Source organism: Paenibacillus sp. J31P316, assembly GCF_056269105.1.
On sequence record NZ_JBWDNI010000002.1, the window covers coordinates 806,203 to 862,572 of the forward strand.

Sequence of the window (56,370 nt, forward strand, 5' to 3'; positions counted from 1 at the left end):
TTTTGATCGGCATGCCAATCACGAACACGTTGTATTGCGGGGCCGTACGCGCCAGCAAGCCCAGTCCGGCATCGGTCAAGAACATGGCCACGACTAGCGGCGCCGACATTTGCAGGGCTAACATGAACGTCTGAGCGAACATGCCCGTAAGGAAGTTCGATATGCTGCCGCTCTTAACGTGCAAGAACAGCGTATTCGACAGCGGAATCCAATCGTAGCTTTGCAGCAGCGCCGAGAGTAAATAATGATGTCCGTTGATCGATAAGAAGACGAGCGTTGCAATCATGCCTTTGAAATTGCCAGTCAGCGGAGCGGAAGCTCCCGTCATGGGGTCGATGATGTTCGCCATCCCGAAACCCATTTGCATATCGATCAAGCTGCCTGCGGTATTGATGATCGTGAAGAACAGATAAGCGGTGAAGCCGAGCAGCGCTCCCGCCAGAATCTCGCGGAAGATCGCTAGTATGTATTCTGCGTCCGGCACGATCGATTGCTTCAACCCATACGTCAGAAAGACCAGAAAGGAAACGAAAAAGCAGAAACCCAGCTTAAACGTAGTCGGCACGTTTCGAGTCGAAAAGATAGGCGCAACGACGAAAAATGCTGTAATTCGACAAAAAATAAGCAAAAAAATAGGGAACCCTTGAAGAAACAACTCCATCGATCCACAGCCCTATCCGATGTATTTATACAAGTTATTCAGCAGGTTGTAAGTGAAATCGACCAGCGTGTTCAATATCCATGGACCAAATAACAAGATGGACAGCAGTACTGCTGCCACTTTCGGAACGAATGCCAGCGTCTGCTCCTGGATTTGCGTGGTGGCTTGAAATATGCTGACGATCAAGCCGACGACCAGACCCACGATAAGCATCGGCGCGCTGGCTTTTAATACCGTATATACCGCCTGTCCAGCCAAGGCGATGATGAAGTCCGAACTCATTATTGCACTCCTCTCCGGCAGGGGCTATGTCGTGTTAAAACTGAGCAACAACGACTTGATGACGAGATACCAACCATCTACGAGGACGAAGAGCAATATCTTGAACGGCAGCGAAATCATGACTGGCGGCAGCATCATCATGCCCATCGCCATGAGCGTACTGGCCACGACCATGTCGATGATGAGGAAAGGAATAAAGATCATAAAGCCCATTTGGAACGATGTTCGAAGCTCGCTTAAGGCATACGCGGGAACCATGACGGTAATCGGGATGTCCTTGTACGTTTTGGGCTGTTCCGCTTTCGTATATTTCATGAACAAGTCCAAGTCTTTCTCGCGCGTTTGGTTAAACATGAATTTCTTCATCGGCTCTGCCGCTTTGCCAAGCGCCTGCGTCTGCGTCAGTTCGCCTTTCAAGTAAGGCTGAAGCGCCACGTCGTTGATCGAGCTGATCGTCGGTGCCATGATGAAGAAGGTCAGAAACATCGCAAGTCCGATCAATACTTGGTTCGGCGGCATCGACTGCGTGCCTAGCGAGGTGCGAACGAAACCGAGTACGATCACGATCCGCGTGAAGCTTGTCATTAACACCAGGATACCCGGCGCAACGCTTAGCACGGTGATTATTAATAGAAGCGATAGAGCGCTCGTGCCGGGCTGATCGCTTCCTTCGCCGCCGATGCTTACGCTGACATTCGGAAGCGGTTCTGCAAAAGCATGCCCATGGAGCAACAGCCCGAGTGCTTGCAGCGCCAAAACCGTTAGTATGATTTTTTTGTTCATTCGTCCAACAACCGATCATTGTGATTTTGATCTCTAAGCAGCTCTTCGACTTTCTGTTTCTGATCCGCTTGCCGCTTCATGCCGTTGCTAAGCAGCTCCTTGAAGGAAACGGTCGATGATGACCATGGTTCCTCGTTCGGCTCGGATGACGGTTGTTTATTGCGGAATTTCCCTAGAAAGTCCGATAGCGCCGGCGGGCTCCACGTTCGGCTCGCCTGCTGCTCGATGGCCTCCATGATGGCTGCGGCGGCTTCGGGATCCACGATCTTGTCGAGCAGCGTGATGTCCTCGCCGACTCCGACAACATAGATGCGGCCCGAGAGCTCCACAACTTGAAGCGATTTGTTCTGACCGAGCGGAATGCCACCGAGCGAGCGAAGCGATCTCGTGGTGCCCCAACCGCGGTTGCGGCTGGCCAGCCACTTAATCAGCAGAACAATCAGTCCGATGACAATCAGGAGCGCGACGATGACCCAGATCAGATAGCCGATGCCTGCACCGACCTCCGGTTTGCCTTCGTCATTGCCGCCCGCTGCCGATGCAAGACTTGCTGTCGTTAGCCAGCCGAAGACCGCTAGTCCAGCAAGTCGATATACGTTCAAAGCTTTCATCCTCTTAACCTAGCGTTTTCTTAATCGCTTCAATGACGCGGTCAGCTTGAAAAGGCTTCACGATGAAGTCTTTGGCACCGGCTTGAATCGCATCGATAACCATGGCCTGCTGCCCCATCGCGGAACACATGATGACTTTGGCATTGCCGTCGAGCTTCTTGATCTCTTTAAGTGCGACGATGCCGTCCATCTCCGGCATCGTGATATCCATCGTGATCAGGTCCGGCTTCAATTCTTTATATTTCTCGATTGCTTGCGCGCCGTCCTGAGCTTCCCCTACTACTTCATAGCCGTTCTTTGTCAAAATATCTCGAATCATCATTCTCATAAATGCTGCGTCATCCACGATCAAAATGCGGTTTGCCATTGCTTCTTCCCCCTAAGGTGTTATTGTAACTTTTGGATGCGATCCCATTGGCTCACGATGTCCGTGACACGAACCCCGAAATTCTCATCAATAACGACAACTTCTCCCTTGGCGATCAGCTTGTTATTGACTAAAATATCCACCGGTTCACCTGCCAGCTTGTCCAGCTCAATAATGGAACCTTGCGACAATTCAAGAATATCTTTGATTTGTTTCTGAGTTCTTCCTAATTCTACTGTGACCTTCAACGGTATGTCGAGCAATAAATTCAAATTCGATTCGTCGGGCTGAACGTAAGGCGTGCCTTGGAAATTCGCGAATTGCACAGGCTGCACGTTCACGTTTCGATTCGGCATTCCGCCGAAGGTTTGCGGTCCGCTTTGCGGTGCCGAAGCATATTGCGGCGCCGGTGGCTGCATGTAGGCTGCAGGCGGTGCGGCAGGCGCTGGCGGCGGTGTAGCAGGTGCCGGTGGCGGCGTATGTACAGGAGCTGAAACAACCGGTTCCGCGTATGCGGCTGCAGGCGCGGGCACCTGAACGGCTGCAGGAGCTGCAGCTGCGGCAGGTTCTGACGTTCCGCCCATCAGCGAGTCTACCATTTCTTTCGCGAACGAAATCGGCAGCAGCTGCATGATGGTCGAATCGATCAGATCATCGATCGTCAAACGGAATGAAACTTTGATAAACATATCGTCGGATGGCAGCTTCTCCACGCCTGATCCGTTCGCAACGTCAAGAATGTCGATGCCCGGTGGCGAAATATTGACGAAACGGTTGAAGAGCGTCGACATCGATGTTGCCGAAGACCCCATCATTTGATTCATCGCTTCTTGCACGGCGCTGATATGAATCTCGTTCAGCTCCGAACCTAGCAGCTTTCCTTCGCCGCCGAGCATAAGATCTGCAATTGTCTGCGCATCCTTCGTCTTGATGACGAGCGAGTTGATGCCTTGGAAGCCTTCCACGTAGCTGACGGAGACGGCAACATGCGGTTTCGGGAATTCTTCGTCCAGCTCGTTTCGCTTGATCAACGATACCGTAGGCGTCGTAATATCGACTTTACGGCCGAGCAGCGTCGACAAGGCCGTAGCCGCGCTTCCGAACGTGATGTTTCCGATTTCTCCCAGTGCATCCTGCTCGATCGAGCTGAGGTAGCCATTCAATTCCTGCCCACTGCTGGCCGGCTCCTGCATATCGGATTCATCGGAAGATTGACGCAGCAAGGCATCGATTTCTTCTTGCGATAAGTAATCTTTACTCGTCATACTCTTCGTCCACTCCTTCGGTGAGAACTTCATTGATTTGAACGGCCATGCGATCTTTGACCGACCCGGGACTGCCTGAGAACTTCAGCTTGTCCCCGACTTTAATATCAAGTCCTTGATCGATTGATTTATTCAATGAAATGACATCCCCAATCGCAAGACCCAAAAACTCGCGAATCGAGATGCTGGAGCTTCCCAGCTCGCATACGATCGGCAGCTTCGCCTTGCTAACGCGCTGCTTCAATACTTCTATTTCCTCCGGCGCTCTCGTCTTCTTCTGCGAGACGAACCAATGGTGCACGGACAACCGCGGCATGATCGGTTCAATGACGACATGCGGGATACATAAGTTGATCATACCGGTCGTGTCGCCGATTTTGGTGCTCAAGGAAATGAGTGCGATGGTTTCGTTCGGCGATACGATCTGCATGAACTGCGGATTCGTTTCCAGCGCTTCAAGACGCGGCTTGATATCGATGATCGTTTTCCACGCTTCCTGCAGGCTTTCGAACGTACGGCTGAAAATCCGTTCCATGATCGTCGTTTCGATTTCCGTCAACGTCGTGATTTTGGAAGGAGCCAGCCCTTGGCCGCCCAGCATGCGGTCCACCATGGCATAAGCAATGTTCGGGTGAACTTCGAGCACCATGCGGCCTTCCAGCGGCTCGGCCTCGAAAATGTTCAAAATCGTCATTTTCGGAATGGAGCGGATAAATTCGTCATACGGCAGCTGTTCGACCTGAACGACATTTATTTGAACAAATGTGCGAAGCTGCGCTGAGAAATAAGTGGTCAAGTATCGCGCGAAGTTTTCGTGAATCCGCGTCAAGCTTCGGATATGATCCTTCGAGAAACGAACCGCGCGTTTGAACTCGTACACGCGTATCTTCTTCTGCGTATCTTCCTTCTTCAATTCCTCCGCATCCATCTCACCGGAGGACAACGCAGCGAGCAGCGCGTCAATCTCGTTCTGCGACAAAACATCAACCATTTTTCTCACCCCCTTCAAAGGAATGCGGCATTGTCTAAGATGATTACAGCTTCGTAACGATATAATCCGTTATTTCGACTTTAATGAGTTTGCCGCCTTCCGGCAGCTCAGGATTTATCAAATTAAGCAGTTCTGCGCACAGCTTGTCTTTTCCCTGCGAGCCGTTGATTTCCTCCAGCTTCATGTCAGAAAGCGTACGAATAATGATCGGCTTGATTTGGATGTCCTTGATCTTGTCGAAATCCTTCTTCGTCGACTTCTTATCCAGCTGAAAAGCAAAGCCAAGAACTGCAACGTAATCAGGGTCCACTAAGTTCGTTTGAATCTTCTCGATCGTGCTGGTCAGATCGACGCGTTTATCCGCTGTGAGCTTGACCGCCGTGACGGCTGCCGCATCTTTCTCGGCATTGGCTGCTGTATTCTTCGCGTCGTCGTCCCCCATGACGGAGTTGTACAAAATAACGGCAACGATCGCAATCAGGGTAATAGCGAGCAAAATGGTAATCAACCATGGCAGCATTTTCTTCATTAGGATGTTCCCTCCGTTTGATCACTCTTTAAGGTCGCCGCATAGACGCCGATCGAGCGAAGATAGGACTGTATGGAGGAAATGACGTCGTTTGCTTTCTCCAACACCAGTATTTTCTTACCTGTCGTGAGCGTAATCAAGGTATCAGGCGTTTCTTCGACCAATTCGATAAGCAGCGCGTTGAGATGTACGGTCTTTCCGTTCAAACGCGTCACGGCGATCATAAGCTTCCTCCTTCACCTGGCGGAGAGGCGGCTGGCGCCCCTCCTCGGCTGTTTACCTATCTCTTGAGATTAACGACCTCTTGCAAAATTTCGTCCGAAGTCGTGATGATACGGGAGTTCGCCTGGAAACCGCGCTGCGCGACGATCATTTCCGTGAACTCGGAAGTCAGATCCACGTTGGACATTTCCAATTGACCGGCGATGATGGCGCCTGTTCCCGCTTCCGGATCGCCTGCTGTCGTCAGCGTTATTTCGCCGTCGATGTTTGCGTTAGGCGTCATGCGATACAGATTGCCACCGATCTTCTCGAGGCCGTTCGGATTCGTAACCTTCACGATGCCGAGTTGAATGCCCGTCGCTGTGCTCGTGCCGTCGGCGCCGATCGAGATGATGGAGCCGTCCTGCGAAATCGTAAAGGCTTTGACTTCTGCCGGATCAAGCGTAATCGGTCCGCCGTTGGAATCCAGGACGAACATGCCGTCGCCGTTCACTAGTTGCCCTGCCGCATCCAGCGTAAAGTTGCCGGCGCGAGTCAGGTATGGCGATTCGCCACCGTCGCCGTTCGGCGATACGGCGAAGAATCCGTCGCCGTCGATCCGAACGTCGGTCGGCACGTTCGTCGTCATTGCGCTGCCCGGGGTGTGGATCGTATCGATCGATGCGATTGCGACGCCCAGACCGACTTGCTTCGCGTTCACGCCGCCCGTCGTTCCTTCTTCCGGACGGGTAACGCCGGAAACGGTTTGACTCAGAATATCCTTGAACATGACGCGGCCAGCCTTAAAGCCGACCGTATTTACGTTAGCGATGTTGTTGCCGATTACGTCCAGCTTCGTTTGAAAGCCGCGCATACCGGAAACACCGGAGTACATAGATCTTAACATTCGATTGACAACCTCCTGCGGGTATAAGTCATGGTAACGAATTGCATGCAGCATCGTTCGGCGGAGCCGTTTCCGTCGATCCACGGCTCCCAGCTTCCTATAAGCAGGTCCGGCCGTCGTTACGAAACAATCACTGCACTGTCGATCTGAGTGAATACGTTGCCCTGCATGGCGTTTCCATCCATCGCCGTGACAACGGTCCGGCTTGGTACGTTCACGATCATTGCGATGTCTCGGTACACGACCAGCGAATCCTTCGCGCCTTTGGCGGCGGCTTGGTCGATAGCGTTGCCGATCTTTGCCAAGGCTTCAGGCTTGAGCGTAATGCCGCGCTGAGCGATACGCTGCTCGGCATGCTGGCTGAACTTGAGCACATTGCGATCGAGCACTTCTTTAAAGGAAGCGGAAGCTGCCGATTGTTCCGGTTGAACCGGTTTGCGAAGCTGCGTGGTCGCGGTCAGACTTAGATGTCCGATTTTCATGACGTCATCCATTGTCCGGTTCACCGCCTTCGACTTGCTCGCCGATCGAAACGATGTCTTTCAGGTCGATATCCACATTCCCGACGCGCGCGTATTGCACTTTGTCTTTAATGACGATGGAGTCTACCACGCCATTCTGAGGAATCATCTCTCCGGTCTCGGAGTAGTCGTACCATTGCACGTTTTTGCCGATCATCGTGGAAGCCATTCCCAGATTCTGGCGGAGGGCTGTAAGCTGATCCGACATATTCACGAGCTGCTCGACCGATGAGAACTGCGCCATTTGCGCAATAAAGTCTTTATCCTGCAATGGCTGCATCGGGTCCTGGTTCTGCAGCTGGGTTACGAGGATGCGCAGAAAATCATCCTTACCCATGGAAGTATCCTCGGGTTTATTGGCCGCTGCCTGTACGTTGCTGGCGCTGTAATAAGGCCATACATTGGTGGTCGAAACGCGATCTGCCATGTAATCTCGTCACCTCCGTTCAATGGAATCCTTGTACCTTGCTGGGCTTCAGCTAGGCAATGGTATGAATGCCCCGGCCAAGACCCAAGTCTCGGTCAGCGGCTTGCTGAGCGGAGAGTTCTTCCACGTCCGCAAAATCGATTTCGCCTATCGTATCGTCATCCGACTTATTCCGCTTCGCGGAGCCTTGCTGTTGTCCTTGGGCGCCTTGGCGGTCCTGGAACAGGTTCGGCTGCACCGCTGTTTGGGATACGACCAGCTTATCTACCTGCAGGCCTTGCGACTGAAGCGCGGAACGCAATTGCGCCATTTGGTTCTCCAGCATATCCTTAGCAGTCACGGTGTCCGTGACGAATGACGCGGTCAGCGTTCCGTTATGAACGGAAATGTTCACGTTGACCTGACCCAAATGCTCCGGATACAGCGTAAGCTGAGCTTGAGAAATGCCGCCCGCCGTAGATACGTTAAACTGCTTGACGACCATGCCTTGGATTGTCGATGCGAACTGCTGCACCGGCACCGGCTGTGCGATAACCGGCTTGGTAGCCGTCGCCAGCTGACGCTGGAAATCCAAGTTGACTGCCCCTGGCTGCAAAGTCAGGTCATTCGAATCGGCAGCAAGCTCAGTTAGCGATGTCTCGGCTGTTTCCTTCTCCGGTTTCTGAACGACGTTCAGCACGCCTACATGAAGGAGCTGATGAGCCATTCGCTTCAGATGAGAGTTCGCCTGAGGCGCAGTCAGAAGGGCAAGCATGGAATCGATGCTATCGACTGCGGCCGCTTGATTAGGCGCCGCGACTGCGGCAGTTGACGATTCCGGCTTCTTGCCGCTAAGCAATTGATCAATCGAAGTCAACTGTTTGCTAATCTGCGACAGCTGATCGCGGTTAACCGTCAGGCCCTTCTGATCTTTCAGCATGGCTTTCAGATCAACTAGCGCTTCCTGCAGTCCTGACTTCAGAGCATTCATTTCCTCGAGATTGACGACTGCCGCTTGCCCTTGTTCCTGTGCCGCGGTCTCAGTCACGATCGCACTCGGCTGCTGCTGCAGCGCCGGTATGCCTGCCATTGAACTAAGCAGCATATCGAGCTGCTGAAGCGCGGCAGCCAAATCGTTTTCCGTCGTCGTTTGGGCCAGATCCTCGGTATCGGCATTTCCCAGCTTCGCGATCAACGCTTCAATGGCACTCAATAAATCTGCCGTGGACACATGTTCGCCAAGCAGTGAAGTTGTTGCCGACTGGTTGGATACGCCGCTCGCAGGAGCCGTAGCATCGCTGTTTGCTTGAGCGGTCGTTTCTTTCCCTTGCGTGCCGGCAATCGTTTGATTGAAGGTTTGATTGAATTTGCCGTTATCCGTACCTTTCGTTGAAGCAGCGCTCGAGGCGGCAGGAGCCGGGCTAGGTGAAGCCGTCGTAATCGGCATTTGCATGTATTTCACCTCCTTTCCCCTGAAGGCAGCACATCATGTTTCATGCATCATTTCTTTATTTGCCAACCATCAGCTTGGAAACCAATTGAGCGGTGATGGCTTTATTCGCCGACGACATTTCGGCAAGGATCTTGGAGCGGGCCGCATCGTCCACGGCGTTCAAAATCCGAAGCACCTTGCTCGGACTTACATCCGACATCTTGAGCAGCAGGTCAGCGGCGGCTGCCGGGTCCATTTTGGAGAACGTCGAATTTAATTGCGCCGCGCTCAGTACCGCCTCCGATTGCGTAGTCGCCGTTTGCTGCTTATTGATTCGGGCTTGCAGCGCCGCGATTTGGCGATCTTTCGCCGTCTTTGTGTCTTTGAGCAGAACGGATGCGTCCGCCGCTTTCTTCGGATTCATCTTCTCGAGAATGACCGCCCGATCTTCCGGTCTCATCGCATCCAGCACGAGTACCGCTTCCGCCGTCTCCATGCTTTCCAGAATCGGTGCCGCCTTGCTTGGCGTCATGCTCATGTACATCGAAGCCAGCTCGCCAATTTTGCTTTGGTAGGCGGCATCGCTCAGTTGTTGCTCCGCGTTAGCCTGCTTGAGCTGCTCCATTTGCTGCTGAAGATCCTTAACGGTCTTCGTGAGCGCCGTCTTCTCTTCGACCGTTTTGCCGAGCTCCGATTCTTTCGCGGTCAACTGTGCTTGCAATTCTGCAATCTTGGCCGACGTATTAGCGGACTTAATTGAATCTTCATTTACGGTCTGTCCGTCCTTCACTGACGGTTCGGGCAGAATCCGGTTCAAGACGGGAATGTCATTCCCGATCTCCAGCGCTTTGTTGCGCAGATTAATATTGAATATGGTCACGAGCACGCCGAGCAATATTAAGGTAAATAAAATCGGCGTTACGAAAAACATGAATCTCTCGAACCCGCTGTAGCTTTGCTTTTCCATTTCCACATCCGCCAAAATAAGTCCCTCCCTCGGGCTATGGCTCCCGATTCGCAAAGCCGCTTGTCAGTTATGGAGCTGCATACATGAACCTGACGGTTGCCAGTTCATCCAGCTCGTTCTGTTCTTTTGTCATCCTATCGGCTTGGAACCGCCGCAAGGCATTCTCTTTTGTCTTGAGCCATACCTTCTCGTCCATCATGCGATCGGACAAGAAGCGTCTTCCTTCTTCAACGGCCGACTCCGCCTTCTTCACATCGCGCAGCTTGCGCAGGATGCCGTCATCCAAGAAATCGATATAACTTTGCATCGTCAATATGGCCGATAGCGAGACCGCTTGGCGCGAAGCATGCTGAAGCTTCTCGCACCACAAAGCGCGTTCCTCTTGAAGCTTCTGCAGACTCGACTCTTCCTGGGACAGCTTGCCTACAACCACGGAGAGCTGCCACTCAGCCTGCGATTTCTCGCTTGTCTTCAAATCTACGATCTTCTGATAGGCGTATTGAAATCGAGCCATGAATCAGTGTCAACTCCCGGGATTAGGATGGAAATCATGGATAAGCTGGTCGCGCGACGCTTCATAACCGACCTTCTCGGTCGTCTTTTGACGTGTAAACGCCTGAATCGATTCATTAGATTCGATGGCCTGATCAATTTTTTCGTTCGAACCCCTCTGGTACGCCCCTATATTGATCAGGTCTTCCGAATCTTTATAGATAGCGAGCAATCGCTTCAGCTCATTCGCCGCATCCTGCTGCTCTTCCGGCACGATTTCCTTCATGACGCGGCTAATGGAAGCCAACACGTCGATCGCAGGAAAATGTCCCTTGTGCGCCAATGCCCGGCTTAGCACGATATGTCCGTCCAAGATGCCGCGGACCGCATCCGCGATCGGCTCGTTCATATCGTCCCCGTCGACGAGCACCGTGTAGAAGGCGGTAATCGTGCCTTTCTGCCCTGTCCCTGCCCGCTCCAGAAGTTTAGGCAGCGCGGCAAACACGGATGGCGTGTAACCGCGGGTAGCCGGCGGTTCGCCGATGGCAAGTCCGACTTCGCGCAAAGCCATTGCGTACCGGGTTACGGAATCCATCATCAGCATGACGTTCATGCCGCGGTCTCGAAAATATTCGGCGATCGTTGTCGCGATCAAAGCGCCTTTGATTCGAATGAGCGCCGGTTGATCCGATGTCGCTACGATAACGACGGAACGCGCCAGTCCTTCCGGACCGAGATCCTTCTCGATGAATTCCAGCACCTCTCGTCCGCGTTCGCCGATCAGTGCGATGACGTTCACATCGGCAGATGTGTTGCGTGCAACCATGCCAAGCAAGGTACTCTTGCCGACGCCCGATCCCGCGAAAATGCCGACGCGTTGTCCACGGCCTACGGTTAGCAGACCGTCTATCGCACGTACGCCAATGCTGAGCGGCTCCTTGACCCTCGGTCTCGACAGCGGATTGCTGGGCTGATTGTGCGTCGAATGATGCGGCATGCGGCTGGAGATGTACGAACCGTCCAGCGGTTGTCCCAATCCGTCGAGCACTTTGCCGAGCAGCTCCGTGCCGACTTGAACGCTGAGCGGCTTCCCGGTACCGACTACGTCGCAGCCTGGTCCGATCGATTGAAGCTCTCCGAGCGGCATGAGAATGACTTTGTTATCCCGGAATCCGACGACCTCCGCCTTCAGCGGCTTAGTCGACTTCGCAGGATAGATGAGACAAACGTCGCCAATGCTGGCATCCGGACCTTCCGATTCAACCGTCAGTCCGATGACCTGCGTAACCTTGCCGTTCACGCGCACGGGATCAATGGGTCTTAAGTGCTCGATGTACCGTTCGGGATCCAGTCGATTAGCTTTCATCCTCGACGCCTCGTTCCTCGGCTTGCAGAGCAAGCTGGATCAGCTCCCGCTTGATTTCGGACAGCTGGGTATCGATGCGGGCATCGATGCTTCCGAACGAAGAGCGAATGACGCAGCCGAAAGATTTGACGGTTACATCCGGCACGATTTGAAGCTCGGCCTGCGAATCGATGGCAAGCGACAACTCTTCGCGCGCGGCCTGTACATAGGCGAGCTGCCCGGGCGATACGCATAAGGTAATCACGCCTTGCTCGCGGCGCCTTTCCAATGCTTTGCGAACGATATCGAGCGACCATTGCGGGTCGATGGTCAATTGCTTTTGAATGATTTTCTCGGCAATTGCCGTACTGAGCGCGACAACGAACGGTTCGGCTTCTTGGATAATTTGTTCCTTCGTTTCGAAGGAGGAATCAAGAATCGCTCTTGCTTCCGTCAGCATGGTCTCCCATTCCGCATGCACATGGGCCTCGGCCTTGTCCTTGCCTTCTTGGAAGCCTAGCTGATAACCATCCTGGCGAATCCGCTCCAACGTCTCGTCATCCTGCAGGCGGCGTTCCAGCCACCATTGGTCGATCTGAGCTTGGGCATCGGCATACATGGCTTCGATTTGCTCGCCGGTTTCTTGAATGCGCTGATTCGCAAAGTGCTCGGCGTCATCCAAGATTTGATCCCGCAGCGACATTGTCTCTTCGCTCGGACCAGACGGTTCTTCCTGCTCGGGAGCAGGCTTCACATAGCGGTTGTACCATTCTAGCCGTTTTAAATCTTCGACCGAGATGACATCGGAAGATTTATACAACTTAGACAATGATATCATCCCCTCCGCCGCGGGCGATGATGATCTCGCCGGACTCTTCCAGTCTGCGGATCGTCGCTACGATGCGGGTTTGAGCTTCTTCGACGTCACGCAGCCGAACGGGGCCCATGTATTCCATTTCTTCTTTGAACGTTTCGGCCATCCGTTTGGACATGTTGCGGAAGATCGCTTCCCGCACCTCTTCGCTGGCCACTTTGAGGGCAAGCTGCAGGTCGGCATTCTCGATGTCGCGAATGATGCGTTGGATGGAACGGTTGTCGAGATTGACGATATCCTCGAAGACGAACATCCGTTTCTTGATTTCTTCCGCCAATTCGGGATCTTGAATTTCCAAGGCATCCAGAATGGTACGTTCCGTTCCGCGGTCGACGCCGTTCAAAATTTGAACGATTGATTCAATACCGCCCGCGCTGGTGTAATCTTGAGTAACGGTTGCGGACAGCTTCTGTTCGAGCACGCGTTCCACGTAAGAAATGACTTCAGGCGACGTGCTGTCCATCAATGCGACGCGACGAGCAACCTCGGCCTGCTTTTCTTGCGGGAGCGAAGATAGAATCTGTGACGCTTGCTCCGCTTGCAGATAAGAGAGCACAAGCGCGATCGTTTGCGAGTTTTCGTTCTGAATAAAGTTCAAAATTTGCGCAGCATCGGCTTTGCGCGCGAAATCGAACGGACGAACCTGCAGGTTCGCTGTCAAGCGGCCGATAACTTCCATCGCCTTCTGCTCGCCGAGCGCTTTTTCCAGAATTTCGCGGGCATAGGTGATACCGCCTTGCGAGATGTATTCCTGCGCCACGCAGATTTGATGGAATTCGTTCAAAATCGTTTCCTTGTCAATCGTATCCACCTTGCGCACATTCGCAATTTCGAGCGTCAACTGTTCGATTTCTTCATCTCTTAAATGCTTGAAGATCTGAGCGGAAACTTCAGGACCTAACGAAATTAACAAAATGGCTGCTTTCTGACGACCGCTAAATCCCTGTAACTTTGCCATTCCAGCCACCTCTATTCATCGACGAGCCAAGTCCGGAGTAAATTAACGAACTCTTCCGGCTTACGCTTGGCCAGTGTTTCAAGCTGCTTGCGAACTTGACTTTCGTTTTGAACGCTGTCCAAATCGATTGTCGGATACTCCACTTTTCCGGGAACTGCAGCCATTTCCTCGGCCAATGCAGCTTGTTTTCTGCGGCGGACGACGACATAGCCTAGACCGCCGATCAGTGCCAGTGCCGCTAAACCGATGCCTGCTAGCCAGCCCGTGGACAATGCCGAAGATGAGGAAGCACCGCCATTGTCGATAAAACTTTGCGCCATGATCGAAACCTTTTTCTCGATCAGCGCGTCATTATTTACGTCCTGTCCCGACTCAACCAGCTGGGACCGGACAAGAGAAGCAACCATATTGCCCATCTCTGTTTTTGCGTCGGCGCTCAGTTTTGATTTTTCTACGCCGATACTAATAGAGAGATCTTTGATTACATATGGACCGGACTCGATTTGAACATTGTTCTTGTTGTAATCGTAGTTTGTCGTCCGATCGCTCTCTTCCGAACTACCACCCGAGCTGCTGTCGGTAGCTTCGTAGCCTGGAACGTCGGTTTCTCCCGTTCCCGCAACGCCGCCTGCTCCCGAGCTTGCGCCGGTCGCGGATTTGTTCGTCGAGGATTCGCTGACGACGATGCCGTGGTTATTGTTGTCTTCCAGCGGCGAAACCAGCTGTTGTTCCGATTTCTTCTTATCGAAGTTGATGGAGCTGGACACGCTAACGACCAAATTGTCCATCCCTACCATTGGACCTAGAAACGTTTGGATTTTCTGTTTGATATCATTTTCGTACTTGCGCTGCACTTGATAATGCGTCTCAAGCAGATCGCCGCCAATGCCACTGCCTCCAACTTCACTTGAAGCGAGCAGCTCGCCCTCGGGGCTGGAAATCGTAATGTTTTCCGGTTTAATGTTAGGAACCGATGTTTTTACGAGATTGTAGTAGCCGTCGACTTCCTTCTGTGTCGGGCGGTAGCCTGGGCGCATGGTGATCATGATCGAGGCGGAAGCCTGCTCTTTCTCTTCCGTTGTCATGAACGGCGTCGATTCCGGCAGATTCACCAGTACGTTCGACTTCTGAACGCCTTGCATATCATTCAGCAAACGCTGAATTTCCCCGTTTAACGCGCTTCTGTATTTCACGTCAAACTCACGATCCGTCGAACCGAACATCGAAGAGCTGTCATTGAAGGATTCAAAGCCGATCGAACCGTTACGAATAATGCCTTGCGAGCCTGCTTCCACCTTTACGCGAGCGGCATCTGCCGTCGGTACCGATATCGTTTGTCCCGCATCCGACAGCTTGTACGGAATTTTGCTTGAATCCAAATACTCCATGACTGCCGCTGCATCCGTGCTATCCAAATCGCGAAAAGCAACCTCGTAATTCGTCTTCGAGAACAGAAGCGTCAACAAAATGATCGTCAAGATAAGAATGGCGGCTGAAGCACCTAGCCAAATTTTCTGTTTCTTCTCCAATACTCTCCAATACTGAGCGGTCTTCGCTCGATATTGGGCAAATTTCTCGTTCACGATTCCACCTCACTGTTAGCTTCCAATGCTTGTTGAAATGCCATTAGAGTTGCATCCGCATAATCTCCTGATAAGCCTCTATCACTTTGTTGCGGACTTGTGAGGTAAGCTGCAATCCGAGCTCTGCTTGTTCGCTTGCAATCATGACTTGCGATACGTCTACATTGCCGAGCAGATATTGATCGTTCATGGTATGTACGTTTTGTTCTTGGGCACTGACGCCGTCGAGTGCATTTTGAAGGAAATCACCGAACGTTTTTGTAAGATCCGCCGGTGTTGAGGAAATGCCGGGGGTGTTGGTTTGGATAGGCTTAAGAAATTGTGACTGCACGGTGTTAAGCGTCATGGGGTTAATCAAGGGTATCCCTCCGCGTTATCTCTGTTTATTTGCCGATTTCTAGCGCTTTGACAAACATACCTTTCGTGGCGTTGAGCGCAGTCACGTTCGCTTCGTAGGAACGGGAAGCTGAGATCATATCCACCATTTCCTTCAACACGTCCACATTAGGCATTTTTACATACCCATTCTCATCGGCATCCGGATGTGTCGGATTGTATACGAGCTTCGAAGGCGTGGAGTCTTCCATGATTTTCGTTGCTTTCACGCCAGGCGTGCTGCCGGACCCGTTCATTTGACCGTTCAACGTATCGGCAAACGATTGAGCGCCCGGTTCAAGCACGACCATTTTGCGTTTGTAAGGCTCATAGCGTCCGTTCACAAAGGAGGCTCTTGTCGTTTCTGCATTCGCAATGTTCGAAGAAATGACATCCATCCGTAGACGCTGGGCCGTCAGCGCGGAGGCGCTGGCATCAAACCCGCTCGTCAGTCTCATCATCAGCTTCTCCCTTCGATCCCGATGCGCATCATTTTCACATCGTGGTTAATTTGCTGCACGTAGAAATTGTAATTCAACTGATTTTTGGCAAGCAGCGACATCTCGCGATCGATATCCACGTTATTGACGTCGTTGTTCATGACGCTAGTTTCATTCGTAACGATCTGAGCCTGCGGCACGGTGCCCGAAGATCCGATGGGAATATGTCTTGCATCCGTCCGCTTACCGGCTATTTGAAACCTCCCGGATCCCATGCTTTGCTCTAGCAGCTGCTCAAATACGACCTCGGAACGCTTGAATTTTGGCGTATCTACATTGGCAATATTGTTGGAAATGACACGTTGACGCATTTCCGCAGCATTTAAGGCGCCCTGCATTCGACCGAATTCCGGGCCATTCAACAAATTCACTGAAAAACCCCGCTTTCATCGTCTGATATTTGAGTAATTCAACAAAATACTTACCATATCCTTCTTTTTTCGACAAAGAAAAATGAAAATTATGAGAAACTCTTGTCGAAGATTACGACAACCTAATCTTCCTCAACTTCCTAATTTATTACAATAAGAAAAAAGCCCTATCTTTGTCGAAGATAGGACCAAAAAACAGGCTATTTGTACTGGTTTTTGAATGGATTTTGTAATAATGAGTGGGAAAGCTAGCTTTTATTCTTTTTGAGCTCCTGAAGGAGCTGGGTATTCAAGATTCGGATATAGGTCCCTTTCATGCCCAAGGACCTCGTTTCGATGACGCCGGCACTCTCGAGCTTGCGGAGCGCGTTGACAATGACAGAACGGGTAATCCCCACCCGATCCGCGATTTTGGAAGCTACCAATAGCCCCTCTTTCCCGTCAAGCTCATCGAAAATATGCTCGACCGCTTCCAGCTCGCTGAAGGACAAGGAGCCTACCGCTACCGCTACGACGGTTCTGCTTCTAGCTTCATGCTCGATCTCTTCCGCCCGTTCACGCAATATTTCCATACCGACGATCGTGCTTCCGTATTCAGCCAAAATCAATTCATCGTCACCGAACGACTCCGAGCTTCTTAATAGAATAAGCGTTCCCAGGCGGTCCCTGCCGCCTACGATCGGCACGACGGTCATTATATCCGGCGCGGCCATCATCGGAAACGACTCCGCTATGCCGATGTCCGGCTTCACATTCGTCGCCGTCTCTTGCATGCTCATAAAGCGTTCATTGCTCTCAGGAGAAAAACGAAGATCGCCCGGCGCCAGCGCGCGGAGCTGCTCGTGTTGATATGGCCCCGCTGCAGCGCACCCCAGTACCTTTCCTCTACGGCTGACGACGAATACGTCTGCCTGAATCGTGGTACACAGGACCTCCGCCATCTCCCGGAAACTGAGCGCTCCGCCGGCCGCTCGTTGCAGCAGCCGGTTGAGCGTTCTTGTTTTTGCCAATAAAATCATTGCTGTATGCCCCCTACTTTCCCTGTCCGTTCCTTAAAGTATATATTGACTCAGATCGCGATTTTTCGCAATATTGCCAAGCTTCTCCCGCACGTATTCCGGCGTGATGGTCAAATGCTCAAGCGACAGCTCCGGCGCCTCGAAGGATAGATCCTCAAGCAGCTTCTCCAAAATGGTATGCAGCCGCCTTGCACCGATGTTCTCCGTATTCTTGTTCACTTCCGCCGCGATCGAGGCGAGCTCGAGGACCGCATCGTCCGAGAACGTAATCGTAATGCCCTCGGTTTCCAATAGTGCCGTATATTGTTTGGTTAGCGCGTTTTTCGGTTCAGTAAGAATCTTCACAAAATCATCAAGACTTAAGTTCGTTAATTCGACACGAATTGGGAAACGTCCCTGCAATTCCGGTATCAAGTCGGACGGCTTCGCCATATGGAACGCGCCGGCAGCAATAAACAATACATAGTCCGTTTTGACCGGACCATATTTAGTCATCACCGTCGAGCCTTCTACAATAGGCAAAATGTCCCGTTGTACACCCTCGCGTGAGACGTCAGGCCCAGATCCGCGTGAAGAACTGGCTATTTTATCGATTTCATCAATAAAGATGATGCCCGATTGTTCCGCCCGGCTGACGGACTCCGCGATGACATCATCCATATCAATCAGCTTGTTGGCCTCTTCTTGGATGAGCGCTTTACGCGCTTCTTTAACCGGCAGCTTGCGCTTCTTCGATTTCTTCGGCATCAACTGACCGAACAGCTCCTGCATATTCGCCCCCATGCCCATACCCTCGTTGCCTTGTCCCGAAAGCATATCCAGCATGTTCGGCGAATTATCTTCAACTTCGATCTCGATAATCTCGTTCTCCAGCTTGCCGGCAGCGAGCTGCTCTTTCACCTGCTTACGCCGTTCGATGACCGACGTACTCTCTGTCGGTTCCGCTTCCGGCTCTTTCTCAGAGCTGCTGGAATTGCCGAATAACATTTCCAGCGGATTCTTCGATGACTTGGCTTTCACGGACGATGGAACGAGCAGCGTGACGATTCGATCGTTCGCCAACGCCTCAGCTTTGTCCTTCACCTTCTCCGTCTTCTCCAGCTTCACCATTCGAATCGCCGTCTCCACAAGATCCCGGACCATGGATTCGACATCGCGACCGACGTAACCGACTTCCGTAAACTTCGTCGCTTCTACCTTAACGAACGGTGCATTGACAAGCTTAGCCAGTCTCCTCGCGATTTCGGTTTTTCCGACGCCGGTCGGTCCAATCATCAAAATGTTTTTAGGGACGATCTCGTCGCGGAGCGCCTCATCTAGACGTCCCCTGCGATAGCGATTGCGGAGCGCTACTGCAACGGAACGCTTGGCCGGCTTCTGTCCAACGATATATTTATCGAGCTCCGTCACGATTTGTCTCGGTGTCAATGCTTCGTTTGGCATCCTTACCCCTCCAATTCGGTCCTTGTACGACTAGCATACTATTCGATCCATTAATGGCTAGCAGTCTATTCGATTTCTTCCACGATAATATTTCGATTGGTAAACACGCATATGTCCGCAGCGATTTCGAGCGCTGATTTGACCATATCCTTCGCTTCCATATGCGGCGCATGCTGACGAACAGCGCGGGCCGCCGCAAGCGCAAAGCTGCCTCCGGAGCCGATAGCAAGAATGCCGTCGTCCGGTTCGATGATTTCCCCGCCGCCCGATATAAGAAGCAGGCCCGTAGCGTCCATGACGATCATCATCGCCTCCAGCTTGCGCAGAACGCGGTCGGAACGCCAATCCTTGGCAAGCTCGACGGCAGCACGCTGCAAATTGCCGTGATGCTCTTCCAGCTTGCCTTCGAACTTCTCAAATAAGGCAATCGCATCGGCTACGGATCCAGCAAACCCCGCAATGACCTGCCCCCGGTATAGACGCCGAACTTTCTTGGCGTGATGTTTCATTACCATACTGTTGCCGAACGTTACTTGCCCGTCGCCGGCGATAGCCCCTTTTCCGTTATGCCGTACCGCGCATATGGTCGTTGCATGGAACTCCATGTTCATCGTAATGCCTCCTTCGATAATCGAGTCGAGCGTAGAAGGTACTTTGTCGATCATTGCTTCTATTCGTAAGAATAGCTTGAGTTTTGAAAAAATTTCAAATAAAAGGAAACAGCGGCCGCTGTTCGCTCCTTGCTGCCGCTGTCGCTATTCTGTCGCTAATCCAGGAGTTGCTTATTAATACTACTCCTGCAGAGCTTCTTGTACTGTCCCGTCTCCGGCTAAATGCGTTTCTTGGAATCGTGCCAGCTGCTCGAGCGCCCGGTTCGCAATCGCGTCATTTTTGTCCTTCTTGCTGCGCATACGCTTCTCAAGCGGCGGGAACAGGCCGAAGTTGGCATTCATCGGCTGGAAGTGCTTGAAATCCGCCGTCGTGATATATTGCGCCATACTGCCAAGCGTCGTATCCGCAGGGAAGACGATCGGCTCCAAGCCCTTGGCAAGCCGACCGGCATTAATACCGGCGATGAGACCCGAGGCCGCCGACTCTACATATCCTTCAACGCCGGTCATTTGGCCTGCAAAAAACAGGTTTTCCCGGTTGTTAGCTTGATAAGTAGGTTTGAGCAGCTTCGGCGAATTGATGAAGGTATTGCGGTGCATAACACCGAAGCGAACGAATTCCGCATTCTCGAGCCCCGGAATCAATCCCAGCACCCGCTTCTGCTCGCCCCATTTAAGATGGGTCTGAAAGCCTACCAAGTTGTATAAAGTACCCGCCGCATTATCCTGACGCAATTGCACCACTGCATGCGGAAGCTTGCCCGTGTGCGGGTTAATAAGTCCGACAGGCTTCATCGGTCCGAACAGCGCCGTTTGCTTGCCGCGGCTTGCCATGACTTCGATCGGCATGCAGCCTTCGAAATACTGTTCTTTCTCGAATTCCTTCACTTCGGCCGTTTCCGCGGTTATCAGTGCTTCATGGAAACGGTCAAATTCCTCTTCGGTCATCGGACAATTCAAGTAAGCCGCTTCACCCTTATCGTAACGGGATGCCAAATACACCTTCGACATGTCGATGGAGTCTTTCTCTACGATCGGCGCAGCCGCATCATAGAAATAGAAGTATTCCTCGCCGAGCAGCGATTGAATTTGGGCCGACAGACGCGGAGCAGTCAGAGGACCAGTGGCAATAAGTACGATCCCCTCCGTTGGAATCTCCGTGATTTCTTCCATTCGAACGTCGATGAGCGGATGCTCTTTCAAAGTCCTTGTGATATCGCCGGAAAACCCTTCACGGTCTACGGCGAGCGCGCCGCCGGCCGGAACGGCATTGCGGTCCGCGCTGTCCATGATCAGGGAGTTCATTCGACGCATTTCTTCCTTGAGTACCCCAACCGCATTGGTCAGTCCGTTCGCGCGTAAACTGTTACTGCACACGAGCTCCGCAAATTGATTTGTATGGTGAGCCGGCGTTTTCGTAGCCGGCCGCATTTCATAGAGAGTCACCGGAACGCCCTGCGAGGCGATTTGCCATGCGGCCTCGCTTCCAGCAAGGCCTGCTCCGATGACGGTTACACGTTGTATATCTGACACTGCGCTTACCTTCCTTTCACTTCAGAGCCCCGCTTACAAATCTGCGGATTCCGGCTCGTCGAGCACTTCTTCGTTATGTTCACATTGCGTGCAGGCGAGCTTCACGCCGCTCCGATTGCGCTTCTCTACCATCAAGCCGCCGCAGTTCGGGCAAGGCTTGGCGGACGGCTTATCCCAAGACACATAATCGCAGCCCGGATATTGATCGCATCCGTAGAAATACCGGCCTTTTTTGCTCCGGCGCTCAATAATCTTTCCTTCTTTGCATTTGGGACAAGTAACGCCGATATCCTTGACGATCGGTTTGGTATTCCTGCAGTCCGGGAATCCGGAGCATGCGAGGAACTTGCCGAACCGGCCCATTTTGAAGACCAAATGCCGTCCGCATTTCTCGCAGATTTCATCCGAAATCTCATCCTGCAGCTCGACTTCTTTCATTTCCTCTTCGGCGACTTCAAGGCGCTTCTCGAACGATTCGTAGAAGTTGCCGAGTACGCGTACCCAGTCTTCTTTGCCGTCTTCGACATGGTCGAGGTCTTCTTCCATATGAGCGGTAAATTCCGCATCCAGTATTTCGGGGAAGAACTCTTCCATCATTTGAATGACAAGGTCGCCGAGCTCTGTAGGGATGAACTTCTTCTCTTCCATCGCCACATAACCGCGCTTCTGAATCGTCTCGAGCGTCGGCGCATACGTACTTGGGCGACCGATTCCGATTTCCTCCATCATGCGCACAAGGCGAGCTTCCGAATAACGAGGCGGCGGCTGTGTAAAGTGCTGCTTAGGTTCCACGGATTCCGCTTCGAGCGACTCTTCAACAGCCAAAGGCGGGAGAAATTTCTCTTCGTCCGTCGTGCCGTCATCATTGCCTTCGACGTAGATTTTCATAAACCCTTGAAACTTGACCTTCGAACCAACGGCTCTGAATACGGCTCCATTGCCGACTCCAAAATCAACCGACATCGTGTCCAGAACGGCGGAAGACATTTGGCTGGCAATGAATCGTTCCCAGACGAGTTTATAAAGTCTGAATTGATCCCTGCTCAGATACTCCTTCATGGAGTCGGGATCGCGCAGCACGGAAGTTGGCCGCACGGCTTCATGGGCGTCCTGAGCGTTGCTGTTCTTCTTCGCATACACGCGAGGCTGTTCAGGGAAGAAGGACGGGCCGTACTTCTCTTCGATGTAACCCTTGGCTTCTTCCTGTGCGATCGGCGAAATACGCGTCGAATCCGTTCTCATGTATGTAATGAGACCGACGGTGCCTTCTTTACCAAGTTCGACGCCTTCATAAAGCTGCTGAGCCACGGACATTGTTTTTGAAGCGCGATACCCTAGTTTTCTCGCAGCTTCCTGCTGCAAGGAGCTTGTCGTGAACGGAGCCGCCGGATTACGCAGACGTTCTTTCTCCTTCACTTCGTTGACCGTAAAAGGCGACGAGCCCATTGCATCGAGCACCGTCTGCATAGCCGCTTCGTTGCCAAGGTCGATCTTCTCGCCGTTTAACGAATAGAACTTCGCTTCGAACGTTGCCGAGCCTTTCTTCAGCAGCGCGGTAATGCTCCAATATTCTTCGGGCACGAATGCGTCGATCTCGTTCTCCCGATCGATGATAAGCTTTACTGCTACCGATTGAACGCGTCCGGCAGACAGACCTTTTTTGACTTTCTTCCATAATAATGGACTGATTTTGTACCCGACGAGACGATCGAGAATCCGTCTCGCCTGCTGGGCGTTCACCAAATCCATGTTAATCGGCCGCGGTGTCTTGAACGCATCCTTGACCGCCTGCTTCGTAATTTCATTAAATACGACACGGCAGGTATCGCCTTCGTCGATTTCGAGGTAGTGCGCCAGATGCCAGGCGATCGCTTCTCCTTCGCGATCCGGGTCAGCTGCGAGATAAACTTTTTTCACTTTTTTGCTTGCGTCCTTTAATTCTTTAAGGACGCTGCCTTTTCCACGAATCGTAATATATTTGGGATGAAAATCATTTTCCACTTCTACGCCAATCTGGCTCTTGGGCAAATCTCGAATATGGCCCATCGATGCTTTTACGATGAACTTGCTGCCAAGGTATTTGCCTATCGTTTTCGCCTTTGCCGGCGATTCTACAATGACAAGTGAATCCGCCATAGCTGCGCCCTCCTCTCCACTGCTTTTTGTTACAATACACTATATATGGAACCGGGATGTTGTTCAATCTTCCGTTTTATAGTTAAATTTATCAGAACTGAATGCAAAAGTCCAAACGGAAAGGATGTAAGCTCATGTAATTCGTCCGTTGTACGTGCTTCATCCTGCAAAAGACGGTAAATGATTGCTTCTTGTTCAGTAAGCGAGATATCGGTCCCGCTTGCTGAACTCGATCGCTCTGGACCGGTTGAATTGAGGAAATCAAACCGTCCTTCGTACTCTTCAAGTATATCCCCGCATGTGCCGACAAGCTTGGCTCCCTGTCGGATGAGCCCGTTCGTTCCTGCGCTCTTCGGTGAAGAAACGGGCCCAGGTACCGCAAATACGTCGCGAGACATTTCCAACGCCTGATCGGCCGTAATCAGTGAGCCGCTACGTTCAGCAGCTTCTACCACAACCGTGCCTAATGAAAGACCGGCAATGATGCGGTTTCGAAGCGGAAACAGGCCGGGATGGAAAGGCGTTCCAGGCGGAACCTCGGACAGAATCAGTCCCTGAATGGCTATCCTGTCATAAAGAAAGCGATTCTCTGCGGGATATACGCGTTCTACCGGCGTCCCCAGGACAGCAATCGTACTTCCATGTCCGTTCAACGCTCCTTCATGCGCCATCGCGTCTACACCCCTTGCAAGCCCGCTAACGACGGTAATACCCCTCTCCGACAGCTGCCGACCGAGCAATGAAGCTGTCTTCCTTCCATAAGAAGTCGGATTTCTCGTGCCGACGATCGCTATCGAATGTCTATGCAAGAGATCCAGACGACCGATCGCATAGAGTACCCAAGGCGGCTGAGGCGATTGTCTCAGCAAATCCGGATAAGCTTCATCGAAGTAGGTAATGATCGTCACGCCCTTCAACGAGGCAGCTTGCTGCCTCACTAAAGGATCTATCGTGGAAAACGCATTCGCTAATGCTCTTGCCTGCTCGGGTTTCAATCCAACCGAAGATACCCAAGCTTCCGGGGTGTACCGTTCAAACGCAGTCCATTGACCGCATTCGACGGCCTTTCGAATCGACTGCCAGCCAATTCCCAGCGTTTCGTGCAGCGTAATAAGCGCATCATTTCTCTTCTTCGGCTCCATCATCATTTAGTCCCCTTTTGACAAGGACCCGCATCCTATTGTGCTTGAGCAGCACACAGAATGCAAGTCATTTTAAATTTGAGATAAAAAAAAGCAACCTTCCCACCCCCGAGAAGGGAGTTGGAAAGGTTGCTTACCTTTAATACTAACTTATGCGATTACGTTAATGCTTAGTGCGTTTTGCATTTTTCCAGCATGCCGCGTTCTTCAAGAACGCTGACGAGCGTGGAACCCATTTCAGAAGGCGTAGGCGATACGCGGATGCCGCATTTTTCGAGCGTTGCGATTTTCTCGGCTGCAGTACCTTTGCCGCCGGAAATGATCGCGCCGGCATGGCCCATCCGTTTACCTGGAGGAGCAGTTGCGCCGCCGATAAAGCCGACAACCGGCTTCGTCATGTTCGCTTTTACCCACTCGGCCGCTTCTTCTTCCGCGGAGCCGCCGATTTCGCCGATCATGATGACGGCGTAGGTATCCGGATCATCATTGAACATGCTCAGAATATCGATGAACTCCGAACCTTTGACAGGGTCGCCGCCGATACCAACCGCGGAAGATTGTCCAATGCCGCGAGTCGTCAACTGATGAACGGCTTCGTAAGTCAGCGTTCCGCTACGGGAAACGACGCCAACATGGCCCTTCGTATGAATGTATCCCGGCATAATGCCGATTTTACATTCGCCCGGCGTAATAACGCCTGGACAGTTCGGACCGATCAGGCGCGTTTTGCGGCCTTCCATGTACCGTTTAACTTTAATCATGTCGATGACAGGAATACCTTCCGTAATGCAGATAACCAGGTCGAGCTCTGCGTCGACAGCCTCCATGATGGAGTCTGCTGCGAATGCAGGAGGCACGTAGATAACGGATGCAGTAGCGCCGGTTTTGGCGACTGCGTCGACTACCGTATTAAAGACCGGCAGCGATACGACAGATCCGTTTTCTAGCGTAATATCGACATTAGTTCCGCCTTTACCCGGCGTAACGCCGCCAACCATTTGGGTACCGTATTCCAGGGCGCCCTTCGCATGAAACAACCCTGTGGCACCTGTGATGCCCTGGGTAATGACTTTAGTGTTCTTGCCTACCAAAATGCTCATCGAAACTCACATCCCCTAAATAAATTCGTATGCCGCCATATTGCGACAACATTTGACTTACTTTACAAGCGCGACGATTTTTTGTGCACCGTCGGCCATGGAGTCAGCAGCAACGATGTTCAGTCCGGATTCGTTCAACATTTTCTTACCGAGTTCTACGTTGGTGCCTTCCAAGCGAACGACGAGCGGACGGTCCAAACCGAGCTCTTTCGCCGCCGAAATAACGCCGTCTGCGATAATATCGCATTTCATGATTCCGCCAAAAATGTTAACGAAGATGCCCTTAACCTTCTCGTCGGAGAGAATGATTTTGAACGCTTCCGTTACTTTCTCTTTCGTAGCGCCGCCCCCTACGTCCAGGAAGTTGGCAGGGTCGCCGCCGTAGTATTTGATAATATCCATAGTCGCCATAGCCAGACCTGCGCCGTTAACCATGCAGCCGATGTTGCCATCCAGCGCGATGTAGCTCAAATCAAATTTGGACGCTTGAATTTCCTTCTCGTCTTCTTCTTCCAAGTCGCGCAGCTCAAGGATATCCTTGTGGCGGTACAGCGCATTGGAATCAAAATTCAGCTTGGCGTCAAGAGCCATGACGCTGCCGTCGCCGGTAACGACAAGCGGATTGATTTCCGCAATGGAACAGTCTTTATCAACAAACGCCGCATACAGCGAAAGCATGAATTTAGCCGCTTTGTTTACGAGTTCGTTCGGAATGTTGATCGCATAAGCCAGTTTCTTCGCCTGGAACGCTTGAAGGCCCACGGACGGATCAATGACTTCCTTGAAGATCTTCTCCGGCGAATGTTCAGCAACCTCTTCGATCTCCGTTCCGCCTTCTTCGGAAGCCATCATAACGATGCGTCCCGTAACGCGGTCAACGACAAGACCGATGTAATATTCTTTCTTAATGTCGCAGCCCTGCTCGACGAGCAGACGTTTAACTTCTTTGCCTTCCGGGCCCGTTTGGTGAGTGACGAGCACTTTGCCTAGGATTTGGCTGGCGTATTCGCGCACCTCATCCAAGTTTTTGGCGACTTTGACGCCGCCGGCTTTACCGCGGCCGCCCGCATGAATTTGCGCTTTGACAACGACGACTGGCGTACCCAGCGATTTTGCCGCTTCTACAGCTTCGTCAACGGAGAATGCCACTTTGCCTTCCGGTACGGCTACCCCATATTGCTTCAGCACTTGTTTACCCTGATACTCATGGATATTCATTTACGAAAACCCTCCTATCCGCAGTTAAATCCTACGTATGTACACAAAACCAATAAGTATTGTAACATGATTCGTCATGGCTTTCCTAATTTTTTAAGTTGAAAAGCCACTTTTTTTGATATCAGTTTCATCTCATATCGATATGAAAGCAGTCTTATTTCATTCAAGTTGGAGATGTATTGATACGGAGACTAGTATTTCCAAGACTTCTACAAAATATTGACAACGAACACTTGTTCGCTTTAAACTAAATATAACACGTTATCACAAAGGAGGCAACTTCAGGAAATGGAACAATTTTCGCAGTTGATGCAATCATTTCGAGCTCTAGTTCCCTTCGTAGAATCGCTTCGTTCCATGTCAGATGGGCAATGGCACAGTCCCTTGCAGCCTGGAAAATGGTCCACTTGTGCTGTAATCGGCCATATCATGCTTTGGGATCGTCATTTTATGGAGGTGGCTATTCAGCCAATAGCTTCCGGCACGCCGTTAACGCTGCGGCATTCCGATTTCGACCAGTTCAATCAACAGGCCGCCGCCTTTGCGGTCACGATTAGTCGAGATCAACTCATCGATGCCTCCATCACGCAGCGTCAACGATTGATCGAATTGATAACTTCCTTATCTGCTGTACAAGTGGATGGTTTATATATGGACGGCGACGGCAATCCGTTTGCGATTCACGGCTATCTCGAAGACTTTATTGGACATGACCGCCATCATATGACGCAAATCGAGCATTCTGCATCCCGGTAGCCTGCCCTTCGGTTGACAGCTCTTTCATCCCTGCACTATGATGTGAGGGGAATTAATAGGATAAGTAATGGATCTGTGAGGAAGCACCTTCAGCCTAACAAGGCGGAGGTGTTTTTTGTTATGTATACTCAAATTTGCAGCGGAAGCGTCTATGGAGTAGAAGGGCGAATGATCGCCGTAGAGGTCGACATTTCGAGCGGTCTCCCTCAGGTCAACGTAGTCGGTTTGCCGGATCCAGCTGTCCGGGAATCCGTAGAACGCGTCAGAGCCGCAGTCAAAAATTGCGGTTTTACGTTTCCGATGGAGCGGATTACCGTCAATTTGGCGCCGGCGGATCTGAGAAAGGAAGGTACAGCCTTCGATCTGGCGATAGCCGCAGGGATACTGGCTGCAAGCAGGCAGCTGCGAAGCGCATTGTTTCAAGATTTTCTCGTGCTCGGAGAACTTGCCTTAAACGGTGAATTAAGAGCTGTTCCCGGCGTGCTGGCCATGGTCGAGCAAGCCAAGCTAAGAGGCATGACGAAAGTGTTGCTGCCTCTCGGCAATGCAGCCGAAGCAGCGTGTATTGAAGGCATGGAACTATTCGGCGTCTCGCACCTTCGCGATCTCGGACACCCCAAGGCAGCCGAGCAATCCTGGGAATCGCTGCGTTATACCGCAAGATCCGAGTTAGCAGTCTACTCCGTGTCGCATGCTGACAGGAGCAGCTTTGATGTACAGGGAGATTACGGAGACGTTTTGGGTCAGCATCATGCGAAACGGGCTCTATTGATTGCAGCCGCTGGCAACCACAACGTGCTGTTGACCGGTCCTCCGGGAACAGGAAAAACAATGTTAGCCAAGCGCCTTCCCGGCATCATGCCTCCTCTTCGGGAAGAAGAGGCGCTGCAGGTTACGAAAATTTACAGCGCGGCCGGCAAGCTGCCAGGCGGTATTCCCTCCTTGATGCAGGAAAGGCAGTTTCGAAGCCCTCATCATACCATTTCCTCGGCAGGCTTAATCGGAGGCGGTTCTATACCTCGACCCGGAGAGGTCACGCTTGCGCATAGAGGCGTTCTATTCCTAGATGAACTACCGGAATTCTCGAGAGCAGCGCTCGAGGTGCTCCGGCAGCCGCTGGAAGATAAAGAAGTGACCATCGCGCGTTCGCGCGCCGTGTTCCGCTTTCCGGCCTCATTTCTTCTTGCGGCGTCCATGAACCCTTGCCCGTGCGGGTATTACGGTCATGACTCCGATGAGCAGCGCTGCGTATGTTCTGAAATTCAAATCGCAAGGTATCGGGCCAAAATATCAGGGCCGCTGCTCGACCGCATCGATATGCATATCGAGGTACCGCGACCGCTTTCTTCCGAGGGATTGACGAGCGGAATGACGACGGAGGAGATGCGAAAATTGGTCCTAAAGGCAGCAAATCGCCGGCTAGAACGTAACGTCGGCAGCCGAACTCTAAACGAACTAGCCGGCGCATCGCTGCGCAGGGCAATCGCGATGACCAAAGAAGCCGAGAGCATGCTGCGGATTGCTTTCGATTCGTTAGGCGTCAGCCTGCGCGCGCATGATCGCATCTTAAAGCTCGCCAGGACGATAGCCGATCTCGAGAACCAGGAATGCGTCGATAGTCCGCACATCGCCGAAGCGATCGGCTACAGAAGCCTGGATCGCAAGCTGGCATCCTTGTCATAGCCCGGCTCGTCGGGGCGAGCAGAATCAACAGATATAAGCACAGTTAAACACTAGCCTCAAGAAGACAAAGAGGACACAAATAAGAGCTGCGACGTCACCGCAAGGCGGGAACCGCAGCTCTTATTTGGCCCACATGCGTCAACGCCGCTCAAAAGGCTGATTCCACATGCCGGCGCTCAACGACTTCAAACATATTCGTCTCTAGGCTGACTTGCTTAACCGTAATGGCAATGACATCGAACCGAATACGCGAACCGTGCAGCTTGTTCATGGAGAGATAGACTTCCGCAATCGAACGCACTTGAAGCTGCTTCTTGTAATCGACGGATTCGACTGCTGAACCGAATCTGCCACCGGCCCTGCGTGTGCGCACTTCAACAACGACAATGACAGAATCATGTTTAGCGACAATATCCAGTTCCCCTGATCGGCATCGCCAATTCCGGTCCAAAATGACATAGCCAAGACCGAGAAGATACTCAGCAGCCTCCGATTCACCGTATATCCCGATTGAACGTCTGGCGTCCGGCTTGCCGGACGTCTTATTTGTGTTCAAGTTCAATGCGTGTTTCCTCCCGCCCGTTGATCGGATCGATAAACGAAGGAAAGAATCTCCGCTACGAGCGTATACAATTCCGGCGGAATTTCCTGATCCACGTCCAGCTTCGACAACACTTCGACAAGCGAAGAATCCTGCTGCACCGGCACACCGCTTTCGGCCGCCTTCTCCATAATAGCTTCAGCCAGCTTGCCTTTGCCTTTCGCAACGATAACCGGAGCCGTATTTTCCCCAGGCTCGTATTTAAGCGCGACCGCTTTCTTGGAGGGCTCGTACGTTTCCGTCTTCGCCTGCTGCCTGCGGTTTTTCGAGGCACTCATATCCGCAGATCCACTCCTCTGTACTTCTGCTCGGACCATTCCTGTCCTTCTGCCGTACCTGCTAGCCCATCGCTCCCGTTCAACCTTTCGACGATGCGCTCAGGCATTGCTTCAACGCGCAGCGTTAGCAGTTGATAGCCGGCATTGGTCATCGCGCTGTGCAGCTCGCTTCTCGCGGATTCGACGAGCTCCGCTGTCGCTGGATGGTCGTTCCACACCTGAAGATTGACGATCTTATTGACAACCTGCACATCGACCACTGTATCTCCGAGCGTCTTCATTCGCAAATCGAAGACCAATCGACAGTTCTCCCCATCCAATTCACCTTTGCGGCCTCGTCTCGTCTGAATATGGACGGACGCCGTCTGACTGCCGTCTTGCCCTTTCATCGGGACGAACATCGTCACATGCGAGAACATCGCGCCGTTCTTCTCGGGCGACATCAGCAATTGCTGACCGGTAATATGCGCAACAAGTTGCTGAGCCGTATCCCGGAGCTGCTGGGGAGCGTCGTCGCTTGCCGCGATGGCCATCAACGCGCTTTTCAGCGTCTCCGCAGAAGGAAACTTTGCCCCATCGTCAGTCAGGGGAGTTTGATTTTGAATGGCTGCCGCCAACGCTGCAGCTTGCTGTGAATTTCGATCAAACTGGGCAGCTCCCGTACGTGCTTGTCCTCCCATGAGTGATGCCTGATCAGAAGCGGCATTCGAATCAGTCGTAAGTTTTATGGATTGCGCACCGGCTGAAGCTGATTGAGGCGGCTCTTGGATCGTCGACGTTGCCAGTAAACGCTCATGGTCGACACCCATCCATTTCATCAATTGACCTACCCAGCTCCCGCCGGCATTAGGCTGTGGCAACGCTCGTGCAATTGGCGCACCTGGAATCTGTCCATTGCCGGACGAGGATGCTTGTAATACACGAGGACCGGTCTCCGTAGATGGCGCTGCCTGTTCCTGCATCGTCGCTGCGGGTTGTGCAAGACGAAGATTGCCTCCAGCAAGGCTGATTGTCGAGCGCGAGGGTTCCGCGCTTGTTGATCCTGTCGCTTGCCGTGCTCCTCCCGCTGCTTCCGTTCGGGAATCAGCCGCCTGCGATGCGCCCCCTGCTCCGTTGACAAGCGGCCTCACCGTCGCATTATCGGTGACGGCCGTCTGCGCCGCGCCTGCGGCTTGCGGCGCGGCATTCGCTTGCGGCATGCCTGCCGCCGCTCGCGGACCGGCGCTGGCCGCGCCTCCCGGCACCGGCTGCGCCGCGGTGCCGCCAGCGCCTGCGGCGCCAACGGGCGGCTGATCCCCGCCGCCCGCCCGCATGAGCGCTGCGCCTTCGGCAAGCAGCGCCTGCAGCTTCGCTGCGGCCGCTTGCGCCGTCCCAGACGGCGCCGCGGCTCCGCCCGCGCCCTGACCCGCGGGCGAGCCGCTCCAAGCGGCAAGACCCGCCTCCAGCGCATCCAAGAGCGCATGCGCCGGCGGACCGGCAAGAACCTGCTGAAGCGCGCCGATCGTCGCGCCAGTCATCGGCAGCCCGCGCCGCACCGCCAGCGCGGCAGCCCGCATCCAAGACTCCGCATCGCCGCCTTCGGGCATGGCGGCAAGCGCGGCTTTGAATTGACTCGCCAGCTCGCGAGTCAACTCCGTACCGCCGGCGCGCAAGTCGCGGACCAGATTGGCGGAAGCCTGCGTATCCGGCAAGCCCAGCGCTTTGATCCATTCCTTCACGCTTGCTTCAGGAACGCCCGCCGACTTCGGATCGGCCTGCTTCAATACGAGCGCGCCGTCAGCCGATTCAGGCTGGACCTGCAGCACGGCTGCCTGACCCGGCGTAAGCGGCGTCTCCAGCTTCGCCCGTACAGGAGTGCCGTTGATTTGCACGATGCCCTCGTCATCGCCCGTCATCTTCACCAAAACGCCGCGAACCGTCTGGCCGACCTTAAGCTCCAGCGCCTTGCCGTCGCCTGCCTGAGCATCGCCGACAAGGCCTTTCATCAATTGTCCGATCGACATCGACATGTGTCGCACTTCCTTCCACTCAAACGAACCTATACCCATACTATCGGTTCCGCTGCGCCGCGCCTGAACCCCTGACTCCGGCCAGTTCGTTCAAACCCGTTCTCTCCCGGTTGCCCATCCTGCTCTTTCGCGCTGCTCGTTCAATTCCGTTTCACAGAAGTTCTGACCGTTCTGCTATGCGCCATCCCTTGCGAACTAAAACAACACCTGCTGCTCAGCAAACAACTTCCCGAGGAAACTTTGACGGTGCATCGGACTCGGGCCGTGTTCCAGCAGCTTCTCGCGATGCAGCTTCGTCGCATACCCTTTATGAATCGCAATGCCGTATGCAGGATAAAGCTTGTCCCATTCGTCGCAGCATAGCCGGTCGCGCGTAACCTTGGCGAGAATGGAAGCCGCCGCAATGGACTGACTTCTCGCATCGCCTTTGATAATAGCCAGCTGAGGAAGATCGATATCCACCTTCTCCGCGTCCACGAGCAAATACGCCGGCTGGGTGCCAAGCATCTCCACCGCCTGCTTCATGGCCAGTCTGGCGGCTTGTTTGATATTGATCTCATCCACGATCGCCGCATCGACGCGGGAGACAGCCCAAGCCTCCGCGCATTCTACGATTTGCCAATACAGCTCTTCCCGCTTCTTCTCCGACAGCTTCTTGGAGTCGTTGATGCCGTCCAGAATCAGGCCTTCGGGCAAAATAACGGCAGCCGCAACCACATCGCCGAACAAACAGCCGCGGCCGACCTCGTCGATCCCGGCCAAATTGCGATATCCTTGCTCCCATAAAGGTTTCTCGAACTCTTCCAACATCGGAACTTTCCCCGCTTTTCTTCTTTTATTTCACGCCTGCAACAGCGATATGTACCGTAATCCCAACCACTCTATTATCGCAATTCTTTCGAATTCTGTCATGCTTCCGTTAAGGACAAAAAAAACGACCGCCTGACAAACAGGCAGCCGTTCCTCGTATCTTCCAACCTTACGGCGACTCAAGCGTAATGCGCCCCAAGTTGCCCGCACGCAGCTCGCGCAAAATAATGCCGGAAGCTTTCTCCAAATCCACGCGACCGCCGCTGATGAGGCAGCCCCGCTTGCGTCCGATGTCTTCCATCACGCGCACCAGCTCGTTATTGTCTTCCGGATCGCGCGGCGGCTCGGTCAAACCGAATCGCTCCGCGAGCTCGTCCCAATAATGGACCGCCAGTTCCTTGATGGCAAAGTACGCGACATCTTCGACGTTCAGCACCTGTTCTCGAATGGCGCCGGTCATCGCCAGCTTAAAGCCGACCAGTTGATCCTCGAACTTCGGCCATAAAATCCCCGGCGTATCGAGCAGCTCCATCTCCGTTCCGACCTTAATCCACTGCTGGCCCTTCGTAACGCCGGGACGATCTCCGGTCGCTGCGATATTGCGGCCTGCCAGCCGATTGATCAACGTCGATTTGCCGACGTTCGGAATGCCTACGATCAATCCGCGCACGGGGCGCGGATTCATGCCTTTGGCGATTTGCCTGGCGATCTTGTCGTGGAGCAGCTCTCTTACCTTCACCGGAATTTCGCTCACCCGGTTGCCGGTCGACGCGTCGATGGCCAGGCTCGGAATGCCCATGTCGGCAAAATAAGCCCGCCATTTCTCCGTCGTGCGCGCATCCGCCAAATCCGCTTTATTCAGCAGAATCAGCCTCGGCTTGCCTTTCAGTATTTCGTCCACCATCGGGTTTCGACTCGAAAGCGGGACGCGGGCATCCAGGAGCTCGATCGCGATATCGATCAGCTTCAGCTTCTCCTGAATTTCCCTTCTCGCCCGCGTCATATGGCCGGGAAACCATTGAATCGTCATGCTGTCATTCACCTCATCCGTGTTTCACGAAAGACATTTTGCTCATTGGCCAGAAAATGATATCCGCCCGTCCGACGATTTCCTTGTCATCGACGAAGCCGATCATCCGGCTGTCCTTGCTATTCGGGCGGTTGTCGCCGAAAGCAAGCACATGACCTTCGGGAACGACATCCGTATCGAAGTTCGCATTCGGGAAGTTTCGTTCCGCCCCGCCGTTGTTATTGAAAATCTCGCCTTTCGCCTTCGCAGCCGCAATCGATTCCTTGAGATACGGCTCTTCGTAAAGCTTGCCGTTGACGTACAGATTATCGTCCTGGTATTTGATGGTGTCGCCAGGTAAGCCGATGACGCGCTTGATGAAGTCTTTGCCTTCGTCAGGCACGTGGAATACGATGACTTCGCCGCGCTTCGGCTTGCGGATCTCGTAGATCGCCTTATCGACGATCAGACGCTCGCCTGTATAGAAATTCGGCTCCATAGAAGGCCCATCCACGATAAACGGCGCGAACAGGAAGTATCGGATCACCAGAACGAGTATCGCGGCAATCGCAAGCGCCTTGACCCATTCGAACACTTCTTTCTGCGCGCGTTTGGCAGGTGGATTGCTTGGCGATTCAGGAGCGTCCGTTCCGTCCGCGTCCACCGGATGTTCCGCTGGCTTTATTTCGTCCTGCTCCGTTAGTTGTTCGTCATTGCGATGCTGTTGATCCATGATTCCACCCTCTTCTATGCAGAAATGATGCTCGGATTCACCGATTCGACCCCTGAAAATCTATGTATAGAAAAGCGAAAAGGGACTTGTTTGCGCAAGTCCCCCTCTTGTCGAACATTAACGAATTTCTTTAATTCTCGCAGCTTTACCGCGAAGATTGCGAAGATAGTACAGTTTCGCGCGACGGACTTTACCGCGGCGTGCAACTTCGATCTTTTCAATTTTCGGCGAGTTCACTGGGAACGTTCTTTCGACGCCAACGCCGTACGAAATTTTACGTACCGTAAAAGTAGCACTGATACCGCCGCCGCGACGTTTGATAACGACGCCTTCGAACAGCTGGATCCGTTCACGGGATCCCTCGATAACTTTTACGTGTACCTTAAGCGTATCGCCTGGGCGGAAGCTTGGAAGGTCAGTACGAAGATTTTCTTGCGCAATAGTTTGCAAAAGATTCATTTAGTTTCAACTCCTTCCACCATAGACGTTCTTATAAGCTGCCGGAATCACAAGAGAAACCGGGTCTTTGCTTTATAGCGGACCGTCCGAGTTAACAAAGCAACATCAGCAATTCTAACATAATCCCGCCTAGAATACAACAACGGAATCGTACAAACCGTTATTGCCGCTCGGCTTGTTCGCGAATCCGTATTTGCTCGGCCAGCCACAGCCGCTCTTTCTTAGTCAATTCAACATGCTCGAGCAGCTCGGGACGGCGTTCCAACGTTCGCAGAATCGACTGCTGGCGTCTCCAGACCTCCACATTCGCATGATGGCCGGACAAGAGCACTTCGGGCACTTCCCAGCCGCGGAAGACGGGCGGCCGCGTATAATGGGGATGCTCCAGCATGCCGGTGCTGAACGAATCCGTCACTGCGGACGTTTCATTGCCGAGCACGCCCGGCAGCAGACGCACGATGCTGTCGATCATCACCATGGCAGGCAGCTCGCCGCCCGTGAGCACGTAATCGCCAAGCGAGATTTCGTCCGTTACAAGATGCTGGCGAATGCGCTCGTCATAGCCCTCATAGTGACCGCATACGAAGATCAAATGAGAGTTTGCCGACAATTCCTCCGCCTTCTTCTGCGTATAGGGCTCGCCTTGCGGACAAAGCAGTATGACCCGCGGCTGCGTTCCGCCTTCGGGCATCAGATCCTCCACGGCCGCGAACAGCGGTTCCGGCTTCAGAACCATGCCGCCGCCGCCGCCGTAAGGATAGTCATCAACTGTGTTATGTTTATTATTCGCGTAATCTCGGAAGTTAATCGCATTCAAGTCAACAATGCCCTTGTCCCGTGCCTTGCCAAGAATGCTGGCGCCGAAGACGCCATGGAACATTTCCGGAAACAGCGTCAATACATCGATGCGCATGGGCTAGATCAGCCCTTCCATCAGATGAACCTTGACCGTTTTGTTCGGAATGTCCACGTCGAGCACGACTTCGTCGATGACCGGAATGAGCAGCTGCTTGCCTTTCGGCTGTTGAATGACCCACACATCATTGGCGCCAGGCACGAGGATCTCCGTAATGACGCCTAGCTCCGCGCCTTCATCGGACACGACTTTGCAGCCGATGATTTGATGGTGGTAGTACTCGCCGTCTTCCAGGTCGACCAGATCTTCTCTGGACACCTTCAGCGACCAGCCCTTGTACTTCTCCACCTCGTTGATGTTATCGAAGCCTTTCAGCTTCAAGATAAACATCCCTTTATGTTCTCGCGCGCTCAGCACTTCGACTTCCAACTGCTGCCCGTTCTCTTCGTTCAAGAGCGTCAGCACGGATTTCGGCGCAAACCGTTCCTCGGGAAAATCGGTTTGCGAGAAGACCTTTACTTCGCCGCGAATGCCATGCGTATTAACAAGCTTGCCTACAGATAGCCATTGTTGATCCATGCGTGGTCTCCTGCCTTTATCGTATTTGCTAAGAAGAAACGGTCCAAACCGTCCTTGTCGGCGTCTGTACAAGCTTCTTCCCGCACAAATAGAAGCAAAGTATGAAGGAAACTTATACCTTCTTATTTTTCATCGAAAAAGAGCTAGGATATTCATCCTAGCCCTTTCCAATGTACGATCGTCTACGAAATGATGTCGACCATGACTCGCTTCTGCGATTTGACGGCAGCCGATGCGACCACCGTTCGAAGCGCTTTTGCGATCCGTCCCTGTTTACCGATCACCTTGCCGACATCGTCGGGATTGACTGACAGCAGATAGACGGTGCCGCGGTCGTCTTCTTTCACGTCGACGCGCACATCCTCCGGGTTATCCACTAAAGCCTTCGCTATGACAAGAATCAAATCTTTCATCACAATAGGCCCCCCGCACCGAGCAGTTTATTTTTGAAGTTTCGACTCGTGAAGCTTCGTCATTACGCCTGCTTTGGAAAGCAGGTTGCGGACTGTGTCGGAAGCTTGCGCTCCGTTTTGAAGCCATTTAAGAGCTTTTTCTTCATCGATGTTCACTTGTGCTGGTTGAGCAACCGGATTATAAGTACCGATTTCTTCAATGAAGCGACCGTCACGCGGGGAACGGGAATCGGAAACTACCACACGGTAGAAAGGCGCTTTATGCGCACCGATACGTTTCAAACGAATACGTACTGCCATGAGAATTCACCTCCTTCAATAAATATCGATCTATCGGAATGCCCCGTTTAGAAGGGCAGTCAAACGTTAAAACGGGAACTTCATGCCTTTAGGAAGCATACCCTTGAGGCCTTTCATGCCGCCCTTCGGACCTTTCGGACCCATCATGGACGAGAATTGCTTCATCATTTTCTTCATGTCGTCGAACTGCTTGATCAGCCGGTTCACTTCCGTGACGGAAGTACCGCTGCCCGTCGCAATCCGTTTGCGCCTGCTGTGATTGAGAATTTCCGGCTTGCGCTTCTCTTCTTTCGTCATCGATCTGACGATCGCTTCCACGCGCCCGATTTGTTTCTCATCGACTTTCAGGTTCTTCATGTCCTTCATCTTGCCCATGCCCGGCATCATGTCGAGCAGTTGATCCAACGGTCCAAGCTTGCGTACCTGCTCCATCTGTTCCAGGAAATCCTCGAACGTGAATTCCGCCGTACGCATCTTGCGTTCCATCTCCGCTGCCTTCTCGGCATCGATGCTGGACTGTGCTTTCTCGATCAGCGACAGCATGTCGCCCATGCCGAGAATCCGCGATGCCATCCGTTCCGGATGGAACGGCTCAAGCGGTTCGATCTTCTCGCCCGTTGCGGCGAATTTGATCGGGCAGCCGGTAACGGCTTTGACCGACAAGGCCGCACCGCCGCGCGTATCGCCGTCCAGCTTCGTCAGAACGACGCCGGTCAGCTCAAGCTGGCTGTGAAAGCTCTGCGCGACGTTAACCGCTTCTTGACCCGTCATCGCATCAACGACGAGCAACACTTCGTCCGGATTCGTAACTTCATGAATTTGACGAAGCTCGCCCATCAGCGCCTCGTCGATATGCAGCCGGCCAGCCGTATCGATAATGACGTAGTCATGACCGTTGTCTTTGGCCAACTGGAGGCCCTGGCGCGCAATTTCAACCGGGGAGGTTTGATCGCCCAGCGTAAACACCGGTACGCCGATCTGCTCTCCAAGCACTTGGAGCTGCTTGATTGCGGCAGGACGGTAAATATCGCCTGCGATAAGAAGCGGCTTATGCTTGTCCTTGAGCAGCGATTTCGCCAGCTTCGCGGACGACGTTGTTTTACCCGCCCCCTGCAAACCCGCCATCAGAATGACCGTCGGCGGCTTGTTGGACTTGGCGAGCTTCGCGTTCGTGCCGCCCATCAGTTCCGTTAATTCTTTGTTTACGATATCGACGACGACCATGCCAGGCGTGAAGCTCTTCGCGACTTCCAACCCGATCGTCCGTTCTTTCACCTTCGCGATGAAATCCTTGACAACCTTGAAGTTAACGTCAGCTTCGAGCAGTGCCAAGCGCACCTCGCGCATCGCTTCGTTCACATCATCCTCGGAAACTTTGCCTTTACCGCGCAATTTGCCGAATACATTCTGCAGTCTGCTTGACAAACCTTCGAATGCCATGATCGTCACCCCCTGAATTCAAGTGTTTGGTTATGTACCGCTCTTCCCATCGCTCCGCAGACCCCGTGCGATTTCGCGAAGCTCGGCTCCAATGCCGCTGTGATCCGCGAGACGCTCCGCCATTTCGTCCAGCCTGCTCAGCCATTGCTCGGCTTCTTCGTGCTTAACCAGAAGCTTCAGCTTGCTTTCGCAGGATTCGAGAACGGCTTCCGCCCGTTTCACGTGTTCATAGACCGCTTGCCTGCTAATATCAAACTCGGCAGCAATTTCCCCGAGTGAATAATCGTCATGGAAGTAATACTTCAGAAAGGTTTGCTGTTTCTCCGTGAGCAAATGCTCGTAGAAATCAAACAGCATATTGATTCGCGTCGTCTTCGCCAGGGCGTCGGTTTCGTGTACTGTCATGCGATCCGCTCCTTTGCGTCAAGGCAATTACCTTTACACCATATCCACGACGACTATCATAGCGCAGCGGCCTATGCACTGTCAAGCTGTTTTACTTGTCACCTGTTATTTGGCCGAATCGTTCTCGTCTTCCGCGTCCTGCAGCAGACCGCCGAACAGCGCGTGGACGAATTGCTCGGAATCGAACTCCTGCAAATCCTCCATTTTCTCGCCGAGACCAACCAGCTTCACCGGCAAATCCAGTTCATTGCGGATGGCAATAACGATACCGCCTTTGGCCGTACCGTCCAGCTTGGTCAGCACGAGTCCGGTAACGCCGCTCTTCTCGCCGAACAGCTTCGCTTGGCTGAGCGCGTTCTGGCCTGTCGTCGCGTCGAGCACGAGCAATACTTCATGCGGCGCGCTCGGCACTTCGCGTTGGATGACGCGGAAGATTTTGTTCAGCTCTTCCATCAGATTGTGCTTGTTCTGCAAACGGCCTGCCGTGTCGCATAACAGCACGTCGACATTGCGCTGCTTTGCTGCGTGTACCGCATCATACATAACCGCTGCCGGATCTGCGCCGGATTCCTGCTTGATCACGTCCACGCCGACGCGCTTGCCCCATACTTCGAGCTGCTCGATTGCGCCTGCACGGAATGTATCGCCCGCTGCGAGCAGGACGGACTTGCCTTCGCTCTTGAATTTATGCGCAAGCTTGCCGATCGTCGTCGTCTTGCCGACGCCGTTAACGCCAACGAAGAGAATGACGGTCATACCCGACTCCGCCATGCGTAGCTCGGACTTCGCGTCGCCGTGCAGCAGCCCGACGAGCTTCTCGGACAAAATCGGCTGGAGCTCGGATGCTTCTTCGATTTTGCGCTTCTTCACTTCCGCACGCAGGTCGTCGATGAGCTGCATGACCGTATTGACGCCGACATCGGCGCCGATCAGAATCTCTTCCAGCTCTTCGTAGAACGCCTCATCGATCTTCTTGCGGCGCAGGATTAATTCCTCGATCTTGCCGACGAATGCGGTACGCGTCTTCGTCAAGCCTTCCTTGAATATGGACGTGACCGCCTCTGTCTTCTGGGCGATGCTTTCTTTCAAGCGTTTAAAAAAACTCATGGTTGGACCTCCATCATTTTAATCGAGAAGAACGGCCGTCACCGGCTTGTTCGGTGCAGCTTATTGCTTTCATTAGACCTTATAGACATTTAATGAAAGCTATGAACCTGTAAAATGTTATAGGGTACAGAAGCCGGGCCAGGCTGCGATTGCGAATCTGCGCCAAGCTCCGGCTTCTATTATACGTCGGTTTCGGTCATTCGGGTTCAACCGATTATGCGGATACCGCTTCTTCATCTTCCAGACGGACGGACACCAGCTTGGATACGCCGCCCTCTTCCATCGTTACCCCGTAGAGCACATCCGCCTCTTCCATCGTGCCCTTCCGGTGCGTAACGACGATAAACTGCGTCAGCTCCGAGAATTCACGCAAGTATTGCGCGAAACGAGCGACGTTGGCTTCGTCAAGCGCAGCCTCGACTTCATCGAGTACGCAGAACGGAACTGGCTTAACCTGCAGAATGGCAAATAACAAGGCAATCGCCGTCAAAGCGCGCTCGCCCCCCGAGAGCAGCTGCAGGTTCTGCAGCTTCTTGCCCGGCGGCTGCGCAACGATATCGATGCCGCTGTCGAGCACCCGATCAGGCTCGACCATAATAAGATCCGCCCGGCCGCCGCCGAACAGCTTCGAGAAGACGACGACGAAATGACCGCGAATGGCTTCGAACGTGGTACGGAACCGGCGGCCCATCTCGTCGTCCATTTCCCGGATGACTTGATAAAGCGTCGTCTTCGCTTCGATGAGATCGTTCTTCTGGTCGTTCAGGAAGGTGTAGCGTTCCTTGACGCGCTCATATTCGTCGATCGCGCCGAGGTTCACTTCACCCAAGCCGGAGATGCGGCGTTTCAAATCGCGCACCTCGCTTTGGAGCGCAAGCACGTCCTCCGGTACCGGATACCGTTCCTTCGCCAGCTCGAAGCTTAGCTCGTACTCTTCGCTCAGCTTGCGCAGCAGGTTGTCCAGCTCGACGTCAAGCCGATTGACGGCGATTTCGATCTGGCGCAGCTGATCTTCGACCGTGCGCAGCTGCGAACGTTGATCCTTCGTCTCGCTCTCGCCCTGTTCCAGCTCGCGGGTCAGTTCCGCGCGCGCGGAACGCTTCAAGTCCGTCTGCTCCGCGCAGCCGTCCTTCTTCAGCTTCAAGGCGTTCAGCTGCTCCGTTTGCTTGGCGCTCTCTTCCGCGTGCAGGCGCGTTTCTTCTTCCTGACGCTGTAGCATGTCGCGGATGCCGGCCAGCTCCTGCTTGGCCCTGCCGATGTCGGAGCGAACACGGGACGCTTGATCCTCGAACGACATTTTCTCCTGGTCGGTCTTGGCCAGCGCGATCTTCAGATCCGTTAGCTGGTCCTGCAGCTGTTCCTTGGCAGATTCACCTGCTTTCCTGCGTTCCTCCGCCATCCGAATCGCTTCCTGCAGCCGTGCCTCTTCCTTCGTCAGCACCTCGAGTCGCTCTTCCGCATCCTTGGCGGACTGACTGATTTGCTGCTGTTCTGTCTTGTGGCCTGCGCTGTCCGCCTGGAACAGCTGCGCCTGATCGTCCAAATGCCGCTTCTCTTTGTCCAGCTGTTGCAGCTCGGCGCGAAGATGCTGCTCGTCGATCCGCTGCTTCTCGCCCAAAGCGCGCAGCTCGTCGACCTTCTGGTTGCGAATGGACTGTTCTTTCCGGAGATCGCTTATTTTGTCGCGAAGCTTGCCCAGCTGCTCATCCGTCGCTTTGATTTCGCCGTCCAGCTGCTCGATCTGACGCTGACGTCCAAGCAGGTTGGCGCCTTTCTTCTGAATGCTGCCTCCTGTCATGGAACCGCCCGCGTTGACGACGTCGCCTTCCAGCGTGACCACCCGGAAACGGTACTGGATTCGCGAGGCGATCCGGTTCGCTTGTTCCAGCGTTTCGGCAATAAGCACGTTACCGAGCAGGTTTTCAACGATATGCGCGTACTTGGAATCGCAAGTGACGAGCTCGGCTGCGATGCCGACGAAGCCTTCAAGCCCGGCGACCGTTCTGCGCTCGTGATCGGGAATGTTCCGGCCTCGAATAACGTCGAGCGGGAGAAACGTCGCACGTCCGAGCTGGCGGGATTTCAAGAAGGCGATTGCCGCCCGCGCACTGCGTTCATCGTTCATGACGACATGCTGGAGCGCGCCTCCAAGCGCGGTCTCGATCGCAAGTTCCACTTTCTCCGGCACGCGTACGAGCTCGGCGACCGCGCCATGCACGCCTTCAATGCCGCCCGTCGTACGTCTGGAGGCTTTCAATACTTCTCTGACGCCATGCATGAAGCCGTCAAGATCGTCCTGCATTTCCTTCATGGTATCCCGGCGGGAAGTGAGCGCCTCGAGCTTCTGCTCCCACTTGCGAACGGCCGACTGCGTTTCCTCCAGCAGCTTCTGACCGTTCTGCAGCCCCTCGGCCTCGCCGATGTAACGGTTGCGCATCTTATTGATATCTTCAAGCGTCTGCTCCAGCTTCTGCTGAAGCTCCGCTCTTCTCGCGGTAAAACGTTCATGCTGCTCCTGCCATTTGGCATGCTCGTCGCCAAGCCGTTCCATCCGGCGCTGAAGCGCTTCTTCCTGCTGTAGTGCATAACGAATCTCGTTGCGCAGCTGTGCCATCGTACTAAGCACGTCGAGAAGCTCGCCCTTCAGCGACTCTTCCGCGTCACCCGAAGCGGATGCGCTCGTGCCGATCAACTGCGCTTCCTCTTCGGCCAGCTTCTTCCGCAGGGATTCGAGCTCGTTGTCGAGCAGCGCCGCTTTGCTGCGGAATTCCGCTTCTTCTTTGGTCAGCGCCGTAATCCGTTCATTCTGCGCCGCCATCGATGCTTCGAGCTGCAAGCGATTCTGCTCCAGGTTGCGTTTACGCTCCTTCAGCACTTCGCCGTACCCTTCGCATTTCTCGTACTCTTCACTGTATTGCAGCATACCTTCGTGGAGCCGGTCCAGCGCTTCCTCCAATTCGCGAAGCTTCTGACGATCCTTCTCGAGCATCGCATCATGCTTGCTGACGACGGTAGACAATGTAAGTTGTTCCGACTGCAGCTTCGTCATGCGAGTATTCGAATCCGTCCATGACTGGTGCACCGTTTCGATGTTATGTACGTACATGGCGATTTCGCCGGACTTCAGCTGATCTCGCAGCTGCTTGAACTGGATCGCCTTCTCCGATTGCACGCGCAGCGGCTCGACCTGGTCCTCGAGCTCCGTCACCAAGTCGTGGATACGAAGCAGGTTGTTCTCCGTGTCCTCCAGCTTCTTTTGCGCCTCGCGCTTACGCGACTTGTATTTCACGATGCCCGACGCCTCTTCGAAAATACCGCGCCGGTCTTCGGAACGCGTGCTCAAAATTTCTTCGATACGTCCTTGCCCAATGATCGAATACGCTTCCTTGCCGATCCCCGTATCCATGAACAATTCCGTTATATCCTTCAGTCTGCACGACTGCTTGTTGATCAGGTATTCGCTCTCTCCGCTGCGGTGAACACGCCGCGTGACCGTGACTTCGTTGTAATCGAGCGGCAGCGCGCCGTCTCCATTATCCAGGGTCAGCGAAACTTCGCCGAAATTGACCGCTTTGCGCGCGTCGCTTCCCGCGAATATGATATCTTCCATTTTTCCGCCCCGCAGGCTCTTGGCGCTCTGTTCGCCCAGTACCCAGCGGATGCTGTCGCTGATGTTGCTCTTGCCGCTGCCATTCGGGCCAACGACGGCCGTTATACCGCGTACGAATTCCAGCTCCGTCTTGTCGGCAAACGATTTAAATCCAGCTAATTCAATCCTTTTCAGGAACATCGCTTACCTTCACCTCAACAACTATTGTACCATATATGCTAAAAAAGGACAGGGTCGAAATACGTCGAAACCCGTCATGTTCGCATGCAAAACATTCGACTCCGCATCCATAAATGGGACATTTTCCCGACTTTATTTCATGCGAGATGGCCGCCCATCAAACCTTTATGAAATGAAAAAATCCCGGTTACCTAAGGTGACCAGAATTTTCGTCATGCTGCATATTCCATTACTTCGGCAGCTTGCGCCACGCTTCTGCCGCTGCCTGCTGCTCCGCTTCTTTCTTCGTGCGGCCGATCCCCGAACCATAAGAGATATCGCCGATATACACCGCCACGACGAACTCGCGATCATGCGCAGGGCCACGCTCCTCGACGATCCGATATTCGATCGGACCCATTCCTGCTTGCTGCGCCTTCTCCTGCAAGGTCGATTTGAAATCTTTCCCCACCATCACGCCGTCGTTATCGATGTGCGGGAACATATAGGAAGCCAAAAACGACTTGACAGCTTCCAGCCCTTGATCCAAGTAGATCGCCCCGACGAACGCTTCGAACAAGTCGGCCAGCAGCGCGGGTCGCTGCCTTCCGCCGAGCTGTTCTTCCCCGCGTCCGAGCAGCACATGCGATCCGAGATCCAGCATTTCCGCGAATCGCGCGAGTGAAGCTTCGCATACGATCGATGCCCGCATGCGCGTCAGCTGTCCCTCTGGCCGTTCCGGAAACGTACGATACAAAAACTCGGATACCGTCAGCTGTAATATCGCGTCGCCCAGAAACTCAAGACGTTCGTTATGCTCCGTTGCACTTTGACGATGCTCGTTAACGTACGACGTATGCGTGAACGCTTGCCGCAGCAGCTTTATCGCACGAAAACGAAGCTGCAGTCGCTGCTGCAGCTCGTCAAATGGATCATGCTTCATACTTCTTCATCACGATCGTCGCGTTATGTCCGCCGAAGCCGAAGGAATTCGACAACGCATATTGAACATCCGCTTTGCGCGGGACGTTCGGGACATAATCGAGATCGCATTCCGGATCTTGATTATCCAAGTTAATCGTTGGTGGAATGATACCGTTCTGCAGCGTCAAACCAAGAATAACCGCTTCGACGCCGCCGGCCGCGCCCAGCAGATGGCCCGTCATCGATTTCGTGGAGCTGACCGCCAGCTTGTAGGCATGGTCGCCAAACGTTTTCTTGATCGCCGTCGTCTCCGAACGATCGCCAACAGGCGTCGACGTTCCGTGCGCGTTGATGTAGTCGATTTGAGACGGCTCGAGGCCGCCGTCCCGGAGCGCTTTCACCATGCAGCGCGCTGCGCCATCCGGATCCGGTTCAGTCATATGGTGAGCGTCGCCGCTCATGCCGTAACCGATGATTTCCGCATAGATGTGCGCGCCGCGTTGCTGCGCATGCTCCAGCGATTCCAACACCAGTACGCCAGAACCTTCGCCCATGACGAAGCCGTCGCGATCCGTATCGAACGGACGGGATGCTTTATGAGGCTCGTCATTCCTTGTGGACATCGCCCGCATGGAGCAGAAGCCTGCCATGCCTGTCGGCCGGATCGTCGCTTCCGCACCGCCGCAAATCATCAAATCGGCGTCGCCGCGCTGAATCAGCTTATAGGAATCTCCAATGGAATGCGTGCCTGTCGCGCAAGCTGTAACGGCTGTACTGTTCGGACCTTTCGCGCCCGTGGCCATCGAAACTTGTCCGGAAGCCATGTTCGCGATCATCATCGGGATGAAGAACGGACTTACGCGCTTCGGACCTTTCTCCAGCAAAATGTTATGCTGGTCTTCCCATGTGCCCAAACCGCCGATGCCGGAACCGATCATGACGCCTACGCGCTCCGCGTCCACGTCCGATCCGATATGTATGCCTGCATCTTTAACGGCGAGCTCACTGGCCACAACTGCGAACTGCACGAAACGGTCCATACGACGCGCTTCTTTCTTGTCGATGCCGTAATCTTCCGGGTTAAAATTCTTTATTTCAGCCGCGATGCGGGTCGGATATTCGGAAACGTCAAATGCTTCAACCAAGGAAACGCCGGACTTTCCTTCCATTAAATTACCCCAAAACGTCTCCAGTTCGGAACCGAGCGAAGTCATAACCCCCATGCCCGTAACGACTACTCTCTGCTTCATCTCTATTCACCTCTAATGGGAACTCTAATCCAAGCTCTATTTGATAAAACGCTAATGCGCTTTCAGCTGTTCGGAATGCAAATACTCAATTCGTCTAATATGGAGAGAAGTCCCGCTTGTGCAACGGGACTTGTCATTGTTTGTATTACTTCGCTAGAGAAGCTATGTAATTTACGACTTCTCCTACACTCGTAATTTTCTCTGCATCTTCATCAGAGATTTCCATATCGAATTCATCTTCCAGTTCCATGACCAATTCAACGACATCAAGAGAGTCCGCTCCAAGATCTTCTTTAAACGAAGCTTCTAGCGTAACTTCCGACTCGTCAACGCCAAGGCGGTCGACAACGATGCGCTTTACACGATCATATACATCGGACATCCGGTTCACCTCCTCCATGGTATTATACGAGAATTGCGGACAAAATGCCATACATCAAACGGCTTCCCGCCATACAGGCCTTGTCCGGAGCGCTGTTACATGTACATGCCGCCATCGACGTGAATCGTTTGACCCGTCATATAGGCGGCTGCATCCGACGCCAAGAAACGAACGGCGGCTGCAATATCCTTCGGGTCGCCGAGGCGAGCCAGCGGAATGTCGGCAGCCAGCTTATCGCGCATTTCCTGCGGCAGCTTATCCGTCATATCCGTTTGAATAAAGCCCGGTGCGACGCAATTGACCGTGATGCCCCTTGAAGCCAACTCGCGGGCGGAAGCCTTGGTCAGACCGATCACACCGGCTTTGGCAGCGACATAGTTGGCTTGCCCCGGATTGCCGAGAACGCCGACAACGGACGAGATATTAATGATGCGGCCCGAGCGCTGCTTCATCATTTGACGAGTCACGGCTTTGACGCCGTTGAACACGCCTTTCAGGTTCGTTTCGATGACTTGATCGAATTCGTCTTCCTTCATGCGCATGATTAGATTGTCACGCGTGATGCCTGCGTTATTCACCAAAATATCAATGACGCCGAATGCCTCGATCACTTGCTTCACCATCGCGTCAAACTCGTCGGTTTTGCCGACGTTGGCTTTCAGCACGAGCGTGCGGCGGCCAAGCGCTTGAACCGCTTCCGCCGTCTCCGCGGCTGCCGCTTCGCTACCGGAATAGTTGATGGCTACGTCAGCGCCGGCTTCGGCAAGCGCGATTGCGATCGCGCGGCCGATGCCGCGGGATGCTCCCGTGACGAGCGCGACTTTACCCGTTAAATCTGCGAACATTTTCATTTCTCCCCTCAGAAAAGTCTGACCCCCTAAATCCCCTCTCCAGGGGGACCCCAAGGGCCCCGGCCCTCTGTGGACACCCGGAAGGAGAACGTTGGTGCCACAGAGTACCGCTCTCGTGCTACGTCGTGCCTGACCTCGTTTTCGTCCCTCGCGGACACACTTTACGTTTGGCGCTCGCGAGTTACCTGCTGTCCCTTGCGGGACCATGGTAACGTTGTGCGCTGCAGAGGCGCTTGGCGAGCTGCAGCGTGCTTGTCCTCGCTTTCGTCCCTTGCGGGACACGCTTTACGTTAGGCGCGTCCTGCAAGCCGTCGCCTGCGGCTGGCTTGCCGTAGGCGGCAGGTCATCGCCGCCGAAGTTGGTTTACAGCTGCCCGCGGCAGCTGCTTTTAGGGCAGGTTCCCTGCCAGCTCGGCAGCACATGCATGCTGCCGAGCTTAGGCGTTGCCCTTTGCGGAAGCGAGGGAACGTAAGCTTTGTAAGCGGTGGTGGAGAGTAGCCGGAGAGTCGGATTGGAGTCGTAGCAGCGTTAGCGTTCGCCTTTGTAGTCTGATTCCTACCTCTACTAACTATATAATCATGGGAATCAGAACTACAACAGCGAGCGAAGACCCAATCCGACCGGAGGCCACGGTTTTCCACCTATGCTTAAAGCGCAGCCGCTTTCAGCGCTTCCAGGCTGTTTATCGAGATGACCTTGACGGTTTTGTCGATTTTTTTGATCAGGCCGGCGAGTACCGTGCCCGATCCGATTTCGACGAACGTGTCCACGCCTTGCTCGATCAAGTAACGCACGCTGTCTTCCCACAATACAGGCGAGTATACCTGTTCTTCGAGTAATTTGCGAATTTCGCCGCTTTCCGTGACGGGTTTGGCCGTAACGTTCGCGATAACGGGGATCGACGCATCTTGCATGTTGACGGCTGCCAAGACGTCTTTCAGGCGGTCGGCGGCAGGTTTCATGAGCGAGGAGTGGAACGGTCCGCTCACTTCGAGCGGGATGACCCGCTTGGCGCCGGCTTCTTTTCCTCGTTCTACGATCGCTTGCACGCCGGCAGCCGTACCGGACACGACGATTTGACCTGGGCAGTTGACGTTAGCCAGTTCAACCGCGCCGGCATCGGCGGATGCGGACGCACAAAGCGCAGCCAGCGCTTCGCGCTCTGCGCCGAGCACGGCAGCCATGGCGCCTTGCCCGCTTGGAACGGCCTGCTCCATGAATTCGCCTCGGGAGCGAACCGTGCGCACGGCATCCTGGAAGGACAATGATCCGGCTGCGACTAGCGCGCTATATTCGCCAAGCGAATGGCCGGCCACGTAGTCGGCTGTAAGTCCGCTTTCGCGGAGCGCCTCCAAGTAGGCTGCGCTGACGGTCAGCAGTGCGGGTTGCGTGTTGACCGTTTGCTTCAGCACGTCTTCGGGACCTTGAAAAATAATATCGCTTAATTTGAAGCCCAGCGCTTCGTCCGCGGCATCGATAACGGCCCGCGATGCGGGAAACGCTTCATAAATATCTTGTCCCATGCCGACTGCCTGCGCGCCTTGGCCGGGAAATACGAATGCGGTCTTGCCCATTGAAATCAGCACCTCCGACACGATTACGTTACACATTAACGAAGAGTATGAATGATTACCAAACTAACACGGAAGCGCCCCAAGTCAAACCGCCGCCAAAGCCCACCAGCACGATGCGGTCGCCTTCGTTCACGCGGTTTTGCTCCACCGCTTCAGCCAGCGCGATCGGAATGGAAGCCGCCGATACGTTGCCGTATTTATCCAAGTTGATCATACACTTCTCCTGCGGCAGATCCAAACGGTTCAGCGCGGATTGAATGATGCGAATATTGGCTTGATGCGGGACGAGCAGATCGATGTCTTTCTTGTCGATGCCCGCTTTGCGCAATGCTTCCTCAGCGGCGTTGCCCATGATACGGACAGCGAATTTGTATACTTCATTGCCGGCCATGTAGATAAAATGCTGCTTATCTGCAATGGTGTCGGTAGACGACGGCATGCGAGAACCGCCGCCCCGAACGCGGAGCAATTCGCCGCCGGAGCCGTCGGCACCGAGCTCGAAGGAACGGAATCCGCGGCCTTCGGGTACTTGGCCGAGAACGACGGCGCCTGCGCCGTCGCCGAACAGAATGCAGGTGTTGCGGTCGGTATAATCCGTAATTCGGGACAAGCATTCCGCCCCGACCACGAGCACGTGTTTGTACATGCCGTTCGCAATCATGCTGGATGCGGTCGCGAGACCGTAGATGAACCCGGAGCAGGCAGCCGACAAGTCGAATGCCGCCGCTTTCCTTGCGCCCAGCTTATCCTGCAGCAGGCAGGCGGTAGACGGGAAGAACATGTCCGGCGTAATCGTCGCGACGATGATCAGATCAATGTCTTCGGCAGTCAATCCGGCTGCTTCGATCGCCTTCAAGGATGCCTGGTAAGCCAGGTCCGAAGTCGCTTGCTCCGGCGCGGCGATGCGGCGTTCCCGCATACCCGTGCGCGTAACGATCCACTCGTCGTTCGTTTCGACCATCTGTTCCAGGTCTTTATTCGTCAAAATTCGTTCAGGCACGTATTTGCCGGTGCCGATAATACCTACGGGATGTAGCTGCATGCTCCCACTCACTTCCTGCTAATTTCCGCTGCGATAGAAGATACCAAGTTGCTCTGAATCGCCAGTTTGGCTTGACGCACCGTGCTTTTGATGGCTTTCACGTCAGAGGAGCCATGGCATTTGAATACGAGTCCGTTAATGCCCAGCAGCGGAGCGCCGCCGTGCTCGTTGTAATCCATTTTTTTGCGCAGCATGCGAAGCTTGGGCATCACGATCGCCGCGGCCAGCTTGGATAAGAGCGAGCTCGAGAAAATGTCCCGGATCGTCTTGAACAGCGTTCCCGCCGTCCCTTCCATCGCCTTCAGCATAATATTGCCGGCAAAACCGTCGCAAATCAATACGTCGCAATTGCGAAGCAAGACGTCCCGCGCCTCCACATTGCCGATAAAATGAATCGGTGCCGCCTCAAGCAAATCGTACGCCGCTTTCGTCAGCTCGTTCCCTTTCATGGCTTCCGTACCCACGTTGAGCAGGCCGACGCGCGGCTTAGACTGTCCATTCATGCGTGCCCGGTAAATGCTCCCCATGATCGCATATTGCAGGAGATGCTCCGGCTTCGCGTCCATGTTCGCGCCCAAGTCGAGCGCAAGCACGCCGATATCGTCCATGGTTGGCAACATCGTGACGAGCGCGGGACGCTCGATGCCTTCCAGCCTCCCGACGACGAGCAGACCGGTCGTCATGAGCGCGCCCGTATTGCCGGCAGACAGCATGGCTTCCGCTCGGCCGTCGCGCACCAATTGGCCTGCCATCACCATCGATGACCCTTTCTTGCGGCGAACCGCTTTAACCGGCTCGTCGTCGGGCCCAATGACATCGTCCGCATGGACGATCTCGATATTCGACGGAACCTTGGCGCCGAGATGCGTCTTGATCTGCGTCTCGTCGCCCACCAGAACGATGGTAACCTCCGGACTTTCGAGCGCTGCTTCCAATGCGCCTTTTACGATTTGCGAAGGGGCATGGTCGCCCCCCATCGCGTCAATTGCGATCCGCACCATCCATACCTCCTTCGATGACCGTCTCGCCTGCGGAACGATAAATAAGAAAGCTGCCCTGAAACACCATTTCATCGCTAACATAAGAAAAGACCTCGACTTTGGCTTTGCTGCGTCCGCCGGAGATCGATCTTACATAGGCTTTGGCTATGCATTTCTCGCCTAGCTTCACTTGACGGACGAAACGAATATCCGCTGTCGCCGTCAGAGCGATTTCATCGTTAATGACCGCTACCGCCAATGAATTGGCTTGCGCGAAAACATGGTGGCCGCGGGCGATGCCGGTTCTGGAAAATACATGCTCTTCTTTGATTTCAAAAAGGGAAATGCCGCTGTGGTCCAGCTGCAGATCCACGATATCTCCGATAACTTCATCCAGCGGCAATGAACGGACCGGGTCGTACGAACGCTCCGCCATTAGTTTCATCCGCTCCCGCAGTTCGGGAATGCCGAGTTCCAGCCGGTCAAGGCGCACCGTTTGAATGCTGACTTTCAACTGTCGTGTCAGCTCTTGATCCGTTATAAAAGGATTATCGTCAATCAGCGAGCTAAGCAGCTGATGACGCTCTCGTTTCGGAAGCCGTTCGATGGTCCGCACCACCTTTGCCATGGTTCTAGTATACGCTCAGCTGCAATTCATACGCGGCAGTGCCGGACAACAGCGGCTGAACCTGAGCCAAGACAGCTACGTTACAATCAGCTATTATAACCAGGTACTAACAAGTATATAGAAGAAAGCCGCTCCGCGCAACGTCGAAGGCAGATTCCGGTATAAAAACCGTTTATTACGCGGATGAAAGAACGATGCCTTTTAGATATGCAACAGGATTTCAGCTGAAAACGATGTCCTGCGCCGTCCGAAAAATACAATAGGACTCCATCCGAAGATGAAGTCCTATTCGTGGCGTCAAACTATTGTTTGATGATTTCTCTCGATTTGTAAGTTCCGCACACTTTGCAAACGCGGTGAGCCAATTTCAATTCTCCGCATTGATCGCATTTAACCATACCTGGCACAGCCAGTTTGAAGTGCGTGCGGCGTTTGTCACGACGCGTCTTGGATGTTCTACGTTGTGGTACTGCCATGTTTCCCACCTCCTTAACAGAATTGCATCAAGCGTGCCGATCGATGCAGCGCTTCTATTCCTTCGAGTCTTTAAACAAGTCTTTCAATGCGGCAAGCCTCGGATCGATCCGCTCGTTGGAGCAGCCGCAACTTTGCTCATTTAGGTTGCTTCCGCACGTGTGGCAAAGTCCTTTGCAGTCTTCGCTGCACAGCGGCACGAATGGCAGCGCGAGCATCAGCATTTCTTCAAGCATCGGCTCGAGCTCCAGCTTGTCCTCGTCTACCGGAATGGTGTCTTCCGGTTCCGATCCGTCTACTTCGGCTTCGTTCTTGAAGCGTTCGTGGAACGGCAGCACGACGTGTTCCGTGGTCGATTCCAAACAGCGGGAGCAGGACAGTTCCACGTCGATGGTCAACTCGCCCTCCACATGGGCAACGCCGTCTTCGCCCCAAGCCGTCATGTTCACGTCCATCGGACTCGCGTTCAGGACATCCTTGCGCACTTGCTTCAGCCAATCGGTATTCAAGCTGGACTTGAATGTTGTTTTCGTCCCTTTGGCCGCTAATTCACGTACATGAATCTCCATGGTATCACTCCAAACAAACAAAGTTTATTATATCGATTATCGATTCGTTTTGTCAACATTTTCACGCCGTGATATAGTGAAAAATATACGATACATCGTACGGAGGTCTGCCCATGCGCACAGTTGGGATCATTGTCGAGTATAACCCGTTCCATAATGGACATCTATATCATTTACAGCAATCGCTAAAAATAACGAAAAGCGACGCCGTCGTCGCCGTCATGAGCGGCCATTTCTTGCAGCGCGGAGAACCCGCGCTTCTTAACAAGTGGACGCGGGCCGAAATGGCGCTTCGCGGCGGCTGCGACGTCGTGATTGAGCTGCCCGTCGCCTACTCTACGCAGGCGGCGGAATGGTTCGCCTACGGCGCCGCGGCCCTCTTGGACGCGACCGGCGTCGTGGACGCGCTCTGCTTCGGCAGCGAGGCGGGCGATATCGCGCCGCTCCGCCGCGTCGCGCGGTTGCTCGCGCATGAGCCGGCATCGTTCGGGCCGCTCATCGCGGATGAGCTTCGGACAGGCCGCAGCTATCCCGCTGCCTACAGCGGGGCCGTCCGGCGGTTCATGGCCGCGGCAGGCGATGAAGAAGCCGCGGCGTTCCCGTTCGAGCAGCCCAACAATACGCTGGGGCTGCATTACCTGCTGGCGCTGGAGCGGCTGGGCAGCGCCATCGAGCCCTTCTCGCTGCGCCGCGAGAAAGCCGGCTACGCGCAGACCAGCATCACCGATGCGCAGATCGCCAGCGCAACGGCCATTCGCAAGCTCGTGGCGGAATCGCTCGAGCCCGGAGGCGTCGCGCCTTTCGTCCCTCCGTCCACGATGGAGCTGCTGCTCCGGGACCATGCTTCCGGTCGTGCCCGCGGCGGCTGGGAACATTATGAAGCGCAATTGTTCCACAAGCTTGTCTCGGAATCGGCAGCGACGCTCGGCCGCTATCACGAGATTAGCGAAGGATTGGAGCACCGGATCAAGAACGCGCTGCCCGAGCTGGACAGCCTTGCGTTCGAGCCGCTCCTGGAGCGCTTGAAGACGAAGCGCTACACGCGCACGAAGCTGCAGCGAGCGCTGCTCGCGATCCTCCTGGGGCATGACAAGGAGCTGCTGTCTCCGGATCGTCTGCGCAGCGGCATTCAATATATTCGCGTGCTTGGCTGCAGCCCTCGCGGCAGAGAGCTGCTAAAGCAGATGCGCAAATCCGCCAAGCTGCCGGTGCTGCAAAGCGCCGCGCGGGCCGCGGAAGAGTATCCCTATCTCGCGCTGGATGTCCAAGCAACGTCGATCTACGCGCTCGGTTGGTCCAATGCGTCGCCAAGGGATCTCTTCCGCGATTATTATGAGAAGCCAGTCGCCATTGAATAAGTTCCGCTTCGATCAAATGCAGGTCTACTCGCATGAAGACAAGCGTAAACATGTAGTGGCCCCGGTTCGTCCGGGCCCTACCCTACGCCTGGAGTGAAGTGCGATGATAAGGACTATCATGCTCGCCTGCTTATCCATTCTGCTTGTCGCTTCGATTATCGTCAAGCCGGATGCAGCCTTCCAAGCTTCCCTGCAAGGCTTAACCGTGTGGTGGAATATCGTCTTCCCGGGACTGCTTCCTTTCCTGACGCTGCTCGAGCTGATGCTGGCATTCGGGGCTGTGCATGCCCTCGGAACGCTCCTCCACCCGCTGATGCATAAGCTGTTCCGCCTCCCGGGCGAAACCGGCGTTGCCGTGGCAATCGGCTGGACAGGCGGCTTCCCCTGCGGAGCAGAAGCGGCCGCGGCATTACGCAAAAGCAATACCTTGACCCCAAAGCAAGGCAATCGCCTGCTGGCATTGTCCCATCTGCCCAGCCCGCTGTTCATGCTGCTCGTCGTAGGCACTGGGTTCCTGCATCGCCCCGAGCTGGGAGCCGCCATTACGCTCATTGTCTGGCTGTCCGCCCTCTTGCCTGCCCTCGTATCGGCCAGATTCGCGCGGCGCGAGCCGGTTCAACCGGCTCAGGTCGTCGACAGCCGCGCTACGGGCATCTTCCGCCGTGCAGCCAGGGCGATGCGGGAAGCGCGTGAGCGCGACGGGCGTACATTCGGCAAGCTGCTTGGAGACGCCGTTACCGTTGCCGTCTACAAGCTGATGGCGATCGGCGGCTTTATGATTTTCTGCGCCGTGCTCGTCAAACTGCTGGAACCTCTGTTACCGGACACGGTCCCTTCCTTCGTCCTGTCCGGACTGCTCGAAAGCCATATCGGCGCATATGCCGCATCTGCCGGAGCATTCGCGGGCGGCGTGCCGTGGAAGGCCGCGGCGATAGCTGCCGTGCTCAGCTGGGGCGGACTAAGCGCCTTGCTCCAAGCCGGATCGGCGATCGCGGGCACCGGCTTATCCCTGCGCTCGCTGGCTGCGGCCCGCATCCTTCAAAGCGCCGTCGCATTCTTGCTCATGCTCGTATGCTGGAAGCCGATTACATGGTTCATGAACGGCATCACTCCGGCATCGTCCACCTTCGCTTGGCAGCACGAAGAGACTTACACGGCACGGATCGGTGCCATACATGCCGGCGATTTGCTCTCGCTATGGCCTTACGCGCCAGCCCTGCTGCTCGTGTTCTTATGCGGCACAGCCCTGCTTGCAGCCGTGTCGGTTATCACCGCGAAGCTTCGGCTTCAATAGCCTCAATCGCGCTTGTATTTGGCGATCAACGCTTGCTGCACTTCAGGCGGAACCAAGTCCTGCACGTTCCCGTGGAACATGGCAATCTCCTTGACGATGCTGGAGCTTAAGTAGGAATACTTCGGATTCGTCATCATGAAAATCGTCTCGATGTCCTCGTCCAGCTGATGATTCGTGGATGCCATCTGCAGCTCGTATTCGAAGTCGGTGACCGACCGAATGCCGCGGACGATGACATGCGCTTCCTTCGCCCGTATGAAGTTGACGAGCAGATCGCGGAAGCTGTCGATCGACACGTTAGGCAGATCCTGCGTCACCTCGGCAAGCAGCTGTTTGCGTTCATCGACGCTGAACAGCGGCTTCTTGCTCGTATTGTTCAATACCGCCACGATCAGATGGTCAAATTGCTTCGCCGCGCGGCGAATGATATCCAAATGCCCGCAGGTAACGGGATCGAAGCTGCCGGGATAGACCGCGACGCGTTTCCCTGTTCCTGTAGTTGAAGTCGATGCTGCCATAATTAATCCTCCGTTGCTTCTTCCTCTTGCTCCGCTTCAAAGCGGTAGACGGTCACCGCGGTATCGCCGTACTCCGAACGCTTGATCTGCCGGTACCGCGCGAAAGCTTCCGGATACCGGTGATACGCATCATGCTCGACGACGATCGTCGCGCCTTCCTCGAGCAGACCGCGTTCCATAAGCTGTGTCATCAATTCATCCATGTCCGTCATGCGATAAGGCGGATCCAGAAACACCAGCGCAAACTTGAGGCTTCGTTTCGCCAATGCCTTGACCGCTCTAACCGCTTCCGTTCGATAAATCTCGGCATCGTCCGCCATTCCGGCAGCCTGCACGTTCTGCTTAATGACCTCGATGCTGGCGCCTTCGAGATCGATGAACACCGCTTTGTCCATCCCCCTGCTCAGCGCTTCGATGCCAAGTCCGCCCGTTCCGGCGAATAGATCGAGCACCAGCCCTCCCTCGAAATAAGGACCGATCATGCTGAAAATCGCTTCTTTCACTTTATCGGTCGTCGGACGGGTCTTCGTGCCCGGCACCGCTTTTAATGAACGGCCCTTGGCCGTGCCTGCAATCACTCTCACTGCCTCTCTGCTGCCCCTTTCGCTTCGACCATGTAGCACATGGTCAATATCGTAACACAATTCGCCCGTCAAATTAAAGATGCGGTTGTTTCGCTGCGCCCGAAAGGGTCGT

Annotated in this window: 61 protein-coding genes (1 of these 61 only partly in view); 4 read left to right on the top strand and 57 right to left on the bottom strand. The window is 54.0% G+C overall.

Annotation, left to right across the window (positions count from 1 at the left end; genetic code table 11):
• The 30 genes from fliR to sucC form a co-directional block, all read right to left on the bottom strand.
• Window positions 1-661, bottom strand: partial view of a flagellar biosynthetic protein FliR gene (fliR, locus tag AC0YNU_RS08990; protein WP_475755407.1) — the 5' portion only. The gene continues 128 nt to the left of window position 1, outside the view; 661 of the gene's 789 nt are visible here — the first part of the coding sequence; it begins with the start codon at window positions 659-661; the stop codon falls past the left edge of the window.
• Between the two features lie 12 nt (window positions 662-673).
• Complete coding sequence (fliQ, locus tag AC0YNU_RS08995; RefSeq protein WP_475755409.1) at window positions 674-943, bottom strand: flagellar biosynthesis protein FliQ; 270 nt, start codon at window positions 941-943, stop codon at window positions 674-676.
• Window positions 944-967: 24 nt separating this feature from the next.
• Window positions 968-1,726 carry a flagellar type III secretion system pore protein FliP gene (fliP, locus tag AC0YNU_RS09000; RefSeq protein WP_475755411.1) on the bottom strand — a complete coding sequence of 253 codons (759 nt, stop codon included), beginning with the start codon at window positions 1,724-1,726 and terminating at the stop codon, window positions 968-970.
• Complete coding sequence (locus AC0YNU_RS09005; RefSeq protein ID WP_475755413.1) at window positions 1,723-2,328, bottom strand: flagellar biosynthetic protein FliO; 606 nt, start codon at window positions 2,326-2,328, stop codon at window positions 1,723-1,725. The genes fliP and AC0YNU_RS09005 overlap by 4 nt, the downstream gene beginning before the upstream one ends.
• A gap of 13 nt (window positions 2,329-2,341) precedes the next feature.
• Window positions 2,342-2,704, bottom strand: coding sequence for a response regulator (locus AC0YNU_RS09010; protein WP_091218732.1), 363 nt, complete (start codon window positions 2,702-2,704; stop codon window positions 2,342-2,344).
• A 20-nt stretch (window positions 2,705-2,724) separates the two neighbouring features.
• Window positions 2,725-3,969: a flagellar motor switch phosphatase FliY gene (fliY, locus tag AC0YNU_RS09015; protein ID WP_475755416.1), complete on the bottom strand. Its 1,245-nt coding sequence runs from the start codon at window positions 3,967-3,969 to the stop codon at window positions 2,725-2,727.
• On the bottom strand, window positions 3,959-4,960 hold the full coding sequence (gene fliM, locus AC0YNU_RS09020) for a flagellar motor switch protein FliM (protein ID WP_475755418.1): 1,002 nt from the start codon (window positions 4,958-4,960) through the stop codon (window positions 3,959-3,961). The genes fliY and fliM overlap by 11 nt, the downstream gene beginning before the upstream one ends.
• 43 nt (window positions 4,961-5,003) lie before the next feature.
• Window positions 5,004-5,489: a flagellar basal body-associated FliL family protein gene (locus AC0YNU_RS09025; RefSeq protein ID WP_475755420.1), complete on the bottom strand. Its 486-nt coding sequence runs from the start codon at window positions 5,487-5,489 to the stop codon at window positions 5,004-5,006.
• A complete protein-coding gene (locus AC0YNU_RS09030) occupies window positions 5,489-5,713 on the bottom strand; it encodes a flagellar FlbD family protein (RefSeq protein WP_475755422.1) in 225 nt (74 codons plus the stop codon). Before AC0YNU_RS09030 ends, AC0YNU_RS09025 begins: the two co-directional genes overlap by 1 nt.
• Window positions 5,714-5,769: 56 nt before the next feature.
• Window positions 5,770-6,597, bottom strand: coding sequence for a flagellar basal body rod protein FlgG (gene flgG / locus AC0YNU_RS09035; RefSeq protein WP_161696749.1), 828 nt, complete (start codon window positions 6,595-6,597; stop codon window positions 5,770-5,772).
• Between the two features lie 119 nt (window positions 6,598-6,716).
• Window positions 6,717-7,091, bottom strand: coding sequence for a TIGR02530 family flagellar biosynthesis protein (locus AC0YNU_RS09040; protein ID WP_475755425.1), 375 nt, complete (start codon window positions 7,089-7,091; stop codon window positions 6,717-6,719).
• Window positions 7,084-7,545: a flagellar hook capping FlgD N-terminal domain-containing protein gene (locus AC0YNU_RS09045; protein WP_475755427.1), complete on the bottom strand. Its 462-nt coding sequence runs from the start codon at window positions 7,543-7,545 to the stop codon at window positions 7,084-7,086. Before AC0YNU_RS09045 ends, AC0YNU_RS09040 begins: the two co-directional genes overlap by 8 nt.
• A gap of 52 nt (window positions 7,546-7,597) precedes the next feature.
• Window positions 7,598-8,977, bottom strand: a complete 1,380-nt coding sequence (locus tag AC0YNU_RS09050; RefSeq protein ID WP_475755429.1) for a flagellar hook-length control protein FliK — start codon at window positions 8,975-8,977, stop codon at window positions 7,598-7,600.
• Between the two features lie 55 nt (window positions 8,978-9,032).
• Entirely contained in the window at window positions 9,033-9,929 is an 897-nt protein-coding gene (locus AC0YNU_RS09055; RefSeq protein WP_475756235.1) for a magnesium transporter MgtE N-terminal domain-containing protein, read from the bottom strand.
• A 61-nt stretch (window positions 9,930-9,990) separates the two neighbouring features.
• Window positions 9,991-10,437: a flagellar export protein FliJ gene (fliJ, locus tag AC0YNU_RS09060; RefSeq protein ID WP_475755431.1), complete on the bottom strand. Its 447-nt coding sequence runs from the start codon at window positions 10,435-10,437 to the stop codon at window positions 9,991-9,993.
• Window positions 10,438-10,446: 9 nt separating this feature from the next.
• Window positions 10,447-11,781 (bottom strand): flagellar protein export ATPase FliI, encoded by a 1,335-nt coding sequence (fliI, locus tag AC0YNU_RS09065; protein WP_475755433.1) that lies wholly within the window; start codon window positions 11,779-11,781, stop codon window positions 10,447-10,449.
• Entirely contained in the window at window positions 11,771-12,589 is an 819-nt protein-coding gene (locus AC0YNU_RS09070; protein ID WP_475755435.1) for a FliH/SctL family protein, read from the bottom strand. Before AC0YNU_RS09070 ends, fliI begins: the two co-directional genes overlap by 11 nt.
• Window positions 12,582-13,592: a flagellar motor switch protein FliG gene (gene fliG, locus AC0YNU_RS09075; protein WP_475755437.1), complete on the bottom strand. Its 1,011-nt coding sequence runs from the start codon at window positions 13,590-13,592 to the stop codon at window positions 12,582-12,584. Before fliG ends, AC0YNU_RS09070 begins: the two co-directional genes overlap by 8 nt.
• Before the next feature lie 11 nt (window positions 13,593-13,603).
• Window positions 13,604-15,175, bottom strand: coding sequence for a flagellar basal-body MS-ring/collar protein FliF (fliF, locus tag AC0YNU_RS09080; RefSeq protein ID WP_475755439.1), 1,572 nt, complete (start codon window positions 15,173-15,175; stop codon window positions 13,604-13,606).
• Window positions 15,176-15,218: 43 nt separating this feature from the next.
• Entirely contained in the window at window positions 15,219-15,521 is a 303-nt protein-coding gene (fliE, locus tag AC0YNU_RS09085; protein WP_475756237.1) for a flagellar hook-basal body complex protein FliE, read from the bottom strand.
• A gap of 37 nt (window positions 15,522-15,558) precedes the next feature.
• On the bottom strand, window positions 15,559-16,008 hold the full coding sequence (flgC, locus tag AC0YNU_RS09090; RefSeq protein WP_475756239.1) for a flagellar basal body rod protein FlgC: 450 nt from the start codon (window positions 16,006-16,008) through the stop codon (window positions 15,559-15,561).
• A gap of 2 nt (window positions 16,009-16,010) precedes the next feature.
• Window positions 16,011-16,421 carry a flagellar basal body rod protein FlgB gene (gene flgB, locus AC0YNU_RS09095; RefSeq protein WP_475755441.1) on the bottom strand — a complete coding sequence of 137 codons (411 nt, stop codon included), beginning with the start codon at window positions 16,419-16,421 and terminating at the stop codon, window positions 16,011-16,013.
• Between the two features lie 248 nt (window positions 16,422-16,669).
• Window positions 16,670-17,440, bottom strand: a complete 771-nt coding sequence (gene codY, locus AC0YNU_RS09100; RefSeq protein WP_475755443.1) for a GTP-sensing pleiotropic transcriptional regulator CodY — start codon at window positions 17,438-17,440, stop codon at window positions 16,670-16,672.
• A gap of 33 nt (window positions 17,441-17,473) precedes the next feature.
• Window positions 17,474-18,883, bottom strand: coding sequence for an ATP-dependent protease ATPase subunit HslU (gene hslU / locus AC0YNU_RS09105; RefSeq protein WP_475755445.1), 1,410 nt, complete (start codon window positions 18,881-18,883; stop codon window positions 17,474-17,476).
• Between the two features lie 65 nt (window positions 18,884-18,948).
• On the bottom strand, window positions 18,949-19,494 hold the full coding sequence (hslV, locus tag AC0YNU_RS09110) for an ATP-dependent protease subunit HslV (RefSeq protein ID WP_162638739.1): 546 nt from the start codon (window positions 19,492-19,494) through the stop codon (window positions 18,949-18,951).
• Between the two features lie 180 nt (window positions 19,495-19,674).
• Window positions 19,675-21,027, bottom strand: coding sequence for an FADH(2)-oxidizing methylenetetrahydrofolate--tRNA-(uracil(54)-C(5))-methyltransferase TrmFO (gene trmFO / locus AC0YNU_RS09115; RefSeq protein WP_475755447.1), 1,353 nt, complete (start codon window positions 21,025-21,027; stop codon window positions 19,675-19,677).
• 33 nt (window positions 21,028-21,060) lie between these two features.
• Complete coding sequence (gene topA, locus AC0YNU_RS09120; RefSeq protein WP_475755449.1) at window positions 21,061-23,163, bottom strand: type I DNA topoisomerase; 2,103 nt, start codon at window positions 23,161-23,163, stop codon at window positions 21,061-21,063.
• A gap of 29 nt (window positions 23,164-23,192) precedes the next feature.
• Window positions 23,193-24,308, bottom strand: a complete 1,116-nt coding sequence (dprA, locus tag AC0YNU_RS09125) for a DNA-processing protein DprA (protein ID WP_475755451.1) — start codon at window positions 24,306-24,308, stop codon at window positions 23,193-23,195.
• 167 nt (window positions 24,309-24,475) lie between these two features.
• Window positions 24,476-25,405 carry a succinate--CoA ligase subunit alpha gene (gene sucD / locus AC0YNU_RS09130; protein ID WP_475755453.1) on the bottom strand — a complete coding sequence of 310 codons (930 nt, stop codon included), beginning with the start codon at window positions 25,403-25,405 and terminating at the stop codon, window positions 24,476-24,478.
• Between the two features lie 57 nt (window positions 25,406-25,462).
• A complete protein-coding gene (sucC, locus tag AC0YNU_RS09135; protein ID WP_475755455.1) occupies window positions 25,463-26,623 on the bottom strand; it encodes an ADP-forming succinate--CoA ligase subunit beta in 1,161 nt (386 codons plus the stop codon).
• Between the two features lie 288 nt (window positions 26,624-26,911).
• Here sucC and AC0YNU_RS09140 point away from each other — a divergent pair, with 288 nt between their 5' ends.
• The gene (locus AC0YNU_RS09140) at window positions 26,912-27,379 is read left to right on the top strand and encodes a DinB family protein (RefSeq protein WP_475755457.1); all 468 of its coding nucleotides are present in this window, start codon (window positions 26,912-26,914) and stop codon (window positions 27,377-27,379) included.
• Between the two features lie 120 nt (window positions 27,380-27,499).
• Entirely contained in the window at window positions 27,500-29,062 is a 1,563-nt protein-coding gene (locus AC0YNU_RS09145; protein ID WP_475755459.1) for a YifB family Mg chelatase-like AAA ATPase, read from the top strand.
• A gap of 148 nt (window positions 29,063-29,210) precedes the next feature.
• On the opposite strand, the gene AC0YNU_RS09150 is transcribed toward AC0YNU_RS09145, so the two are convergent.
• The 25 genes from AC0YNU_RS09150 to AC0YNU_RS09270 all read right to left on the bottom strand — a co-directional run bounded on the left by AC0YNU_RS09150 (window position 29,211) and on the right by AC0YNU_RS09270 (window position 52,504).
• The gene (locus AC0YNU_RS09150) at window positions 29,211-29,624 is read right to left on the bottom strand and encodes a YraN family protein (RefSeq protein WP_475755462.1); all 414 of its coding nucleotides are present in this window, start codon (window positions 29,622-29,624) and stop codon (window positions 29,211-29,213) included.
• Window positions 29,621-29,941, bottom strand: a complete 321-nt coding sequence (locus AC0YNU_RS09155) for an EscU/YscU/HrcU family type III secretion system export apparatus switch protein (RefSeq protein WP_475755464.1) — start codon at window positions 29,939-29,941, stop codon at window positions 29,621-29,623. Before AC0YNU_RS09155 ends, AC0YNU_RS09150 begins: the two co-directional genes overlap by 4 nt.
• Complete coding sequence (fliK, locus tag AC0YNU_RS09160; RefSeq protein WP_475755466.1) at window positions 29,938-31,950, bottom strand: flagellar hook-length control protein FliK; 2,013 nt, start codon at window positions 31,948-31,950, stop codon at window positions 29,938-29,940. The genes AC0YNU_RS09155 and fliK overlap by 4 nt, the downstream gene beginning before the upstream one ends.
• 195 nt (window positions 31,951-32,145) lie before the next feature.
• On the bottom strand, window positions 32,146-32,760 hold the full coding sequence (locus AC0YNU_RS09165) for a ribonuclease HII (protein WP_475755468.1): 615 nt from the start codon (window positions 32,758-32,760) through the stop codon (window positions 32,146-32,148).
• A 169-nt stretch (window positions 32,761-32,929) separates the two neighbouring features.
• Window positions 32,930-33,790 carry a ribosome biogenesis GTPase YlqF gene (gene ylqF, locus AC0YNU_RS09170; RefSeq protein WP_475755470.1) on the bottom strand — a complete coding sequence of 287 codons (861 nt, stop codon included), beginning with the start codon at window positions 33,788-33,790 and terminating at the stop codon, window positions 32,930-32,932.
• Between the two features lie 13 nt (window positions 33,791-33,803).
• The gene (gene lepB / locus AC0YNU_RS09175) at window positions 33,804-34,502 is read right to left on the bottom strand and encodes a signal peptidase I (RefSeq protein WP_475755472.1); all 699 of its coding nucleotides are present in this window, start codon (window positions 34,500-34,502) and stop codon (window positions 33,804-33,806) included.
• A 117-nt stretch (window positions 34,503-34,619) separates the two neighbouring features.
• Window positions 34,620-34,961, bottom strand: a complete 342-nt coding sequence (gene rplS, locus AC0YNU_RS09180) for a 50S ribosomal protein L19 (protein WP_090637675.1) — start codon at window positions 34,959-34,961, stop codon at window positions 34,620-34,622.
• A gap of 160 nt (window positions 34,962-35,121) precedes the next feature.
• A complete protein-coding gene (gene trmD / locus AC0YNU_RS09185; protein WP_475755474.1) occupies window positions 35,122-35,874 on the bottom strand; it encodes a tRNA (guanosine(37)-N1)-methyltransferase TrmD in 753 nt (250 codons plus the stop codon).
• 3 nt (window positions 35,875-35,877) lie between these two features.
• Window positions 35,878-36,396, bottom strand: coding sequence for a ribosome maturation factor RimM (gene rimM / locus AC0YNU_RS09190; protein ID WP_475755476.1), 519 nt, complete (start codon window positions 36,394-36,396; stop codon window positions 35,878-35,880).
• A gap of 182 nt (window positions 36,397-36,578) precedes the next feature.
• Window positions 36,579-36,809: a KH domain-containing protein gene (locus tag AC0YNU_RS09195; RefSeq protein ID WP_090637681.1), complete on the bottom strand. Its 231-nt coding sequence runs from the start codon at window positions 36,807-36,809 to the stop codon at window positions 36,579-36,581.
• Window positions 36,810-36,836: 27 nt separating this feature from the next.
• On the bottom strand, window positions 36,837-37,109 hold the full coding sequence (gene rpsP / locus AC0YNU_RS09200) for a 30S ribosomal protein S16 (protein ID WP_126016297.1): 273 nt from the start codon (window positions 37,107-37,109) through the stop codon (window positions 36,837-36,839).
• A 66-nt stretch (window positions 37,110-37,175) separates the two neighbouring features.
• Window positions 37,176-38,549: a signal recognition particle protein gene (gene ffh / locus AC0YNU_RS09205; protein ID WP_475755479.1), complete on the bottom strand. Its 1,374-nt coding sequence runs from the start codon at window positions 38,547-38,549 to the stop codon at window positions 37,176-37,178.
• A 30-nt stretch (window positions 38,550-38,579) separates the two neighbouring features.
• Window positions 38,580-38,954 carry a putative DNA-binding protein gene (locus AC0YNU_RS09210; protein WP_475755481.1) on the bottom strand — a complete coding sequence of 125 codons (375 nt, stop codon included), beginning with the start codon at window positions 38,952-38,954 and terminating at the stop codon, window positions 38,580-38,582.
• Between the two features lie 105 nt (window positions 38,955-39,059).
• On the bottom strand, window positions 39,060-40,061 hold the full coding sequence (ftsY, locus tag AC0YNU_RS09215) for a signal recognition particle-docking protein FtsY (protein ID WP_475755483.1): 1,002 nt from the start codon (window positions 40,059-40,061) through the stop codon (window positions 39,060-39,062).
• 214 nt (window positions 40,062-40,275) lie between these two features.
• Entirely contained in the window at window positions 40,276-43,851 is a 3,576-nt protein-coding gene (gene smc / locus AC0YNU_RS09220; protein WP_475755485.1) for a chromosome segregation protein SMC, read from the bottom strand.
• Between the two features lie 229 nt (window positions 43,852-44,080).
• Complete coding sequence (rnc, locus tag AC0YNU_RS09225) at window positions 44,081-44,773, bottom strand: ribonuclease III (RefSeq protein WP_475755487.1); 693 nt, start codon at window positions 44,771-44,773, stop codon at window positions 44,081-44,083.
• Window positions 44,763-46,004, bottom strand: coding sequence for a beta-ketoacyl-ACP synthase II (gene fabF, locus AC0YNU_RS09230; RefSeq protein ID WP_475755489.1), 1,242 nt, complete (start codon window positions 46,002-46,004; stop codon window positions 44,763-44,765). Before fabF ends, rnc begins: the two co-directional genes overlap by 11 nt.
• A 145-nt stretch (window positions 46,005-46,149) precedes the next feature.
• A complete protein-coding gene (gene acpP / locus AC0YNU_RS09235) occupies window positions 46,150-46,386 on the bottom strand; it encodes an acyl carrier protein (RefSeq protein ID WP_161696667.1) in 237 nt (78 codons plus the stop codon).
• Between the two features lie 95 nt (window positions 46,387-46,481).
• Window positions 46,482-47,231: a 3-oxoacyl-[acyl-carrier-protein] reductase gene (fabG, locus tag AC0YNU_RS09240; RefSeq protein ID WP_475755492.1), complete on the bottom strand. Its 750-nt coding sequence runs from the start codon at window positions 47,229-47,231 to the stop codon at window positions 46,482-46,484.
• Between the two features lie 653 nt (window positions 47,232-47,884).
• The gene (fabD, locus tag AC0YNU_RS09245; protein WP_475755494.1) at window positions 47,885-48,811 is read right to left on the bottom strand and encodes an ACP S-malonyltransferase; all 927 of its coding nucleotides are present in this window, start codon (window positions 48,809-48,811) and stop codon (window positions 47,885-47,887) included.
• 55 nt (window positions 48,812-48,866) lie between these two features.
• Window positions 48,867-49,853 carry a beta-ketoacyl-ACP synthase III gene (locus AC0YNU_RS09250; RefSeq protein ID WP_475755496.1) on the bottom strand — a complete coding sequence of 329 codons (987 nt, stop codon included), beginning with the start codon at window positions 49,851-49,853 and terminating at the stop codon, window positions 48,867-48,869.
• An 8-nt stretch (window positions 49,854-49,861) separates the two neighbouring features.
• Window positions 49,862-50,851, bottom strand: a complete 990-nt coding sequence (gene plsX / locus AC0YNU_RS09255) for a phosphate acyltransferase PlsX (protein WP_475756241.1) — start codon at window positions 50,849-50,851, stop codon at window positions 49,862-49,864.
• On the bottom strand, window positions 50,835-51,461 hold the full coding sequence (gene fapR, locus AC0YNU_RS09260) for a transcription factor FapR (RefSeq protein ID WP_475755498.1): 627 nt from the start codon (window positions 51,459-51,461) through the stop codon (window positions 50,835-50,837). The genes plsX and fapR overlap by 17 nt, the downstream gene beginning before the upstream one ends.
• Before the next feature lie 302 nt (window positions 51,462-51,763).
• Entirely contained in the window at window positions 51,764-51,937 is a 174-nt protein-coding gene (rpmF, locus tag AC0YNU_RS09265) for a 50S ribosomal protein L32 (protein ID WP_090637702.1), read from the bottom strand.
• Window positions 51,938-51,991: 54 nt separating this feature from the next.
• Window positions 51,992-52,504, bottom strand: a complete 513-nt coding sequence (locus AC0YNU_RS09270) for a YceD family protein (RefSeq protein WP_475755501.1) — start codon at window positions 52,502-52,504, stop codon at window positions 51,992-51,994.
• Window positions 52,505-52,617: 113 nt separating this feature from the next.
• On the opposite strand from AC0YNU_RS09270, the gene AC0YNU_RS09275 reads away from it, so the two are divergent.
• Both AC0YNU_RS09275 and AC0YNU_RS09280 read left to right on the top strand, forming a co-directional pair.
• Window positions 52,618-53,862, top strand: a complete 1,245-nt coding sequence (locus AC0YNU_RS09275) for a nucleotidyltransferase (protein ID WP_475755503.1) — start codon at window positions 52,618-52,620, stop codon at window positions 53,860-53,862.
• Window positions 53,863-53,965: 103 nt separating this feature from the next.
• Window positions 53,966-55,156, top strand: a complete 1,191-nt coding sequence (locus AC0YNU_RS09280) for a nucleoside recognition domain-containing protein (RefSeq protein ID WP_475755505.1) — start codon at window positions 53,966-53,968, stop codon at window positions 55,154-55,156.
• A gap of 2 nt (window positions 55,157-55,158) precedes the next feature.
• Here the strand turns inward: AC0YNU_RS09280 and coaD are convergent, their stop codons facing one another.
• Together coaD and rsmD are read right to left on the bottom strand one after the other, a co-directional pair.
• Window positions 55,159-55,674, bottom strand: a complete 516-nt coding sequence (gene coaD, locus AC0YNU_RS09285; protein WP_475755507.1) for a pantetheine-phosphate adenylyltransferase — start codon at window positions 55,672-55,674, stop codon at window positions 55,159-55,161.
• Between the two features lie 2 nt (window positions 55,675-55,676).
• Window positions 55,677-56,258: a 16S rRNA (guanine(966)-N(2))-methyltransferase RsmD gene (gene rsmD, locus AC0YNU_RS09290; RefSeq protein ID WP_475755509.1), complete on the bottom strand. Its 582-nt coding sequence runs from the start codon at window positions 56,256-56,258 to the stop codon at window positions 55,677-55,679.
• Window positions 56,259-56,370: the final 112 nt, after the last annotated feature.

What these genes read in the sequence shown, in the direction of transcription:
- AC0YNU_RS09250 (WP_475755496.1), bottom strand. Translation starts at nt 49,853, where the DNA reads ATGCAGCTACATCCCGTAGGTATTATCGGCACCGGCAAATACGTGCCT.
- topA (WP_475755449.1), bottom strand. Translation starts at nt 23,163, where the DNA reads ATGGCGGATTCACTTGTCATTGTAGAATCGCCGGCAAAGGCGAAAACG.
- fliE (WP_475756237.1), bottom strand. Translation starts at nt 15,521, where the DNA reads ATGACGCTTAACACCGTGCAGTCACAATTTCTTAAGCCTATCCAAACC.
- rpmF (WP_090637702.1), bottom strand. Translation starts at nt 51,937, where the DNA reads ATGGCAGTACCACAACGTAGAACATCCAAGACGCGTCGTGACAAACGC.
- dprA (WP_475755451.1), bottom strand. Translation starts at nt 24,308, where the DNA reads ATGATGGAGCCGAAGAAGAGAAATGATGCGCTTATTACGCTGCACGAA.
- fabG (WP_475755492.1), bottom strand. Translation starts at nt 47,231, where the DNA reads ATGTTCGCAGATTTAACGGGTAAAGTCGCGCTCGTCACGGGAGCATCC.
- ffh (WP_475755479.1), bottom strand. Translation starts at nt 38,549, where the DNA reads ATGGCATTCGAAGGTTTGTCAAGCAGACTGCAGAATGTATTCGGCAAA.
- AC0YNU_RS09030 (WP_475755422.1), bottom strand. Translation starts at nt 5,713, where the DNA reads ATGATCGCCGTGACGCGTTTGAACGGAAAGACCGTACATCTCAACGCG.
- fliP (WP_475755411.1), bottom strand. Translation starts at nt 1,726, where the DNA reads ATGAACAAAAAAATCATACTAACGGTTTTGGCGCTGCAAGCACTCGGG.
- fliK (WP_475755466.1), bottom strand. Translation starts at nt 31,950, where the DNA reads ATGTCGATGTCGATCGGACAATTGATGAAAGGCCTTGTCGGCGATGCT.
- rnc (WP_475755487.1), bottom strand. Translation starts at nt 44,773, where the DNA reads ATGAAGCATGATCCATTTGACGAGCTGCAGCAGCGACTGCAGCTTCGT.
- smc (WP_475755485.1), bottom strand. Translation starts at nt 43,851, where the DNA reads ATGTTCCTGAAAAGGATTGAATTAGCTGGATTTAAATCGTTTGCCGAC.
- sucD (WP_475755453.1), bottom strand. Translation starts at nt 25,405, where the DNA reads ATGAGCATTTTGGTAGGCAAGAACACTAAAGTCATTACCCAGGGCATC.
- AC0YNU_RS09140 (WP_475755457.1), top strand. Translation starts at nt 26,912, where the DNA reads ATGGAACAATTTTCGCAGTTGATGCAATCATTTCGAGCTCTAGTTCCC.
- AC0YNU_RS09040 (WP_475755425.1), bottom strand. Translation starts at nt 7,091, where the DNA reads ATGGATGACGTCATGAAAATCGGACATCTAAGTCTGACCGCGACCACG.
- ftsY (WP_475755483.1), bottom strand. Translation starts at nt 40,061, where the DNA reads ATGAGTTTTTTTAAACGCTTGAAAGAAAGCATCGCCCAGAAGACAGAG.
- fliQ (WP_475755409.1), bottom strand. Translation starts at nt 943, where the DNA reads ATGAGTTCGGACTTCATCATCGCCTTGGCTGGACAGGCGGTATATACG.
- AC0YNU_RS09045 (WP_475755427.1), bottom strand. Translation starts at nt 7,545, where the DNA reads ATGGCAGATCGCGTTTCGACCACCAATGTATGGCCTTATTACAGCGCC.
- trmD (WP_475755474.1), bottom strand. Translation starts at nt 35,874, where the DNA reads ATGCGCATCGATGTATTGACGCTGTTTCCGGAAATGTTCCATGGCGTC.
- rpsP (WP_126016297.1), bottom strand. Translation starts at nt 37,109, where the DNA reads ATGGCAGTACGTATTCGTTTGAAACGTATCGGTGCGCATAAAGCGCCT.
- flgG (WP_161696749.1), bottom strand. Translation starts at nt 6,597, where the DNA reads ATGTTAAGATCTATGTACTCCGGTGTTTCCGGTATGCGCGGCTTTCAA.
- fliM (WP_475755418.1), bottom strand. Translation starts at nt 4,960, where the DNA reads ATGGTTGATGTTTTGTCGCAGAACGAGATTGACGCGCTGCTCGCTGCG.
- AC0YNU_RS09195 (WP_090637681.1), bottom strand. Translation starts at nt 36,809, where the DNA reads ATGAAAGATTTGATTCTTGTCATAGCGAAGGCTTTAGTGGATAACCCG.
- flgC (WP_475756239.1), bottom strand. Translation starts at nt 16,008, where the DNA reads ATGAGACTGACGAGCGGGTTTGATGCCAGCGCCTCCGCGCTGACGGCC.
- AC0YNU_RS09210 (WP_475755481.1), bottom strand. Translation starts at nt 38,954, where the DNA reads ATGACAGTACACGAAACCGACGCCCTGGCGAAGACGACGCGAATCAAT.
- lepB (WP_475755472.1), bottom strand. Translation starts at nt 34,502, where the DNA reads ATGGATCAACAGCATCGCAATGACGAACAACTAACGGAGCAGGACGAA.
- AC0YNU_RS09145 (WP_475755459.1), top strand. Translation starts at nt 27,500, where the DNA reads ATGTATACTCAAATTTGCAGCGGAAGCGTCTATGGAGTAGAAGGGCGA.
- fliY (WP_475755416.1), bottom strand. Translation starts at nt 3,969, where the DNA reads ATGACGAGTAAAGATTACTTATCGCAAGAAGAAATCGATGCCTTGCTG.
- AC0YNU_RS09165 (WP_475755468.1), bottom strand. Translation starts at nt 32,760, where the DNA reads ATGTTGGAAGAGTTCGAGAAACCTTTATGGGAGCAAGGATATCGCAAT.
- ylqF (WP_475755470.1), bottom strand. Translation starts at nt 33,790, where the DNA reads ATGACGATTCAATGGTTTCCCGGCCATATGACGCGGGCGAGAAGGGAA.
- sucC (WP_475755455.1), bottom strand. Translation starts at nt 26,623, where the DNA reads ATGAATATCCATGAGTATCAGGGTAAACAAGTGCTGAAGCAATATGGG.
- rimM (WP_475755476.1), bottom strand. Translation starts at nt 36,396, where the DNA reads ATGGATCAACAATGGCTATCTGTAGGCAAGCTTGTTAATACGCATGGC.
- fliI (WP_475755433.1), bottom strand. Translation starts at nt 11,781, where the DNA reads ATGAAAGCTAATCGACTGGATCCCGAACGGTACATCGAGCACTTAAGA.
- AC0YNU_RS09025 (WP_475755420.1), bottom strand. Translation starts at nt 5,489, where the DNA reads ATGAAGAAAATGCTGCCATGGTTGATTACCATTTTGCTCGCTATTACC.
- rplS (WP_090637675.1), bottom strand. Translation starts at nt 34,961, where the DNA reads ATGAATCTTTTGCAAACTATTGCGCAAGAAAATCTTCGTACTGACCTT.
- hslV (WP_162638739.1), bottom strand. Translation starts at nt 19,494, where the DNA reads ATGAACATGGAGTTCCATGCAACGACCATATGCGCGGTACGGCATAAC.
- AC0YNU_RS09010 (WP_091218732.1), bottom strand. Translation starts at nt 2,704, where the DNA reads ATGGCAAACCGCATTTTGATCGTGGATGACGCAGCATTTATGAGAATG.
- AC0YNU_RS09155 (WP_475755464.1), bottom strand. Translation starts at nt 29,941, where the DNA reads ATGAGTGCCTCGAAAAACCGCAGGCAGCAGGCGAAGACGGAAACGTAC.
- AC0YNU_RS09280 (WP_475755505.1), top strand. Translation starts at nt 53,966, where the DNA reads ATGATAAGGACTATCATGCTCGCCTGCTTATCCATTCTGCTTGTCGCT.
- fliJ (WP_475755431.1), bottom strand. Translation starts at nt 10,437, where the DNA reads ATGGCTCGATTTCAATACGCCTATCAGAAGATCGTAGATTTGAAGACA.
- hslU (WP_475755445.1), bottom strand. Translation starts at nt 18,883, where the DNA reads ATGCCAAACGAAGCATTGACACCGAGACAAATCGTGACGGAGCTCGAT.
- fliG (WP_475755437.1), bottom strand. Translation starts at nt 13,592, where the DNA reads ATGGCAAAGTTACAGGGATTTAGCGGTCGTCAGAAAGCAGCCATTTTG.
- AC0YNU_RS09270 (WP_475755501.1), bottom strand. Translation starts at nt 52,504, where the DNA reads ATGGAGATTCATGTACGTGAATTAGCGGCCAAAGGGACGAAAACAACA.
- fabF (WP_475755489.1), bottom strand. Translation starts at nt 46,004, where the DNA reads ATGAAGCAGAGAGTAGTCGTTACGGGCATGGGGGTTATGACTTCGCTC.
- coaD (WP_475755507.1), bottom strand. Translation starts at nt 55,674, where the DNA reads ATGGCAGCATCGACTTCAACTACAGGAACAGGGAAACGCGTCGCGGTC.
- acpP (WP_161696667.1), bottom strand. Translation starts at nt 46,386, where the DNA reads ATGTCCGATGTATATGATCGTGTAAAGCGCATCGTTGTCGACCGCCTT.
- fapR (WP_475755498.1), bottom strand. Translation starts at nt 51,461, where the DNA reads ATGGCAAAGGTGGTGCGGACCATCGAACGGCTTCCGAAACGAGAGCGT.
- AC0YNU_RS09275 (WP_475755503.1), top strand. Translation starts at nt 52,618, where the DNA reads ATGCGCACAGTTGGGATCATTGTCGAGTATAACCCGTTCCATAATGGA.
- codY (WP_475755443.1), bottom strand. Translation starts at nt 17,440, where the DNA reads ATGATTTTATTGGCAAAAACAAGAACGCTCAACCGGCTGCTGCAACGA.
- AC0YNU_RS09050 (WP_475755429.1), bottom strand. Translation starts at nt 8,977, where the DNA reads ATGCAAATGCCGATTACGACGGCTTCACCTAGCCCGGCTCCTGCCGCC.
- fabD (WP_475755494.1), bottom strand. Translation starts at nt 48,811, where the DNA reads ATGGGCAAGACCGCATTCGTATTTCCCGGCCAAGGCGCGCAGGCAGTC.